The organism is Kribbella deserti (genome assembly GCF_042434725.1).
Classification (GTDB): Bacteria; Actinomycetota; Actinomycetes; order Propionibacteriales; family Kribbellaceae; genus Kribbella; species Kribbella deserti.
On sequence record NZ_JBHLTC010000040.1, the window covers coordinates 277500 to 333187 of the forward strand.

Annotated in this window: 54 protein-coding genes (2 of these 54 cut by a window edge); 19 read left to right on the plus strand and 35 right to left on the minus strand. The window is 68.4% G+C overall.

Going from position 1 to position 55688, the window contains the following annotated elements:
- Together ACFFGN_RS32600 and ACFFGN_RS32605 are read right to left on the minus strand one after the other, a co-directional pair.
- Positions 1-290: the start of a tetratricopeptide repeat protein gene (locus tag ACFFGN_RS32600; protein ID WP_380055863.1), read on the minus strand. The gene continues 2443 nt to the left of window position 1, outside the view; only the first 290 of its 2733 coding nucleotides appear in the window; it begins with the start codon at positions 288-290; its stop codon lies beyond the left edge, outside the window.
- Positions 291-2102: an HSP90 family protein gene (locus tag ACFFGN_RS32605; protein ID WP_380055866.1), complete on the minus strand. Its 1812-nt coding sequence runs from the start codon at positions 2100-2102 to the stop codon at positions 291-293. It lies immediately after the preceding gene.
- 144 nt (positions 2103-2246) lie between these two features.
- On the opposite strand from ACFFGN_RS32605, the gene ACFFGN_RS32610 reads away from it, so the two are divergent.
- Positions 2247-3203 (plus strand): endonuclease/exonuclease/phosphatase family protein, encoded by a 957-nt coding sequence (locus ACFFGN_RS32610; RefSeq protein ID WP_380055868.1) that lies wholly within the window; start codon positions 2247-2249, stop codon positions 3201-3203.
- Positions 3204-3218: 15 nt separating this feature from the next.
- Here ACFFGN_RS32610 and ACFFGN_RS32615 read toward each other — a convergent pair whose 3' ends face one another.
- Positions 3219-4013: a TetR/AcrR family transcriptional regulator gene (locus ACFFGN_RS32615; protein WP_380055871.1), complete on the minus strand. Its 795-nt coding sequence runs from the start codon at positions 4011-4013 to the stop codon at positions 3219-3221.
- Positions 4014-4155: 142 nt separating this feature from the next.
- Here ACFFGN_RS32615 and ACFFGN_RS32620 point away from each other — a divergent pair, with 142 nt between their 5' ends.
- Entirely contained in the window at positions 4156-4992 is an 837-nt protein-coding gene (locus tag ACFFGN_RS32620; RefSeq protein ID WP_380055873.1) for an NmrA family NAD(P)-binding protein, read from the plus strand.
- 47 nt (positions 4993-5039) lie between these two features.
- Here the strand turns inward: ACFFGN_RS32620 and ACFFGN_RS32625 are convergent, their stop codons facing one another.
- Positions 5040-5681: a TetR/AcrR family transcriptional regulator gene (locus ACFFGN_RS32625; protein WP_380055876.1), complete on the minus strand. Its 642-nt coding sequence runs from the start codon at positions 5679-5681 to the stop codon at positions 5040-5042.
- 104 nt (positions 5682-5785) lie between these two features.
- Between ACFFGN_RS32625 and ACFFGN_RS32630 the strand changes: the two genes are divergently transcribed.
- The 3 genes from ACFFGN_RS32630 (at position 5786) to ACFFGN_RS32640 (ending at position 8295) form a co-directional block, all read left to right on the plus strand.
- On the plus strand, positions 5786-6184 hold the full coding sequence (locus ACFFGN_RS32630; RefSeq protein ID WP_380055879.1) for a hypothetical protein: 399 nt from the start codon (positions 5786-5788) through the stop codon (positions 6182-6184).
- A 152-nt stretch (positions 6185-6336) separates the two neighbouring features.
- Positions 6337-7425, plus strand: coding sequence for an Rv2578c family radical SAM protein (locus tag ACFFGN_RS32635; RefSeq protein ID WP_380055882.1), 1089 nt, complete (start codon positions 6337-6339; stop codon positions 7423-7425).
- Between the two features lie 192 nt (positions 7426-7617).
- Entirely contained in the window at positions 7618-8295 is a 678-nt protein-coding gene (locus tag ACFFGN_RS32640; protein ID WP_380055884.1) for an HAD family hydrolase, read from the plus strand.
- A gap of 109 nt (positions 8296-8404) precedes the next feature.
- Here ACFFGN_RS32640 and map read toward each other — a convergent pair whose 3' ends face one another.
- Positions 8405-9172, minus strand: coding sequence for a type I methionyl aminopeptidase (gene map, locus ACFFGN_RS32645; protein WP_380055887.1), 768 nt, complete (start codon positions 9170-9172; stop codon positions 8405-8407).
- A gap of 234 nt (positions 9173-9406) precedes the next feature.
- Here map and ACFFGN_RS32650 point away from each other — a divergent pair, with 234 nt between their 5' ends.
- Both ACFFGN_RS32650 and ACFFGN_RS32655 read left to right on the plus strand, forming a co-directional pair.
- Positions 9407-10612, plus strand: coding sequence for a CapA family protein (locus ACFFGN_RS32650; RefSeq protein ID WP_380055890.1), 1206 nt, complete (start codon positions 9407-9409; stop codon positions 10610-10612).
- Positions 10613-10977: 365 nt separating this feature from the next.
- Complete coding sequence (locus ACFFGN_RS32655; protein ID WP_380055893.1) at positions 10978-11514, plus strand: rRNA adenine N-6-methyltransferase family protein; 537 nt, start codon at positions 10978-10980, stop codon at positions 11512-11514.
- Positions 11515-11711: 197 nt separating this feature from the next.
- Here ACFFGN_RS32655 and ACFFGN_RS32660 read toward each other — a convergent pair whose 3' ends face one another.
- Genes ACFFGN_RS32660 through ACFFGN_RS32670 form a run of 3 tightly spaced genes read right to left on the minus strand, consistent with a single transcriptional unit; the run spans position 11712 to position 16386 of the window.
- Positions 11712-13463, minus strand: coding sequence for an ABC transporter ATP-binding protein (locus tag ACFFGN_RS32660; RefSeq protein ID WP_380055897.1), 1752 nt, complete (start codon positions 13461-13463; stop codon positions 11712-11714).
- Positions 13460-15184, minus strand: coding sequence for an ABC transporter ATP-binding protein (locus ACFFGN_RS32665; RefSeq protein WP_380055900.1), 1725 nt, complete (start codon positions 15182-15184; stop codon positions 13460-13462). The genes ACFFGN_RS32660 and ACFFGN_RS32665 overlap by 4 nt, the downstream gene beginning before the upstream one ends.
- 56 nt (positions 15185-15240) lie before the next feature.
- Positions 15241-16386: a DUF418 domain-containing protein gene (locus tag ACFFGN_RS32670; protein ID WP_380055903.1), complete on the minus strand. Its 1146-nt coding sequence runs from the start codon at positions 16384-16386 to the stop codon at positions 15241-15243.
- Between the two features lie 205 nt (positions 16387-16591).
- Here ACFFGN_RS32670 and ACFFGN_RS32675 point away from each other — a divergent pair, with 205 nt between their 5' ends.
- On the plus strand, positions 16592-17578 hold the full coding sequence (locus ACFFGN_RS32675; protein ID WP_380055905.1) for a glycerophosphodiester phosphodiesterase: 987 nt from the start codon (positions 16592-16594) through the stop codon (positions 17576-17578).
- 45 nt (positions 17579-17623) lie between these two features.
- On the opposite strand, the gene ACFFGN_RS32680 is transcribed toward ACFFGN_RS32675, so the two are convergent.
- On the minus strand, positions 17624-18892 hold the full coding sequence (locus ACFFGN_RS32680) for a M48 family metallopeptidase (protein WP_380055907.1): 1269 nt from the start codon (positions 18890-18892) through the stop codon (positions 17624-17626).
- A gap of 56 nt (positions 18893-18948) precedes the next feature.
- Complete coding sequence (locus ACFFGN_RS32685) at positions 18949-19254, minus strand: PspC domain-containing protein (RefSeq protein ID WP_380055910.1); 306 nt, start codon at positions 19252-19254, stop codon at positions 18949-18951.
- Between the two features lie 153 nt (positions 19255-19407).
- Here ACFFGN_RS32685 and ACFFGN_RS32690 point away from each other — a divergent pair, with 153 nt between their 5' ends.
- Positions 19408-19746, plus strand: a complete 339-nt coding sequence (locus ACFFGN_RS32690; RefSeq protein ID WP_380055913.1) for an MmcQ/YjbR family DNA-binding protein — start codon at positions 19408-19410, stop codon at positions 19744-19746.
- 973 nt (positions 19747-20719) lie between these two features.
- On the opposite strand, the gene ACFFGN_RS32695 is transcribed toward ACFFGN_RS32690, so the two are convergent.
- Positions 20720-21307 carry a GNAT family N-acetyltransferase gene (locus ACFFGN_RS32695; RefSeq protein WP_380055916.1) on the minus strand — a complete coding sequence of 196 codons (588 nt, stop codon included), beginning with the start codon at positions 21305-21307 and terminating at the stop codon, positions 20720-20722.
- A gap of 324 nt (positions 21308-21631) precedes the next feature.
- Between ACFFGN_RS32695 and groL the strand changes: the two genes are divergently transcribed.
- A complete protein-coding gene (groL, locus tag ACFFGN_RS32700; protein ID WP_380055918.1) occupies positions 21632-23260 on the plus strand; it encodes a chaperonin GroEL in 1629 nt (542 codons plus the stop codon).
- Between the two features lie 99 nt (positions 23261-23359).
- Here groL and ACFFGN_RS32705 read toward each other — a convergent pair whose 3' ends face one another.
- Complete coding sequence (locus ACFFGN_RS32705) at positions 23360-24331, minus strand: glycoside hydrolase family 6 protein (protein WP_380055921.1); 972 nt, start codon at positions 24329-24331, stop codon at positions 23360-23362.
- Positions 24332-24446: 115 nt separating this feature from the next.
- A complete protein-coding gene (locus ACFFGN_RS32710) occupies positions 24447-24932 on the minus strand; it encodes a guanyl-specific ribonuclease (protein ID WP_380055924.1) in 486 nt (161 codons plus the stop codon).
- Positions 24933-25144: 212 nt separating this feature from the next.
- Between ACFFGN_RS32710 and ACFFGN_RS32715 the strand changes: the two genes are divergently transcribed.
- The 3 genes from ACFFGN_RS32715 to ACFFGN_RS32725 all read left to right on the plus strand — a co-directional run bounded on the left by ACFFGN_RS32715 (position 25145) and on the right by ACFFGN_RS32725 (position 28993).
- A complete protein-coding gene (locus ACFFGN_RS32715; RefSeq protein WP_380055927.1) occupies positions 25145-26083 on the plus strand; it encodes a GNAT family N-acetyltransferase in 939 nt (312 codons plus the stop codon).
- Positions 26084-26234: 151 nt separating this feature from the next.
- Positions 26235-27401 carry a LamG domain-containing protein gene (locus tag ACFFGN_RS32720; protein ID WP_380055930.1) on the plus strand — a complete coding sequence of 389 codons (1167 nt, stop codon included), beginning with the start codon at positions 26235-26237 and terminating at the stop codon, positions 27399-27401.
- The gene (locus ACFFGN_RS32725) at positions 27398-28993 is read left to right on the plus strand and encodes a beta-L-arabinofuranosidase domain-containing protein (protein WP_380055933.1); all 1596 of its coding nucleotides are present in this window, start codon (positions 27398-27400) and stop codon (positions 28991-28993) included. Before ACFFGN_RS32720 ends, ACFFGN_RS32725 begins: the two co-directional genes overlap by 4 nt.
- Before the next feature lie 2 nt (positions 28994-28995).
- Here ACFFGN_RS32725 and ACFFGN_RS32730 read toward each other — a convergent pair whose 3' ends face one another.
- The 14 genes from ACFFGN_RS32730 to ACFFGN_RS32795 form a co-directional block, all read right to left on the minus strand.
- The gene (locus ACFFGN_RS32730; RefSeq protein WP_380055935.1) at positions 28996-29760 is read right to left on the minus strand and encodes an FHA domain-containing protein; all 765 of its coding nucleotides are present in this window, start codon (positions 29758-29760) and stop codon (positions 28996-28998) included.
- Positions 29757-30401, minus strand: coding sequence for a hypothetical protein (locus ACFFGN_RS32735; RefSeq protein WP_380055938.1), 645 nt, complete (start codon positions 30399-30401; stop codon positions 29757-29759). The genes ACFFGN_RS32730 and ACFFGN_RS32735 overlap by 4 nt, the downstream gene beginning before the upstream one ends.
- Positions 30377-31033, minus strand: a complete 657-nt coding sequence (locus ACFFGN_RS32740; protein WP_380055940.1) for a vWA domain-containing protein — start codon at positions 31031-31033, stop codon at positions 30377-30379. Before ACFFGN_RS32740 ends, ACFFGN_RS32735 begins: the two co-directional genes overlap by 25 nt.
- 1 nt (position 31034) lies before the next feature.
- Positions 31035-32162, minus strand: a complete 1128-nt coding sequence (locus ACFFGN_RS32745; RefSeq protein ID WP_380055943.1) for a PP2C family protein-serine/threonine phosphatase — start codon at positions 32160-32162, stop codon at positions 31035-31037.
- Positions 32147-34393, minus strand: a complete 2247-nt coding sequence (locus tag ACFFGN_RS32750; RefSeq protein WP_380055946.1) for a serine/threonine-protein kinase — start codon at positions 34391-34393, stop codon at positions 32147-32149. Before ACFFGN_RS32750 ends, ACFFGN_RS32745 begins: the two co-directional genes overlap by 16 nt.
- A complete protein-coding gene (locus ACFFGN_RS32755) occupies positions 34390-35532 on the minus strand; it encodes a coiled-coil domain-containing protein (RefSeq protein ID WP_380055949.1) in 1143 nt (380 codons plus the stop codon). Before ACFFGN_RS32755 ends, ACFFGN_RS32750 begins: the two co-directional genes overlap by 4 nt.
- The gene (locus ACFFGN_RS32760) at positions 35529-36524 is read right to left on the minus strand and encodes a glutamate ABC transporter substrate-binding protein (protein ID WP_380055952.1); all 996 of its coding nucleotides are present in this window, start codon (positions 36522-36524) and stop codon (positions 35529-35531) included. The genes ACFFGN_RS32755 and ACFFGN_RS32760 overlap by 4 nt, the downstream gene beginning before the upstream one ends.
- Positions 36521-37867, minus strand: coding sequence for a GlnX family signal transduction membrane protein (locus ACFFGN_RS32765; protein WP_380055954.1), 1347 nt, complete (start codon positions 37865-37867; stop codon positions 36521-36523). The genes ACFFGN_RS32760 and ACFFGN_RS32765 overlap by 4 nt, the downstream gene beginning before the upstream one ends.
- Positions 37864-39438: an AAA family ATPase gene (locus tag ACFFGN_RS32770; RefSeq protein ID WP_380055957.1), complete on the minus strand. Its 1575-nt coding sequence runs from the start codon at positions 39436-39438 to the stop codon at positions 37864-37866. The genes ACFFGN_RS32765 and ACFFGN_RS32770 overlap by 4 nt, the downstream gene beginning before the upstream one ends.
- Positions 39435-40052: a hypothetical protein gene (locus ACFFGN_RS32775; protein ID WP_380055960.1), complete on the minus strand. Its 618-nt coding sequence runs from the start codon at positions 40050-40052 to the stop codon at positions 39435-39437. Before ACFFGN_RS32775 ends, ACFFGN_RS32770 begins: the two co-directional genes overlap by 4 nt.
- A gap of 45 nt (positions 40053-40097) precedes the next feature.
- Complete coding sequence (locus ACFFGN_RS32780; RefSeq protein WP_380055963.1) at positions 40098-41345, minus strand: toxic anion resistance protein; 1248 nt, start codon at positions 41343-41345, stop codon at positions 40098-40100.
- 141 nt (positions 41346-41486) lie between these two features.
- Complete coding sequence (locus tag ACFFGN_RS32785; protein WP_380055966.1) at positions 41487-41975, minus strand: dihydrofolate reductase; 489 nt, start codon at positions 41973-41975, stop codon at positions 41487-41489.
- A complete protein-coding gene (locus ACFFGN_RS32790) occupies positions 41972-42763 on the minus strand; it encodes a thymidylate synthase (RefSeq protein ID WP_380055969.1) in 792 nt (263 codons plus the stop codon). The genes ACFFGN_RS32785 and ACFFGN_RS32790 overlap by 4 nt, the downstream gene beginning before the upstream one ends.
- A 67-nt stretch (positions 42764-42830) precedes the next feature.
- Positions 42831-44855: a serine/threonine protein kinase gene (locus ACFFGN_RS32795; protein WP_380055972.1), complete on the minus strand. Its 2025-nt coding sequence runs from the start codon at positions 44853-44855 to the stop codon at positions 42831-42833.
- A 295-nt stretch (positions 44856-45150) separates the two neighbouring features.
- On the opposite strand from ACFFGN_RS32795, the gene ACFFGN_RS32800 reads away from it, so the two are divergent.
- The 3 genes from ACFFGN_RS32800 to ACFFGN_RS32810 are packed head-to-tail and all read left to right on the plus strand — an operon-like array spanning position 45151 to position 46494.
- Positions 45151-45372 carry a hypothetical protein gene (locus ACFFGN_RS32800; RefSeq protein ID WP_380055976.1) on the plus strand — a complete coding sequence of 74 codons (222 nt, stop codon included), beginning with the start codon at positions 45151-45153 and terminating at the stop codon, positions 45370-45372.
- Complete coding sequence (locus tag ACFFGN_RS32805) at positions 45369-45857, plus strand: Clp protease N-terminal domain-containing protein (RefSeq protein WP_380055979.1); 489 nt, start codon at positions 45369-45371, stop codon at positions 45855-45857. The genes ACFFGN_RS32800 and ACFFGN_RS32805 overlap by 4 nt, the downstream gene beginning before the upstream one ends.
- Complete coding sequence (locus ACFFGN_RS32810; protein WP_380055981.1) at positions 45847-46494, plus strand: DUF998 domain-containing protein; 648 nt, start codon at positions 45847-45849, stop codon at positions 46492-46494. Before ACFFGN_RS32805 ends, ACFFGN_RS32810 begins: the two co-directional genes overlap by 11 nt.
- Before the next feature lie 70 nt (positions 46495-46564).
- On the opposite strand, the gene ACFFGN_RS32815 is transcribed toward ACFFGN_RS32810, so the two are convergent.
- The 4 genes from ACFFGN_RS32815 to ACFFGN_RS32830 all read right to left on the minus strand — a co-directional run bounded on the left by ACFFGN_RS32815 (position 46565) and on the right by ACFFGN_RS32830 (position 50297).
- A complete protein-coding gene (locus ACFFGN_RS32815) occupies positions 46565-47884 on the minus strand; it encodes an amidohydrolase family protein (protein WP_380055984.1) in 1320 nt (439 codons plus the stop codon).
- Between the two features lie 69 nt (positions 47885-47953).
- Positions 47954-49492, minus strand: coding sequence for a multicopper oxidase family protein (locus tag ACFFGN_RS32820; RefSeq protein WP_380055987.1), 1539 nt, complete (start codon positions 49490-49492; stop codon positions 47954-47956).
- Complete coding sequence (locus ACFFGN_RS32825; RefSeq protein ID WP_380055990.1) at positions 49489-49896, minus strand: hypothetical protein; 408 nt, start codon at positions 49894-49896, stop codon at positions 49489-49491. The genes ACFFGN_RS32820 and ACFFGN_RS32825 overlap by 4 nt, the downstream gene beginning before the upstream one ends.
- Complete coding sequence (locus tag ACFFGN_RS32830) at positions 49893-50297, minus strand: hypothetical protein (protein ID WP_380055993.1); 405 nt, start codon at positions 50295-50297, stop codon at positions 49893-49895. The genes ACFFGN_RS32825 and ACFFGN_RS32830 overlap by 4 nt, the downstream gene beginning before the upstream one ends.
- A 242-nt stretch (positions 50298-50539) precedes the next feature.
- Between ACFFGN_RS32830 and abc-f the strand changes: the two genes are divergently transcribed.
- Positions 50540-52147, plus strand: coding sequence for a ribosomal protection-like ABC-F family protein (abc-f, locus tag ACFFGN_RS32835; RefSeq protein WP_380055996.1), 1608 nt, complete (start codon positions 50540-50542; stop codon positions 52145-52147).
- 23 nt (positions 52148-52170) lie between these two features.
- Here the strand turns inward: abc-f and ACFFGN_RS32840 are convergent, their stop codons facing one another.
- From ACFFGN_RS32840 to ACFFGN_RS32850, 3 genes are all read right to left on the minus strand, one after another.
- Positions 52171-52515 carry a DUF8819 family protein gene (locus tag ACFFGN_RS32840; RefSeq protein WP_328991061.1) on the minus strand — a complete coding sequence of 115 codons (345 nt, stop codon included), beginning with the start codon at positions 52513-52515 and terminating at the stop codon, positions 52171-52173.
- A gap of 93 nt (positions 52516-52608) precedes the next feature.
- Positions 52609-52842, minus strand: coding sequence for a hypothetical protein (locus ACFFGN_RS32845; protein WP_380056000.1), 234 nt, complete (start codon positions 52840-52842; stop codon positions 52609-52611).
- A gap of 108 nt (positions 52843-52950) precedes the next feature.
- Positions 52951-53991, minus strand: coding sequence for a LacI family DNA-binding transcriptional regulator (locus tag ACFFGN_RS32850; RefSeq protein ID WP_380056003.1), 1041 nt, complete (start codon positions 53989-53991; stop codon positions 52951-52953).
- Positions 53992-54178: 187 nt separating this feature from the next.
- Between ACFFGN_RS32850 and ACFFGN_RS32855 the strand changes: the two genes are divergently transcribed.
- Positions 54179-54895, plus strand: a complete 717-nt coding sequence (locus ACFFGN_RS32855) for a copper homeostasis protein CutC (RefSeq protein ID WP_380056006.1) — start codon at positions 54179-54181, stop codon at positions 54893-54895.
- On the plus strand, positions 54892-55149 hold the full coding sequence (locus tag ACFFGN_RS32860; protein WP_380056009.1) for a DUF4031 domain-containing protein: 258 nt from the start codon (positions 54892-54894) through the stop codon (positions 55147-55149). The genes ACFFGN_RS32855 and ACFFGN_RS32860 overlap by 4 nt, the downstream gene beginning before the upstream one ends.
- 18 nt (positions 55150-55167) lie before the next feature.
- Here the strand turns inward: ACFFGN_RS32860 and ACFFGN_RS32865 are convergent, their stop codons facing one another.
- Positions 55168-55688: the 3' end of a hypothetical protein gene (locus ACFFGN_RS32865; protein WP_380056012.1), read on the minus strand. It continues 1849 nt past the right edge of the window; only the last 521 of its 2370 coding nucleotides appear in the window; its start codon lies off the right edge, out of view; its stop codon occupies positions 55168-55170.

Here is a 55688-nt window from a genome sequence, read left to right on the forward strand (position 1 = left end):
AACGTGGACGGCACGGACTTGAAGTTCCAGAGCAGCTCCCACTGGTGCTCCCCGTACTTCGCCGGATCGGCGTCGAAATCGGTCACACACCGGGCGAACGGGACCAGCGACTTCCGCGGCTCCCCGCCGTGCAGGTAGGCCTCGACCAGATCGAGCCGGGCCGCGAACGCGATCTCCTCCGCACCTTCGGCCTCAGCACGACGTACGACGTTCTCCAGCGCGATCGAACGGGCCCGGCCGTAGGGGAGGCCCATAGCGTCATCGAGTTGCTGCTGGAGTTCCGTACTCATCTAGCGCCCATCCTTGTCTTGCGTTGGTACAGCCTGGTCTAGCAGGCCTAGGAAGGACCTGTTCACCAGAGCCGCGTCAGCCGGCCCAATCGGGTGGTGCCCCTGCATGAGGGCATGCCCGTATAGACCCTCTACACCGAGCTTGACCAAGCCGGGATCGCCTAGGGAGGCCAAGCGCCGTACGAGCGCACTGCGGTGGTTGAGGATCAGCTGAGGCTTACTCGTCTCCCGAGTGTCCAGTGCGTCCAGTACCTCCGACCAGAGCGCGTCAGCCCGATCCCGCGTACTGCGCAGCTCACTCGTGAACTGGGCCGACCGGTCGATCAGGAAGAGCGCAGGCAGGCTTGCCGGTTCAAAGGCCCGTACGACGACCTCGCAGCCGACGCCGTCCAAAGTGGTCTGAGCCAACCGGACGAACGCCCGTAGCGACAACTCCGTCGCGGGGTCCAACGTGTCGAAGCTGGTGGCGAGCTCACTGGGGTCGAACCGGCGCGTGGTGGCGCCTTCGATCACCTGCGGTAGCCGTTCGATCAACTCGGTGTCATAGGTATAACCCGCGTTGACGACCGGAATCTGCTGAGCCGCCGCGACGGCCGCGAGCTGGCGGAACTCCTCCACGCTCGTGGCGTACCGGATCTCGCCGTACTGCTCGAGAATCTCGGCGGCGGTCATGCGGCCCAGGTTCGTCTCCAGCCGGATCCAGCGGTGCACCAGCCGGAGCATCTCGTCATCGTGCAGCGCGAGTGCCTTCACCCCGAGATGGTGAATCGCCAGGAACTTGTCGAGCCGCTGGGGATCCGTCGTACCGAGCCGGACGAGCCAGCCGCGCAACTGAGTGCCGAGGGCCTCGCGAGTGGTTTCGAGATGGCCGTCGTCGAACAAGGCCTCGCGGCTCGCGGTAGGCCTTAGCTCGGTCGTGTCGACCACGCAGCGCACGAAGAACGCCCAGTCCGGCAGCAGGCCTTCGACGCTCTCGGCCAGCAGCATGCGCTTGAGGTAGACCCGGTGCGTCGCCCGCTCGGTCGGATTCGCCGGGAACGGCAGCACAAACGCGACCCCGGTCAGGCCCGCCTCGGGGCTGTTCAGCTGGATCACGTCGAACGGCGTGAAGCCGAGCCGGTCCTGGGCATAACCAACCAGTGCCGCCTTCCGGGCGGGCCCGGTACCGTCCCAGGGTGCTTGCCCGTCGGTGGCGAGTTCGCCGTCGACGCGGATCTCCACCGGCAGCAACGAACCGAACAGGCGGACCAGTTCGAGCACGGTCGGGGCCTTGAACCACTGCTCCGCACCACGCCTCGCCGTCAGCGTGACGGTGGTCCCGGTCTCCGCGACGGTCTGCCCGCCTTCAACCGTGTAACTGCCGTCGGCACTACCGGTCCAGCGAGTGGCCTCGCCGCCTTCCGGCCGGGTCAGCACCGTGATCCGGTCGGCCACCATGAACGCCGACAGCAGGCCGATGCCGAACTGGCCGAGGAACTCGTCGCGCTGGAAGCCGATCTCGTCCCGCTTGGAACTGCGCCCGATGGTGGCGAGCAGATCCCGCACCTCGTCGGGGCGCAACCCGATCCCGGTATCGGTGATGCTCAGTCCGTCCGGCCCGGTCCGAAGGTCGATTCGGCCGGGCGCCTCGGGATCGGTGACCCGGCGCGCGGTGATCGCGTCGACCGCGTTCTGCAGCAACTCCCGCAGGTAGACCCGTGGGCTGCTGTACAGGTGATTGCTGAGCAGGTCGACGATGCCGTGCAGGTCGACCTGGAAGTTCTCCGACCGGATCACGCCCGTACCGTCCCCGAAGCCCTCCGCGGTCAACACTTCCCCCATCCATACCCGGTCCGGCAGGCGCCGGTGCGACCGATCACGCTACGCCATGCCCAGCATATGGAGGTATCGCGTGGCGGTGGCTACCTTGTAACTGTCTGCGAGTGCCAGTGCGTGTGCTCAATGAGGGGGAAGCAAATGAAGGTGGGGACCTTTAATCTCAACAATCTCTTCGACCGGTGGAACTTCGCCGGCGCGGTAGAGGTGCTGGAGTCCGGTACGGCGACCGTGCCCGCGACGTACACGTTCGACGACGAGAACCGGCGGCGGCTGCAACTCGATGCCCGCGGCAAGCTTCTGATCGCCAAACCGGCGGCGGACACGTTACGGGTGGCCGAGCGGCTGCTCGAACCCGATATCGACGTCTGGGTCGTGCAGGAGGTGGAGAACGCCGACACCCTGCGCCAGTTCAACCGCGACCATCTCGGCAACACCTATCCGCACGTGATGGTGATCGACGGGAACGACTCCACCCGGTTCATCGATATCGGCGTACTGTCGCGCCGGCCGCTCGGCGGGGTGACCAGCTGGCAGCGCGCGTTCCACCCGGACGAGCCGACGCGGCCGGTGTTCTCGCGGGACCTGGTCGAGGTGGAGATCCTGGACGCGCGGGGACGGAAGGCGGTGACGATCTTCGGCACGCACCTGAAGTCGAAGTTCGTCGACTTCACCGCGCGTGATCCCGAGGCCGAGCGCGCCGCCGCCGACCGGTTGCGCCGCCTGCAGGCCGAAACGATCACCCGCATCATCAACGACCGGATGAGTACGCGGCAGAAGTATCTGTTGTGCGGCGACATGAACGACACGATCGACTCGCCGCAGCTGGCGTCGTTCGCGCAGGCCGGGCTGGTCAACGCCCTCGCCGATCCGGTCGAGGTGGGCACGGTCAAGACCAAGGTCGAACTGCCCGCCCATCCGGCCTGGACCTCCACCTTCAAGGGTTCGGGACAACCGCGCAGCTTCGACCTGATCGATCAGATCTGGGTCAGCCCCGCACTCGTACCGAAGGTGACCGGCGCGTGGATCGGCCGGCGCCGCAAACTCGCCCGCGACGGGACCGATCACGATCCGGCCTGGATCGAGCTCGATCTCTGATCACCCGGGCTTTGATCACCCGGGCTTGTTGACCTTGGCCTCGATGCCGTCGAGCAGGCGGTCGAGGCCGAACCGGTACGAGTGCGCGGCGGCATCGGTCGTGCCACGGTTGAAACCGCCCGCGTGCCAGAGCGCCGTCATGGCCGGATAGCGCTCGACGTCGAAGTACGTCTCCCAGAGGTCGTTGCGCTCACCCCACCACGCGTCGTTGCTCTGCCCGGTCTGCCGTTCGAGCCGTTCGCCGTCGGCCCGGACGCTCGCCGCGCCATCGACGTACGTCGCGATCGCCAGCGCGGCGGCGTCAACCTGCGGCGGTTCGAGCCCGATACCGGACAGCGCCGCCAGCAGGAACTCCCGCGCGTCGAGCATGCCCGGGCCGATGGGAGGCCGGATGAACGAGACCTCGCACAACCAGGTGTGCCGCCCGAACATCGCCAGCGTGCGCTCGGCGTACAGCTCGATGCGGTCGCGCCAGTTCGCGGGCAGGTCGTCGCCCGACCGCGGCAGATCGCGCTCGGCGAAGACCTGGTCGACCATCAGGTCCAGCAGTTCGTCCTTCGATGGAACGTAGGTGTAGAGCGTCATCGTGCCGACACCGAGCGCCTTCGCCACCCGGCTCATCGACATCGTCGCGAGGCCCTCGGTATCGGCCAGCTCGATCGCCGCGGTGACGACCGCGTCCAGGGTCAGCGTGGGGCGCCGGCCCAGCGCGGGCTTGCCGTCGGCCGGTCCGGAAACGGCACGGTGGTGCCGCCAGAGCATGGCGAGAATGCGCTCCGGCTGGCCGCCGCCACTGTGCTCGACCGTCATCGACGTCCTTTGTCCACTGGCCCACTTGCTCGTCGGGTCAGATCCTAAGCCCCGGCACCTATTATCGTATGCAGTACGATAATTACTCGGAGGGCCGGATCGTGTTGTTCCGGTGGGTGCGACGAGGGATGAGGAGCCTGGTGTGGGCAAGATCTTGGTGACTGGTGCGACCGGCAGTGTCGGTCGACTTGTGGTGGACGAACTGGTCGCGGCAGGGGAGCGTCCGCGCGCGCTGACCGTGAATCCGGCAAAGGCGGCCTTGCCTGCCGAAGCCGAAGTGGTGAAGGGATATCTCGGCCGGCCCGAGACTCTGCCGGCCGCTCTGGAGGGTGTGGACACGGTCTACCTGGCTCCGCTGCCGGCGACGGTGAAGGAGTTCGCGAAGCTGGCAAGAGAGGCGGGCGTACGCCGGGTGGTGACGCTGTCGGGCGAACCCGCGGCGTACGAGGCGGAGGGTGATCCGTCCCAGTGGCACTACTACGCCGTGGAGAAGGCCGTCGAGGACGCAGGCTTCGAGTGGACCCACCTGCGGCCCGGGCAGTTCATGAACAACACGCTCGACTGGGCGGACCAGATCCGCGCTGACGGGGTGGTGCGCGCGCCTTATCGGGGAGCGATTCAGACGCCGATCGACCTCGGGGACATCGCTGCGGTCGCGGGCGTCGTGCTGCGCGACGACAGCTACAACGGCCGCAAGCTGCTGATGAGCGGGCCGGAGGCGATCACCCCGCCAGAGCAGGTTGCGGCGATCGGGGCGGCGATCGGGCGGACGGTCCAGTTCATCGAACTCACGCCCGAGGAGGCGCTGGCGCAATGGAGTCAGGTGATGCCGGCCGAGGTGGCGCAGTGGCTGCTCGACGGCTTCCGGATGATGAGCGAGTACGAGTCCAAGCCGGTTCCCACCGTGCCGGAGATCACCGGTCGGCAGGCCCTTCGCTACGCCGACTGGGCTGTACGCAACGCTGACGCTTTTCGTTAGCAGGGCCTTCTGGCAGCAGGCAGCGGCTTTCCGCCGGGAGGGTCTTGTCAGTCGGTGAGTGAGTCGATCCATCGCTGCAGGCGCCGGGCCTGGCGAACCATGACTTCGGGTTGCCCGAGCGTGCTGGTGACGACCGCGCTGCCCTGGTAGGAGGACACCAACTCCACCGCCAGGTCGCGGGCGTCGCGCCGCCCCATGGCGTGGAACTGCTGCTCGGCCCAGTCGAGCTGGATCTGCATCAACGGGGCTGCAAGCGGGTCTGATCCCTCAGCCCGCTTGGCCAGTTCGGTGGAGAGGCTGCCATACGGGCATCCGTACCGGGCGGCCTCCTCGGCGCGTTCGGACAGCATGCCGACGAAAGCCCTCAGTCGGGCCTTCGGGCTGCGATGACGGGCCGCCAGCTCGGCGAGCGCCGCGTTGAGTTGCTCTTCGTGGGATCGCACCACGGCCGCGACGATGTCCTCTTTGGTCTTGAAGTAGTAGTACACGTTGCCCAGCGGTACGTCGGCCACCTGCGCGATCCCTGCCAGGGTGGTCGGCGCGACGCCCTGGCGATAGACCAGGTCGCTCGCCGCGGCCACCAGTCGCTCGCGCTTGCCCGGCCGCGCGGGTTTCGGTTGCGGCGCGTCCTTGCTGGGCCTCGCGCCCTTGGTGCGCGGAGCTTCGTCCGGCTGTGTCGAGCTGGTCATCGTTGTCCCTGGTCTGAGTCAGTCTTCTCACTTGAGCATAGACGGCTGCGGCAACCACGGTCTATGTTAGTTATCCAACTAACTCCGAGCGAAAGAAGTGTGACATGCCGGTGGGATATCTGGACGTACCCGTGGGTGTCGATCTGGACCGCAAGAAGGACCTGATGGCGGCCATCTACGCGGCTGTGAGCGAGGTCTATCCGTTTCCTGACGACACCCGGATCTTCTTGCGTGAATGGGCGGCTGACAGCGTGAGTCAGAACGGGCTCCTCGGTTCGGAGCCGATCAGGCCGGCGCTGACTCTGCACGTGCCCAAGGGGGTCGACGGTGAGCCGATTCGCGTCCTGATGAGGAAGCTCAATGACGCGGTTGGCCTGGCCTATCAGCTGCCGGACTTCATCACCTTTCTCCATGAGCACTCGCTTGATGTCGTGGCGGTCAACGGGACTGTGCTCGCTGACGATCAGCAACGAGTCGAAGCTCAAACCAAGGTCTATGGCTGATCCTGCCGGTGCCTGCTGAGGTTTTGCGTTCCGGTCGCTGCGGTCGCTGTGTGTGGGGCGGTCGCGTTGCGGCCGGGCTCGGCCAGGCGGCGTCGGTGCGGCCGTGCGGCTGGGCGTTTGAATCCCTGGCGAACATGTGTTCGAATGAAGGCATGAGGTGGTCGGGGCAGGAGATCGACGCGGCGCAGCCGGGCGCTCTGCCTGGACTGGCGTCGATCGCCGGGCTGGTGCGGTCGGTGACCACGCCGGAGTTCCAGGGCATCACCTTCCACGAGGTGCTGGCCAAGTCCGCGCTGAACAAGGTGCCAGGCCCGAGCCGGATGCCGTTCGAGTGGACGGTCAATCCCTATCGCGGCTGCAGCCACGCCTGCCGGTATTGCTTTGCCCGGCCAAGTCACCGCTACCTGGAGCTGGACCCGGGCGCCGACTTCGACCAGCAGATCATCGTCAAGACGAACGTGGCCGATGTGCTGCGCCGCGAGCTGGCCAAACCGTCCTGGGGACATGAGCAGGTCGCGCTCGGGACCAACACCGATCCGTATCAACGCGCCGAAGGCCGCTACCGCCTGATGCCGGGCATCATCCAGGCCCTGGCCGAATCGGGAACGCCGCTGTCGGTGCTGACCAAAGGCACGTTGATCCGGCAGGACCTGGAGTTGCTGGCCTCGGCGGCCGAGCATGTTCCGGTCGGGCTGGGGGTTTCGCTGGCCCTGGCGGACGACGACCTACGGCGCTCGGTCGATCCAGGCGCGCCTTCGGTGCGGGCCCGGCTGGAGGTGATCCGGTCGATCCGCGCGGCCGGCTTGCCGTGTGGCGTGATGGTGGCGCCGGTGTTGCCCTGGCTGACCGATTCCGCCGAACACCTGGATGAGTTGCTCGGTCAGATCGCCGCCGCGGGCGCGACCGGTGCCACTGTCGTCATCTTGTACCTGCGGCCGGGGACCAAGGAGTGGTTCATGAAATGGCTCGGGCAGGCTCATCCTGAGCTGGTCAAACGCTATGAGCAGCTGTATTCCCGTGGTGCGTACGTGCCCGAGAGCTACAAACGCGCCTTCGGTGAAAAGGTCGCGCCGCTGCTTCGAAAACACGGGTTCGACAAGGCTTCGCGCCATCGTGGTGATCGCCCACACCCGGTGCGGGGCCGATATGAGGGCCTGCCCCGCACGAACCGCCACCCGGCTCCGGCCGCGCCGCGTGCAACCGTTCACCCGCCTATACCGGAGCAAGAGGCGCTCTTCTAGCCGTCGCACCTTCGGCCCTACGGTGAGTTCGTGTGGGGAAACGCAGTCTGCGATTGGGCGCGACTTTGCGAGCGGCGTCCGGTTACAAGTCACGTTGCCCGGTTCGCCATTCGTCCCGGGGCGATGTCGATCGCCGGGCCTTCGTTCGGTCGGCTTTGGGGGAGATGGGGTGTCGTTGTCTACGCTGCTGGGGTGATTGAGACGGGGACTGACGTTATTGCCAGCCATATCGTCTGGGACTGGAACGGAACACTGCTGAACGACAACGACGCCGTGCTCGCGGCTGTCAACGACGTCTGCGCAGGGTTCGGGCGGCCGGCGCTGACGCTCGAGCAGTGGCGCGAGGTGTACATGCGGCCCGTGCTCAAGTGCTACGAGCAGGTGCTGGCCCGCACGTTCACCGCGGCGGAATGGGCCGAGGTCGACCGGCTGTACCACCAGCGCTATGACCAGCTGTTCAGCACGTGCGCGTTGGCCGAAGGCGCCGTCGACCTACTGAAGGCCTGGCGCGATTCCGGCCGGACGCAGTCCTTGCTGTCGATGTGGTTCCACAACCAACTGGTGCCGGCTGTCGCCGACTTCGGCCTGGACGACCTGTTCCAGCGAGTCGACGGCCTCCGCTCCGAGGTGGGCGGTGATTCCAAAGCCGAGCACCTCGCCCAGCACATCGAGGCCCAAGGCCTGAACCCCGCGAGCGTCGTACTCATCGGTGACGTGGTGGACGACGCCCTCGCCGCGGCGGAAGTCGGAACCGGCTGCATCCTGGTCACCACCGGCGTGATGAGCCGAACCTCCCTGGTATCCACCGGCGCGCCCGTAGCCGACTCCCTGACCGCCGCCCTGGCCCTACTCCCCACCCGCTCGCGGTAACCGGCAAACGCGGCGCCTCTGGGTCGCGGCCGCGGTATCTCGTGGTGGCGTCTTGACCGCCCGTAGAGTCCGTCATTGGACGCGCCGACGGTGGCAGTACGACTGGGTGCTAGAGCGTGGTGAGGATTTCAGGGCCGTTGGGAGTGATGGCGACGGTGTGTTCGGCGTGGGCGCCGCGGGTGCCGTCGGCGGAGCGTAGGGTCCAGCCGTCGTCGTCGATGACGTAGACGCTGCCGGCGCCGTGCCAGAACCACGGCTCGATCGCGATCACATGGCCCGGGAGCAGCGTGAAACCACGGCCTGGGCGGCCGCCGTTCGGAATGTGCGGCTCCTCGTGCATGGTGCGCCCGATGCCGTGACCACCGAAGTCGAGGTTGGTGCCAAGCCCCGCTGCCTGGCCGATCTGCGCGATGGCGTGACCGATGTCGCCGAGGTGCGCGCCGGGTTGCGCCGCGGCGATACCAGCGGCAAGCGCCTGTTCCGTGGTGGCGATCAACTCAAGGTCTTCGATCCGGGGCGTGCCGACAACGAAGCTGATCGCGGAGTCGCCCGACCAGCCATCGACACTCGCACCGCAGTCGACGCTGAGCAGATCGCCGTCGGCCAGCGGGACGTCGTTCGGTAGGCCATGCAACACGGCATCGTTCACCGAGGCGCAGATGACGCCGCGGAACGGCGTACCGGCGAACCCGGGCTGATAGCCGTCGAACAGCGAGGTGGCCCCCTCGGCGGCGAACACCTCGCGCGCCACGGCGTCCAGTTGGCGGGTGGTCACGCCGACAGCGGCCTCTTTACGCACGGTGGCCAGGGCCAGCGCGACCACCCGGCCGGCGGCGCGCATCTGCTCGATCTCGTCGGCCGTCTTCAGCTCGACCATGACTCTCCCGGACGTAGCGTGATAGTTATACCGGTATTTTTATCATGGCGTGAACGGTCGGCAGATTTGCTGCACGCCGTGGTCGCACGGGCTGGTGGTTGTGTAAACGGCTGGTCCGGTGCGGTTCGGAGAGTGTTACCAAACCCTGATCGGCCGCGACCAACTTTGGCCCGGGCCAGGGCGTCTCCCCAACAACAATCGCTTGGGTACGCCGGGCGATCGAAGGAGGCAGTCGTGAGAACCCCAAGCCGACGAATCACGCGGTCCGGGCTGGTCCTGTCCGCGCTGGTCGTGCTGGCGATGGGACTCTCGGCCTGCCAGGACGTCACCTCCTCCGGCCCAGCTGACTCGCCCAAACCGCCGGCTTCGTCCCCCTCGGGTAGCCCCACCAACACGCCACAGCCTCCGCCGGGTGGCGCCGATCGCCTCACGTTGGTGGCCACCGGCGACGTACTGCTGCACGAGCGGCTCTGGCGAACGGCCCAAGTTGACGGCAAAGGCCGGTACGACTTCGAACCGCTGATGGCTCCGATCAAGCCCTTGGTGGAATCGGCCGATCTCGCGGTCTGCCACCTGGAGACACCGCTAGCCGAACCAGGCGGTCCCTACTCGGGTTACCCGCTCTTCAATGGTCCGCCGCAGATCGCGCCCGCGTTGAAGGCCACTGGCTACGACGCGTGTACGACGGCCAGCAACCACAGTTTCGATCGTGGCGCGCGTGGTGTCGACAGAACACTCGCCACCCTGGAGAAGGCGGGACTACGCCATTCCGGCACAGCCCGTACGCCGAAAGAGGCCGCCACCCCGGTCATTCTCGACGTACGCGGCGTGAAGGTGGCACTGCTCAGCTACACCTACGGGTTCAATGGAATGCCTTATCCGCAAGGGCAAACGTGGCGCGCCGGCAAGCTCGACGTACCAGCGATCAAGGCGGCCGCCCGAAAGGCGCGCGACGCCGGCGCCCAGATCGTGGTGGTCTCCTGCCATTGGGGCACGGAGTACGACCAGAAGGCCAACCCGGAGCAACGTGCGCTCGCGCCGCAACTGCTTGCCGATAGCAACATCGACCTGGTGCTCGGGCATCACGCGCACGTGGTTCAGCCGATGGAACGGATCAACGGCAAGTGGGTCGCGTACGGGCTCGGCAATCTGATGGCGGCCCACCGGCAGCCGTTGTCCATCAAGTCCGAGGGTTTGCTGGCGCGGTTCACCTTCGCTCGTGGTGACGACGGCCGCTGGTCGGTGGACAAGGCGGAGTACGCGAGCCTGCTCGTGACCGACAGCGTGCCCATGCGCATCCTCGACGTCCGTCGCCAACTCGCCAAACCAGACCAGAGCGCCGCCACCCGCCGCCGCCTCGAAGCAGCCCGCGCCCGCACCGAATCCGTGGTCACCTCGCTAGGCGCCGCCCGCCACGGCGCCACCCCCATCACCCCCTAACGCTCTCCGTTCTCATCCCGGTCGCGCCCAGTCTTATCCCGGTCGCGCCCAGCCTCATCCCGGTCGCGCCCAGCCGCATCCCGGTCGCGCCCAGTCTTATCCCGCGAGTGGCCGCGTCCAGTCTCACCGTGTTCTCCCCGTTCCCCACGTGCGTCGGCGTCGGCACCTATCCGCGTTGCCTCACGTCCGTTGACGTCGGCACCTATCCGTGTTGACCGGTTGGCCGCGCTCACCGGATCAAAACACGACCACTCGCGGAAGAAGAACGCTGAGGGGCGCGAAGCGGCGGGTGAAAAATGCTTTGTGGCACAGGGGAATGGCGTTCTAGGGTCCGGGTATGGGTAGCTTCTTTGTGATGGTGCGTCGTGTCCGGGAACGGGCGCGCCGCGTGGGGATGGCATCCCCTCGATAGTCATTGGGCGCGGCGGGTAGTCGCGGCTGCCGGGGTTCGCCCGGGCGAGTTGGTGCTCGACATCGGCGCCGGCCGAGGTGCTTTGACGGCACCGCTGGTCGATGCGGGTGCGCGCGTACTGGCGGTGGAACTGCATCCGGGCCGGGCTGATGACCTGCGCCGGCGGTTCGCCGATGATCCCGTCACGGTGATTCGTACGGATGCGGCCGATTTGCGCTTGCCGGGTAGGCCTTTCCGTGTGGTGTCCAGTCCACCGTACGGGATCTCGACCGCCTTGCTGAAGCGGTTGCTCGCGCCCGGGTCACGCCTCATCTCGGCGGATCTCGTCGTGCAACGAGCCTTCGCGAACCGCTGGATTGGCGGCAATGCGCCAGGTAGTGGCCGTTGGTCCCGCCATTACGAGCTTGGCCTGGGCCTACGCCTTCCGCGCAAGGCCTTCACGCCCCCGCCCCGTGTTGACTCCGCGGTCCTCACCATTCGCCGCCGCTAGGGCCTGGCGAGAATCGCAAGCCTCGTCCAACCGTCGCGTCGGGGTGCGGTGCCGTGCCTGTTCTTCTGACTTAAGTTTACAGCTGAGGGCCTGTTCGATGGATCGGTTGTCCACAGGCTGTGGCGGCGGCCGGACATTTGGAACGCCGGGCGGCGGTTGGGCCCAGGGGGCGGTTGGACGGGGGAGGGGGTGGAGGGTTAGCCGTGCCAGGAGTTCCAGAGGGCGGCGTAGGAGCCGTTGCGGGCTACTAGTTCGTCGTGGCTGCCTAGTTCGGTGATGCGGCCGTCTTCGACCACTGCGACTCGGTCGGCGTCGTGGGCGGTGTAGAGGCGGTGGGCGATGGCGATGACGGTGCGGCCTTCGAGTACGGCGGCGAGGGAGCGCTCGAGGTGACGCGCGGCCCTGGGGTCGATCAGCGAGGTGGCCTCGTCGAGGACCAGCGTGTGCGGATCGGCCAGGACCAGCCGGGCCAGCGCCAACTGCTGAGCCTGTCCCGGCGTGAGCGCCACTTGACCCGAACCAACTCGCGTATCCAGGCCGTCCGGTAGTACCTCGGCCCACTCTCGCGCATCGACCGCCTCGAGCGCCGCCCACAGCTTCTCGTCGTCGTCCCGCTCGTGCTCCGGATGTGGCAGGGCCATCGCGAGATTGTCGCGCAACGTGCCGACGAAGACGTGGTGTTCCTGGGTGACCAGGGCCACCTGGCGACGGAGGTCGGCGAGGTCCAGTTCGGTCATGCCCACGCCGCCAACCGTGACGGAGCCGGTTCGGGGCGGGTGAATGCCCGCGACCAGGCGGCCGAGGGTGGACTTGCCCGCGCCGGACGGCCCGACCATGGCGATGCGCTCGCCCGGTTGAACCACCAGGTCGACGCCGTGCAGTACGTCCCGGCCATCGACGTACGAGAAGCGGACGTCACGGGCCTCGACCAGTTCCCCCGAGGGCTTCCGGCCGGTCGGCTCGCGGTCGTCGGCGACATCGGTGATACCCAGCAGGCGCGCCAGCGAGGCGGCGCCGACCTGCAGCTCGTCCATCCACGAGATCAGCCGGTCGACCGGATCGATCAGCTGGTTGGCGTAGAGCGCGCCGGCCGTCACCGCGCCGAGCGTGATGTGCCCGTTGATGTGCAGCCAGCCGCCGAAGAGCAGCGTGCCGACCAGCGGTACCAGGTAGGTCACCTCGACCACGGGGAACCAGATCGTGCGCAGGCCCAGCGTGTACCGCTCGGCGAGGTAGGAACCGCGGATGTCCGCGTCGGTCCGCCGTACGCGCTCGTCGTACAGCCCGAGGGCCTCGACCGTGCGGGCGCCTTCGACCGTTTCGGCGAGCGAGCTGGTCATCTGGGCATAGGCGGCGTTCTCCCGGAGGTAGCCGTCCTTGGCTCGCTTGAGGTACCACCGGGTGCTGATCACCAGGAGCGGGACCATGACCAGCAGCGGCACCAGGATCCACACCCCGACCAGCATCGTCGCGATGACGGTGAACAAGGTGGTGACCAGCGCGACGATGGTCTCCGGTACGGCGAAACGTACCGTCCGGGACAGGGCGTCGACGTCGCGGGAGGTACGGGACAGCAGGTCGCCCGTACCGGCTCGCTCGACCGTTCCGATCGGTAGTGCGAGGGCGTTGTCGACGAACTCCTCGCGTAGTTCCGCGAGTACCTTCTCGCCCAGCGCGAACGAGCGGAACCGCGCCCACCGGGTGAGCAGCGACTGGACGATCACGAAGACCGCGATGACCAGCACGACCTGGTTGACCTTGGCCGCGGTGGTGCCGTGCTGAACGCCTTCGACCAGATCGCCGATCAGCCGGGGCGCGGCCAGACCGGAGATGGCGGCCAGGCCGTGCAGCCCGAGCGTCAGGCCGAGCTCACGGGGATGGCGGGCGGCGAGGCGGCGCGCATGGCGACGGACCTCCGCGGTATTGGCCACGGGCAGGGTCTGCTTCATGCGCGCACCTCCTCGATTTCGTCTTCGGTCTGTCTGGTCACGGTCGCCCGGTAACGCGGTTCGTCGTCGAGCAGCTCGCGGTGCTTGCCGGTGGCAACAACTCGGCCGCCGGCCACGAACACCACCTCGTCGACCCGGTCGAGCAGCAGCGGGCTGGACGTGATGACGACGGTGGTACGCCCGGCGCGATGGGCGCGTAGCCGGTCGGCGATCCGGGCCTCGGTATGCGCGTCGACGGCTGAGGTCGGTTCGACCAGGATGAGCACGGCCGGATCCGCCATCAGGGCGCGGACCAGCATCAGCCGTTGCCGCTGGCCGCCGGAGAACGAGCGGCCCTTCTCCTCGACGTCCGACTCGAGGCCGTCGGCCAGCGCGACCAGTACGTCGTCGGCCGAGGCCGTCGCGATCGCCGCCATCACCTTGGCGTCGGAGGCCTGGCCGGTCGGGTCGAGCTGGTCGCGCAGGCGTCCGGTGAACAGCTGTGCGCCGGTGTCGGCCACCAGGATGTGACGTCGTACGTCGGCCCGGGTGGCGGCCGCGAGCGGCACCCCGCCGAACGTGACCAGCCCTTCCTCGTATCGGCCGAGGCGATCCGCGAGCAGCGCGCCCTGTTCCGCCTCGGCGGCGACGATCGCGGTGAGCCGGCCATGGCGGGCCTGGATACCGGAAGCGGGATCGACCAGGTCACCTTGATCCGGCAGCGCGACCGGTTCGTCCGGGTCGGTGATATCGGAGGTGAGCGACAGCACGCGATTGATCCGCCCGGCCGCGACCAGGCCGCGCATCAGCTTGTCGGCGGCTTCGGTTGCCGTGCGCAACGGCATCACCAGGAAGGTCGCGTAACCGTAGAACGCGACCAGGCTGCCCGCGCTGACCTGGCCACGAAGCGCGAAGTGCGCCGCGAGGCCGACCACCAGCACGATGAAGATGCCCGGCAGTAGCACCTGGGCCGCGTCGAGCGTGGACTGGATGCGAGCCACCCGCACACCGGCCATGCGAACCTGCTGGGATTCGCTGCGGTAGCGCCGGGCGAAGGAGTCCTCGCCGCCGATACCCCGCAGCACCCGAAGGCCCGCCACGATGTCGGAGCCGAGGGAGTTCAGCTCCCCGACGGCGTCGCGGTGCGCGAGCTGCCGCCGCTGCAGGGGGCGCAGCATCGGGCCCAGGCAGAACAGCAGCACCGGTACGCCGATCAGCACGATCAGGCCGAGCGTGGTGGACGAGCTGAGCAGAATGACCGCGACGACGAAAAAGGCCACGATCGCACCGGCGAACCGGGCCACCACCTCGAGCACGTTGCCGATGTGGGCCAGGTCGCTCGCGCCGACGCTGACCACCTCACCGGTGGCCAGGTTCTTTGGCAGGGCGGCGCCGAGATCGGCCGAGCGGCGGGTGATCACCTGGACCGTGCGGTAGGCGGCGGAGAGCCAGTTCACCACCGCGAACCGGTGGCGCATGATGCCCGCGCCGGCCGAGACGCCGCCGATACCGAACAGCACCGCCGTCCAGAAGAGCAGCCGGCCGCTGTCGCCCGCCGCCACGCCCTCGTCGATCGCCCGGCCGAGCACCGCCGGCAGTAACGCCTGCGCGGTCATCCAGAGAATGCCGAAGCTCACCCCGCCGGCGAGCGTGGCCTTCTGACCGCGGGCCACCCACCACAAGTAGCGGGCCGGCGAGCGATGATCTGGTATGCCGGGATCGGCAAGAGGTAGTTGTCGCATAGCCGTTTCAGGCTAGGCGTGAGCACCGCCGATCCGCACCAGGTTTATCGGCGGGCTCAGCTGGCTTTGCCGCGGTAGGTGAGCCGCCGCAGCAGCACCTCGAACGGACCGCGCCAGCCCTTGCGGCGCATCGCCTCCGCCATCGCGACCGTGGCGGCCCAGGTCACGATCGCCAGCAAGGCCGTCTGCCAGATCCGCAACGAGGAACCGAGATCGAGCAGATAGGGCGAGAACACGACATACCAGACCACGGACTGGGCGAGGTAGCACGTCATCGAGCGCTGGCCCGTCGCCTGCAAGGCCGTGACAACCGGCCCATACGGCTTGACGAGGCGCTGAGCGAGTACGGCGACCAGCAGCGCATACGCCGGTCCGCCCGCCAGGCCGGTCAACGCGTGCAGGGAACCCGCCCCAAAGACTGCCAGCGAGTCGGACTTGTCGCCGAAACCGGCGATGTACCAGGCGAGTGGTGCGCCGCCCACGACCGAGATACCGATGCCCAGGGCAATGAACTTGCCCAGGCGCGCGGGTGGTTCCTCCAGTAGGCGGCGTCGTGCGGCCCAGATGCCGAGCAGGAAGGCCGCGGCGGCGGTGACCGCGAACAGCGGCGCGGTGATGAGCACCATCCAGGACCGCTCGATCATGCCGTCGATCAGACCTTCGGGACCCTTCTCGATCGCCATCGGGATGGAGACGAGGCCATACAGCGTGGCGCCCAGCAGCGCCCAGACGCCGGCCCAGATCAGCAGCCTTCGATCGGTCGACCGAACGGCGCCCGCGAGCGTCACGGCCAGCAAGCCATACGCCGCGAGGATGTCGCCGGAGAAGAGCAGGATCGCGTGCAGCACGCCGAAGACCACCAGCCAGCGGCCACGGCGGCGCAACAGCTTCCGGGTCTCGCGCCAATCCTTGCCGTTGAGGTCCTCGCGGCGGGTGATCTGCACCAGGCCGTAACCGAAGAGCGCCGCGAACATCGTGTACGACCGGCCGTCGACCAGCACGGTGGTCAGCGTCGCGACCAGTTTGTCGATGAAGCTGGTGACCACCGGCATCAGCCGGACCGTCGCACCGGGCGACTCGAGGAAGCTGTGGGTGTTCGCGAGCGCGATGAACAGCAGCAGAAAGCCCCGGGCGAGATCGGGGCCGGGCGCGCGGGCGCTGACTGTGGTCGGCCCGGTCCTGGTCGTGGCGGCGGTCGTCATGGCCGGAACGCTACGGTGTACGGCGGAGGAGGGCGTCAGCCTTTCGGCCCGAGTTCGGGAGCCGAAAGATTGAGATCCGAGACCAAAGTCGGGCCGGCGGCATCCAAAGCAGGGCCGGCGATCCGCTACCGACGGTCAGGACCGTTTCACCTGCTGTTGGGCGGTGGGTCGTCCGGCCGCCATCTGGCCGGTCTTGCCTGGGAACATGCTGGTCATCGCGCATCGGGGAGCGAGCGGGTATCGCCCGGAACACACGCCGGCGGCGTACCGCCTGGCTGCGGCGCAGGGCGCCGACTATCTGGAGCCGGATCTGGTCGCCACGCTGGACGGCGTGCTGGTGGCCAGGCACGAGAACGAGATCTCCGGTACTACCGACGTCGCGGACCACGCGGTGTTCGCGGATCGCCGGGTCACCAAGATCGTCGGTGGCGAGGCCGTCACCGGCTGGTTCGTCGAGGACTTCACCTTCGCCGAACTCCGCACGCTACGGGCCCGTGAGCGCATGCCCGCGCTGCGCGCCACCAATACGGCCTACGACGGGCTGGAGGTGATCCCGACCTTCGACGAGATCGTCGCGATCGCCCGGCAGGAGTCCGCCCGGCTGGGCCGCCGGATCGGGATCTACCCCGAGATCAAGCACCCGACGCACTTCCGTCGGCTCGGCCTCCCGTTGGAGGAGTTGCTGGCCGAACGGCTGATCGCGCTCGGCCTCGACTCCGCGAGTGGCGAGGTGATGGTCCAGTCGTTCGAGCCGACCAGCCTGCGCCGTCTGGCCGTGATGACGGGGGTGCCCCTGGTTCAACTGGTTGACGGCAGCGGTTCGCCGTACGACTTCGCGGGTCGTGGTGACCCCAGGTCGTACGCCGACTTGCTGGCGCCTGCAGGCCTTCGGGAGATCTCGACGTACGCGCAGGTGCTCGCGCCGTACAAGGACCTGGTGATTCCGCGTACCGCCGCCGGGCGGTTGGGAGAACCTACAGGGCTCGTAGACGCCGCACACCGGGCCGGACTCGCCGTACATCTCTGGACGTTCCGGGCCGAGCGGCGCTTCCTGCCGACGGACCTAGACCTCAGCGGCGAGTTGGACCGGTTCCTGGCGACAGGCGTTGACGGGGTGTTCGCGGACCACCCGGACGTGGCGGCGGAGGCAGTGGCGCGTGTGGCCAGCCGGAAGACCCGCGTTTCGGTCTAGTCGGGGACCTGCGTCTCGGTCTAGCCGGAGGACCCGCGTCTCGGTCTAGCGGCCGAAGCTGCGGCGAAGTTCGGTAAGGGCCGGAGCGCCTGCGGCGGCCAGTTCCCGGTCGATGGTGGCTGAGTCCGACAGCCCGAGTACGACCTTCGCCGTGGTGGTGGGACGGGCTCGGATGAGTTTGACCCGCAAATACGTCGGGGGATGGGTTGAGTCGGTCCGGGTCTCCCGGACTCGGGTAGTGCGAATACGCCGGTCGATCTCCCTAGCCGGGATATCGCTCACTGCGCGCCGTACTGCGTCCAGCGGTTCGACGTCGCTTCCGAAGCGCAACGCCTTCTCCAGTGCGCGATAGGCCGTTTCGACGATGACTAATCGCTCCAGCGAGGTGGCCGCCGCCTCGGAGCCTGCGACTTCGCCGGAGATCCGGTCGGCCAGGTACTCCGCGCGCTGCTCACCGCGGAGCGAGGCCCGGGTCAGCAGCCAGCGATAGCCACGAATGGGTGGGCCGACTATGGCATTCACCAGTCGGGTGAGGAACGTGCCGTCGGTGTCTTCGACCAAAGCCGCCGCGTCGTCCTTGAGCTCGTCGTACGGCTGCGGGCTGAAGCTGCTCTCCAGCTCTTCCAGGATGTTCTCAGCGTTCCAGACGAGCGTGTTGTTCCTTATGTCGCCGTTGCGGCCGTGGCCGAACTCGTGCGCCAGCACAGCGACTCGCTGCTGTGAACTCATCGCCACCCAGAGCGGAAGCCCGATGCCGACGACCGGACGCATCCGCCACCCGATCTCCGTAATCCACAACTCGGGCTCAGCGGTCAGTACGACCGAAGCGACTGGGCGGGCCTTTACGGCGGCGCTGATCTCGTCCAGCAGGTTGTACAGCCGTGGAACCTCGGCGCGGCTCACGTGGAGCTGGTCCGGGTCAAGGCGCTGCGGCCGGGGCCGAAGCGACCAGGCGATAGCGAACCCCACGGCGGCGAAAGGAACTGCCAGCCACAGCGGCCGGTAGAAGAGCAGAATCGTGATCCCGGCGGCGAGAGCCACTAGCGGCAACAGCAGCACTAGGAACGACAGGAAGTACGCCATCGCCCGCGCGGCGTCCCAGCCGGGCTTGTGGATCGTGCCGTGTTCCAGTTCGCGGTAGAGCGTGTCGGCGAGCCGGTGCTCCAGCTTCTGGCGCCAGGCCGGGTAGGCGTCGTCGACCGGTAGCGGGTCGACGTTCCACTCGCAGGAGTCACACCAGGTGACGTATCGCGGATCGACCCGGAGTTGCTTGTCGCACTGAGGGCAGCGGGTCACTGCCGCGTCGGTCTCCACGGCAGCAGTGTGACTGGGCCGGTCGATCGGCTGTCAACTGCTGCCGTGAGACGAGGTCAGGCAGCGGGCTTGGTGGGCTCGTCGTAAATCCGGCTGGCGATATCGCCCTCCGGCGTCGGGTGGGGCTGCTGGGCCGGCTCGTTACCGGCCTCCGGCATGACCACCCAGGCGACGACGTAACCCAGGATCGCGGCGCCACCGGTGATGAAGGTGAGAACCACCCAGCCCAGGCGGACCAGGGTGGCGTCGACGTTGAGGTACTCGCCGATGCCCCCGGACACTCCGGAGAGCATCCGCTGGGAGCGGGAACGGCGGAGGACCTTGCTGGACAGGTTCTGAAAGGGTGCGGTCGAGTTCGTCATGTCTCCAGAGTGCGGCCCGCGGGCCCGCGATCACATCGGGATCGGTACCGATCCGACCCTGGTCGGACCCCTGAGCGGGCTGGAGGAAATTGTCGGTGCCGACCCTTAGCGTGCTGGGCAGTGAGATCAACCCTGCGAGTGAGGTGGTGGCGGATGGACGAGGCGGCTGTGCGCAAGGTGCTGCTCGACCTGCCGGAGGTCACCGAGCATCCAGGCTGGGCCGGTCAGCCGGTGTTCAAGGTGCGCGGCAAAAGTTTTGTGTACTTCTCCGCGGAGGGCGATCGGGCCTCGATCAAGGCCTTTCGCGAGGAGCAGGAGGCACTGGTCGCGGAGAATCCAGAGGTCTACGAGCCATCCTGGGCCTCAGGGCGGTTCGCCTGGCTCAGTGCCGACTTCGCCGCGGCGGAGGACCAGGAGCTGCGCGAACTCCTGACCGAGGCCTGGCGGCTCACCGCCCCGAAAACCCTGGTCAAACGCCTGGACGCCACCTAACAGTGATGAGCTGAGGTCAGCGAGGATCTCCATACTTGCTGCCCGATCCCGTCGGCTGCCCCGTCTTTTGCCTGGTCTGTCCGCCATAGGTCGCTGGCACGGCGTGAGCCCGGGCTGGCTACCGGGTTGCGGGGCGCCTACCGGGTTCTGGTGCGCCCACTACCGAGTTCGTGTGCGGCTACCCGGTTGCAGCCAGGTAGCCGCACCAAAACTCGGCAGTCGACCTCGAGACCACCCGATCGCCTATCCGCCCGCCCGTACGTCGCCCGAGCGCGCCGGAGCCCGCCTGGCGCCTGCCTGCGCCTCGGTGGCCCGCGCTCGCCCGCGCCCGCCGCGTCTCGGCCGGCCGAGACGCCTGCCTCGCTTGCCGAGCCGGCGCAGGAACTCGCTGCCTGGCATCTAGCCCTTCTTGGTGAGTCTGCTGGACATGCTTGCGGGGCAAAAGATGTCCAGCAGACTCACCAAGATGATTCAGCACGCCGGGAAAAGCTGATGCGGGGCGCGGTATCTGGCTGCCGTGGCCGGGGGCCCAGCTGGGGAAGCCGAGAGCTAGCAGGGGTAAGCGTGTCTGAGCAGGGGTTACAACCCGTGCTCAGACGCCGTTTGGGGTGCTCGGTCCCCACGAGGTGGCCCAGTTGTGGCGGCTCGTTGTGCCAGCCGGGACGCTGGAAGGTGGGCGCGGTACGCCGAGTCCCGTGGTACCGGCGGCCGTACCCCACCTTCCCGCGAGCGGTCGCACGCGACCACTCGCGGGGACAGACGACGAGCTACCGAGCGTGGACGGGCGCGACTTTGCACAACTCGTCGGACCGGTAAGGCGGCGCGAACTCGTCGGACCGGCAAGGCGGCACAGCGGCGCGAACCCGTGGGGCCGGTAAGGCGGCGCGAACCCGTCGGACCGGTAAGGCGGTCACGCCTGGGCGTGTTCCCGGGTGTCGCTGGTTGGTCTCCAGGGGAGCGTCCCTGGCTGGGATTAGACCCTGGTTGAGGGCCTAGAGCGACCGTCGGACGAGGACCCACGGGGGGAGGTCCGGCGTACCTCGTGGAATCCGGCGTCGAGGAAAACGGACAGCGGGCTGCGATAGAGATCGGCCGAGGCCGTTCGTCCAGACGCGTGCAGGTCGATCGCGTTGCCTTCGACGGCCGTCGCGCCGCGCGCCCGGGCCAGCTCCACCGCGCCTTCGAGCAGGTGGCTCGCCATGCCCTGGCGGCGATGCCCGACGGGTACGACGAAGCAGGTGACCGTCCAGAGGCCGGGCGCGGGCTCGGCGGGATGGTGGTGCCAGTTCTTCGAGGCGAGCACCCGGGGGTACGACGTACGCCGGGCGACGGCGCACCAGCCGGCCGGAGTGCCGTCGTCGTACGCGAGCACGCCCGGAGGTGGTTCCACCTTGACCTGCTGTCGCAAGGCCCGCCGTTTGGCCTCGCTTGGGCGGTCCCAGTCGTTGCCGCGCAGTCGGAAAAACTGGCACCAGCAGTGGGACGGATCGCCGCGTTCACCCATGACCGCGATCACGTCCGCCCAGCGTTCCGCCGTCGCCGGCAGCACCTGAACGCTCATTCCCGCACCGTACGACGCTCCGCCCGCCCGCGGGAGTAGCCACCGCCGGGGAGGCTGGGCGCGACCTCTGGGGCGGCCGCCGGGAGGCGTCACCATACCGGCGCTGGCTTGCACTCGCTTGGGTCGAGTGCTAAAACTTGGTTAGCACTCGAAGGTCCCGAGTGATAACCAGCGATGGTTGTGACCGGGCCCTGGGTGTGACCGGAGACGGTCTCGATGAGGCATCAAGACGGAGCGGGACGTGACCGCGCCGATCGAGATGTCGTCCGTCGCGGGCATCGGGCCGGCTGTTAAAGAAACTCGACGCGGGAGGACTCGCGGAGAATGCCCAAGCTTATTGCTTTCAATGAGGAAGCGCGCCGCGGCCTCGAGCGGGGTATGAACACCCTCGCCGACGCCGTAAAGGTGACGCTTGGCCCGAAGGGCCGCAACGTCGTGCTGGAGAAGAAGTGGGGCGCCCCCACGATCACCAACGACGGTGTCTCGATCGCCAAAGAGATCGAGCTCGAGGACCCGTACGAGAAGATCGGGGCCGAGCTCGTCAAGGAAGTTGCCAAGAAGACGGATGACGTCGCTGGTGACGGTACGACGACCGCGACCGTGCTGGCCCAGGCGCTCGTGCGCGAGGGTCTGCGCAACGTCGCCGCCGGCGCCAACCCGATGGGCCTGAAGAAGGGCATCGAGAAGGCCGTCGAGGCCGTCAGCGAGCAGCTGCTCGCCCTGGCGAAGCCCGTGGAGACCCGCGAGCAGATCGCCGCGACCGCGTCGATCTCCGCCGCGGACACCCAGGTCGGCCAGATCATCGCCGAGGCGATGGACAAGGTCGGCAAGGAAGGTGTCATCACCGTCGAGGAGAGCAACACCTTCGGGCTCGAGCTCGAGCTCACCGAGGGTATGCGCTTCGACAAGGGCTACATCTCGCCCTACTTCGTGACCGACACCGAGCGGATGGAAGCGGTTCTCGACGACCCGTACATCCTCGTGGTGAACAGCAAGATCTCGAGCATCAAGGACCTGGTCCCGGTGCTGGAGAAGGTCATGCAGACCGGCAAGCCGCTGGCCATCATCGCCGAGGACATCGAGGGCGAGGCCCTCGCGACCCTGGTCGTGAACAAGATCAAGGGCACCTTCAAGACCGTCGCCGTCAAGGCGCCGGGCTTCGGTGACCGCCGCAAGGCCATGCTGGTCGACATCGCCATCCTCACCGGCGGCGAGGTGATCTCCGAGGAGGTCGGCCTCAAGCTCGACGGCGTCGGCCTGGAGCTGCTCGGTCAGGCCCGCAAGATCGTCGTCACCAAGGACGAGACGACCATCGTCGAGGGTTCGGGCAACGCCGACCAGATCTCCGGCCGGGTGAACCAGATCCGCGCCGAGATCGAGAAGTCGGACAGCGACTACGACCGCGAGAAGCTGCAGGAGCGTCTGGCCAAGCTGGCCGGCGGTGTTGCGGTCATCAAGGTCGGTGCCGCCACCGAGGTCGAGCTCAAGGAGCGCAAGCACCGCATCGAGGACGCCGTTCGCAACGCGAAGGCCGCCGTCGAAGAGGGCATCGTTGCCGGTGGTGGCGTCGCGCTGCTGCAGGCTTCGGTCAAGGCGTTCGAGAAGCTCGAGCTCGAGGGTGACGAGGCCACCGGTGCCGCCATCGTGCGGTCCGCGGTCGAGGCACCGCTGAAGCAGATCGCCGTCAACGCCGGCCTCGAAGGTGGCGTCGTGGTGGAGAAGGTTCGCAACCTCGAGCCTGGTCACGGCCTCAACGCCGCGACCGGCGAGTACGTCGACCTGATCGCCACCGGCATCATCGACCCGGCCAAGGTGACGCGCTCGGCGCTGCAGAACGCGGCGTCCATCGCGGCCCTGTTCCTCACCACCGAGGCCGTTATCGCCGACAAGCCCGAGAAGGCCGGTGCCGCCGCTGGCGGTGGCGCCCCCGACATGGGTGGCATGGACTTCTGATCCCCGATCCATCGGATCTGAAGCTGTAACAAACAGAAGGGCGGTCCCGCGAGGGACCGCCCTTTTGTCTTGCCTGACACAACTTCAAAGCCGGTAGGACTACCAGCCCTGGATCAGGCGCTTGGCGATGACCGGGCTGAAGTGACCGGCCTCGACGGTCGGCGCGATACCGCATTTGCCGTCGGAATCACCCGGAACCTTGATCCACAGCAGCATGTCCGCGCCACCGCCGGCCTGTGAGGTGACACCGAGCTGGCGTCCGGCCGGGTTGCACCATTCGCCGTTCGAGCCCTTGCCGTTGCGGCTGGTATCGACCACGAAGTTGCTACCGGCGCCCCCGCCGAGCGCGGACTTGATCGCGTTGCCCTTCGTGAGCGACTGGCTGGTCGTGTAGTAGTTCGAGACGTTGAGCGCGAACCCGCGGATGCGGTTCACCTCGACCAGCTTGAGCCGGCGGGCCATCTCGTTCGCCGCGATCCAGCTGTAGTTACCGCCGTCCATGTAGGCCCAGGTGTTCGGGTTCTTGGCCTGGAACTCCCGCACTGCGAACTTCAGCAGCTCGATTCGCTCGGCCTGGGCCGCCGCCGACATGCAGTCGAGCTGCGCGAGCGCGTCCGGCTCGATGATGACGATCGCCGGGTGGCCGCCGAGCGCGGTCGAGAACTCGCTGATCCAGTCCTTGTACGCCTGGGCGCTGCCCGCGCCACCGCCCGAGTGCCCACCGCAGTCGCGGCCGGGGATGTTGTAGGCCACCAGGACCGGCAGCTTCTCGATCACGTCCGCGTCGTTGGCGAACTTGTTCACCGCATCACCGATGTCGCCGCTCCAGTTGCCGAACCAGCGAGCACCGGCCTTCGTCGCGATCCGGTCCCGGATGAGGGCCATGTCCGGATGGCCTTGGTTCTGGGCCACCCACTTGGCCGAGTTGGACTCCGGATCGACGTAGAAGCCGTTCGACATCTCCAGCGGGTTGCCGGCCACCTGCGCCTGGGCGGGAGCAGCGACGGCCGGGGTCAGCAGGGCGAGGGACAGGGCCAGCAAAGCGACGAACTTCCCGCGGGGCGGTGCCATCTGGAACCTCTTTCGACTAGGTCGGGCGCCCGGGCCGCATCCAGCCCGGGCGCCGATCGTAGCCAGGAAGGCGCACGCCGTACGCGTGGTGGCAGGAACAGGCAACCGCTCCCGCTCAGGCTTGTTCGTCCACCTCGCAGAACGAGGCGTAGTGGTCGCTCGTGTAGTAGACGTACGCCGGCGAGGTGGCCCGTCCGCCACCGACAAGCCGTCGCGCGCCGCGATCGGGAGAGCCCGGCGTCTTCACGGTGTACTCGCGGTAGTAGCCGGATGTTGCCGACGGCAACAGGCCTTCCCGGTTCTGGAAGACCGTGCCGTCCCGGTCGTACGGGAACGGGCCGCCGGAGTGGATCAGCTCGAGGGTGTGCGACGCCTCCCGCGGCAGCGAGGAAAGCGCGCACGTCGGCAGCGCGTCCACCTCCCCAAGCACGCCGTACGACGAGGCGCCGGACGACGAGGTGCCGGGCACGCCGTACGACGCGTTGGCCACGCCGTACGAGGGGCCGGGGGAGAGGGGATGCGCGGTGGCGGTGGCGGTGGTTCCGGCTAGGGGCAGGATGGCCAGGGCGGTGAGGGCGAGGGCGTTGCGGAAGATTCGCATGCCCGCAGGCTGCCCGAACAAGGTGACCACGGCTCATCCCAACTGTGGATAGTTGGTGGACTATGGCCTGTTCGGCGGATAAGGTCGGTGACGGCGAGTAGCCCTACGAGCGAAAGGAGGCGCCATGAATACCCTGGTTTGTTCCCTGGCGCGTCTGGCCTGCTCATCTCCCTCGCTCTGAGCGAGGCCGCGCGCCTCCTGTTGGAGGTTTTGTGCAGATCCGTTCCATGGTCGAGTCCGATCTCGGCCGAATCCTGACCTGTCTTGAGACGCAGTCGGTCAACACGACGACACCCGAGCGCTTCAACGAGTTCCTCACCACCCGGGCCTATCGGCCGGAGTGGACCTGGCTTGCCGTCGAAGGCGAACAGATCCTGGCCTTGTCCGTTTGGTGGGGCCTGGACGGCTACGAGAAGCCGTTCGCTCTCGACTGCCTGTACGCCGATGAGTCCGTGGTGGAGCCGTCAGCGCTCTGGGCCGACTTGCTGCGGCAAATGGTCGACCAGTTCGAGCCCGAGGACGAACAACCCGAGTACCACCTCTTCCTGTCTACGGAGTGGAGGTCGGATCCGAAGATCCAGGCAGAGGTTGAGCCGCGTCTAGCCGCTGCAGCCGCTGTCGGACTTACCGGCCTGACTGAGCGCTTGCGCTTCGAGTGGACGGCCGCAGAAGGTTTGCCCGACAGGTCGTCCCGCTTGACCTTCCGCGCCGAACCAGACGACGAAGCCTTCGTGGACGTCCTGCAACGGGTAGCGAAGGGAACCCTCGACGCATCCACTGCTCGCGCCGTGGTTCGCATCGGCGCGGAGGGCGCAGCTCGCGAAGAACTGGAGACCTACCGCTCGCTGCCGGGTGATCGGGCCTGGTGGCGCCTCGCGTACAACGCCGAGAACGAGTTGATCGGCTTCGCGATTCCGTCGGCCAACAACGGCGGTCCGGTGGTCGGGTACCTCGGCATCCTGCCCGAGCACCGCGGCCACCGGTACGTCGACGACCTGCTGGCCGAGATCACCCACATCCTGGCCGAGACCGGGGCTGAGGTGATCCGGGCGGACACCGACTTCGGCAACGTCCCGATGGCGGCAGCCTTCGAACGGGCCGGCTATCAGCACTTCGCCACTCGCCTCGTGGCCAGCCATCCCGGCGGCTAGTCACCCGCCCAGCCGGTGATCTGCCGAACCCACCGCATCCGTCGACCGGAATGCGGTGGGCTCGGCAGGTCTCGACAGGGGCGGCGAACGATCATATGTTAGCGCTCACATTCGGCAGGTTCGCAGATCTTGCGTGGACGAGGAGCATCAGATGACGGCTGGCTTCGCACGGCGTGACTTCCTCAAGGCGACCTCACTGGCAGCTGCGATGCCGCTGTTCGGCTCGGCTGCGGGCGAGGCGGTGGCCGCTCCGCTGCTCGATGCGGCCCAGTCCGCGCCGGCGCCGGGAAAGCTGCGCTCGTTCGCGCTGTCCGAGGTTGCGCTGTCCGAAGGCGTGTTCTCGAAAAAGCGTGACCTCGTGCTGGCCTACGCACGGGGTTACGACGTGAACCGGCTGCTCCAGGTGTTCCGCGCGAACGCAGGTCTGGACACCTTGGGCGCCGTCGCACCGGGCGGCTGGGAAGGGCTGGACGGAGAGGCGAACGGCAACCTCCGCGGCCACTACACGGGCCACTTCCTGTCGATGCTCGCCCAGGCGTACGGCAGCACGCGTGACACCGGCTACCTGGACAAGATCCGGACGATGGTCGGGGCGCTCAGCCAGTGCCGGGACGCGCTCCGCCGCGATCCGCAGATGCTGAGCGTGGCGGGCAAGTCCGGCCGAGCACTGGAACTCCAGCGCGGCGCCTACCAGTTCGTCGATCTGCCGCCGGAGCCGCTGCCTGCGGAGTTCACGTTCGCCGCCTGGATCAGGCCGTCGCACGGCGCGAACTGGACGCGGATCTTCGACTTCGGTAACGACACGACGCGATACCTCTACCTGTCCGCCCGCAACGGGAACGGCGTCCCGCGCTTCGCCATCACGGCAAACGGTCCTGGCGCTGAGCAGGGCATCAACGGCACCACACCGTTGCCGCTGAACCAGTGGAGCCACATCGCGGTCACGATCGCGGGCACCACCGGCACTCTCTACGTCAACGGCGTGCCGGTCGGAACGAACACCGCACTGTCGCTGAACCCGGCGGCACTCGGCGCGTTGCAGCACCATTGGCTGGGACGCTCGCACTTCGCAGGCGACCCGGTGTTCGCGGGCGCGCTGGACGAGGTGAACATCTCCGCACGCGCATTAGGCCCGGCCGAACTGGAGGCCAAGGGAGACCTGGCGTCGTACACCTTCGATGAGCTCACCGGCGGAACCTTCGCCGACTCGTCCGGTCGTGGACGCACCGCGTCTCTGCGCCGCACCTGGGGCGGGCCCAGCCATCCCGGATTCCTCGCGGCGTACCCGGAACCCAGTTCATCACCCTGGAAACGATGACGCGTCCGGACTACACGGTGGTGTGGGCGCCGTACTACACCGCCCACAAGATCCTCAAGGGCCTGGTAGACGCGTACCGCAACACCGATGACGCACGGGCCCTGGACCTCGCCGAAGGCCTCTGCGACTGGATGTACTCGCGGCTGCGCCCGCTGCCGGCCGAGGTGCGCCAGCGGATGTGGGGGATCTTCTCCAGCGGCGAGTACGGCGGTCTCGTCGAGACGATCGTCGACCTGCACTCGATCACCGGCAAAGCCGTGCACCTGGAGCTCGCGCGGCTCTTCGACCTCGACTCGCTCATCACGGCCTGCGCCGAGAACCGGGACGTGCTCGACGGGCTGCACGCCAACCAGCACATCCCGATCTTCACTGGTCTCGTCCGCCTGTTCGAGGCCACCGGCGAGCAGCGGTACTGGACGGCCGCACGGAACTTCTGGGACATGGTCGTCCCGCCGCGGATGTACAGCATCGGCGGGACCAGCACCGGCGAGTTCTGGCGGGCGCGCGGCGTCATCGCCGGCACGCTGAGCGACACCACGGCCGAGACCTGCTGCGCGCACAACCTGCTGAAGCTCAGCCGGCAGTTGTTCCTGCACGAGCAGTCGCCGAAGTACTTCGACTACTACGAACGCGCGCTCTACAACCAGGTCCTCGGATCCAAACAGGACCGCGCGGACGCTGAGCTGCCGCTCATGACGTACTTCATCGGCCTCAACCCGGGCGCGATTCGCGACTACACGCCCAAGCAGGGCACGACCTGTTGCGAGGGCACCGGGATGGAGAGTGCGACGAAGTATCAGGACTCGGTCTATTTCCGCGCTGCCGACGACTCGCAGCTGTACGTCAACCTCTACAGTCCGTCGGTACTGAAGTGGAACGGTGTCACCGTCACGCAGACGACCGGCTTTCCGGTCGAGCAGGGCACGACGCTGCGGATCACCGGCCGGGCCCGGTTCGATCTGCTGCTGCGCGTGCCGGCGTGGGCCGAGGACTTCACCGTCGCGATCAACGGTGACCAGCAGCGGGTGAGCGCGGTACCCGGCACCTACGTGACGCTGTCGCGGTCATGGCGCGACGGCGACACCGTTCGAGTGCGCATGCCGTTCAGGTTGCGCAGTGAACGGGCGCTCGACCAGCCCGGTGTGCAGACCCTGATGTACGGCCCGATCCACCTCGTCGCGCGCGAGGCCCGCCAGACCTTCCTGGAGTTCGGGCTGTACGGCCGTGCGGCACTTTCCGGTGACCTCGCGGCCAACCTCCAGCCGATCGCGGGCAACCCGTTGCACTACCGGCTCGGCGGGGTCGAACTGGCACCCTTCTACGAGGGCACCGAACACGCCTTTCACTCGTACTTCCGCCGGGTGGAGCCGAAAGTCGTGTTCGCGGGCGTCGACTCGGGCGTCGCGAACCCGGCGCGCCCGGACGGCTCGACGTTGCTCGATGAGGTCTGGCTGGCGGCGCCGTTCCCGGCGAAGCGCGTGTTCGTAGACCGGGTCACCGCGGTGGCCCGGCAGTGGGTCGCGCAGGGGCTGATGTCCGTGGGCGACCATGACCTGGTGATCCGTACGGCCCGCAACGCGCCGATCCGCTGAGCTCAGGCTTGCGCGGATTGCTCCTCGGGGGTGGAGCGGCGTACGACGAGGCGGGTCCAGGCGCCGACGTAGATGCGGTCGTCGGGGCCTAGCTCGCGGCGTTGGCCCGGCGTGATCGGGTCGGTTGGCATGGGCCCGGCCGCGGCGCCGACGTAGGTGCCGTTGGCGGACTGGAGGTCTTCCACCCACCAGCGCTGGCCGTCGGTGGTGAGCTGGGCCTGGCGACGGCTGACGCCGGTGTCGCCGTCGCAGTCGATCTGCGGGGTGATGCCGCGCGACTTCGACGGACGGCCGATCAGCAGGCTTTTCTCCAGCAGCGGTACGACGATCGGCAGGCCCGGGCTCGGGCAGGGATCGTCGCTTTGCTGCAGGGCGTACCAGTCGGGGTCGATCCAGCGCTCGACCACCCATTCACCGACGCTCGGGGCCGGCGCGGGAGGTGTTGGTGGCGCCGTACCGAGGTCGAGCGGGGAGACGGGCCGCGGCATCGTGCCGGTGGTGAAGTCGTAGCCGCAGGACTCGCAGAACAGGGCGTCGGGCGGATTGGCCTCCGCGCAGTTCGGGCAGGCCTGGGTCACCGGCGCGGCCGGGGTCAGCCCGGACGCCGCCGCGGCCCCCAGCGCCGAACCGCCATCGCTGAACGACCCACCACCCGGGCCGCCCGGACCGGTAGAGCCGGAGGCGGCGGGAGCAGCGTCCATCGGCAGGCCGCAGACATCGCAGTAGTCGGTGGAAGCGGACGGGTGCCCGGAGGGGCAGATGCTCATTTCTTCACCCGGGTGGTCTTGGTGGATGCGGTGTCGAGGGCCATCTCGTCGAGTTTGTCGACCGTGCGCTTGAGCCGGACGACGCCCGTGGCCGGGTCGTCGACCTCGACCACCTTACGCAGCCGGGAGGTGGCTTCCTCGTTGCCGGTCTGCGCGGCGAGCTGGACCGCCCGGCCGAGCTTGGTCGTCGCCGTCACGGTGTCACCGGCGGCCTTCGCGGCCAGGCCTTCCTGGATGGCGTCGGCGAGTTCGGTCTGCCCGGTGTAGTGCGCGACCTCCGGGCTGATCCGGGTGGTGAGCGCCTCGTCGTTGGACCACAGCGCCTTCACCAGGCCCTGGGCGACAACCTGGTCACCGATGACGAGCTGGACCCGCGCGGCGAGCTGCTCCTGGCCGATCGCCTTCGCAGCGAGCCGGATCGCCACGTGGTAGTCGCGGGACTCGTCGCCCCACGAGCCGGTCGGGTACGCGCCGGTCAGCGCGTTCACCTCGGTACGGCGCGACGTCAGGTCTTCCACGGTCGGCGCGACCTGGCGGACGAACAGCACCTGCGCGCCCTGCGGAGCCCATACCCGCATGTCGGCGGAGGCGATGCCGCGGGCCATCGAGGCCTGGATCAGCGACGCGAACACCTCGGCCATCTGGTGCGGGCGGGGATGATGTCGACCGTACCGAGCAGGGCCGTGGCGATCCGGCGAACCTCGGCCACCTGCCAGCGGTCGCCGACACCCCGGCAGTCGCACTGGAACTGTCCGGTGACGGCCTCGATCGTGGCGGTCAGCTGCTCGGGCGTCTCGTGCTGGTTCTCGCCGTCGGTGAGCAGGATGGCGTGCTTCTGCGACAGCGTGGGCACGGTCGCGAAAACCCGGGCCGCGAGCCGCAGCCAGGTGCCCATCGCCGTACCGCCGTCGGCGTAGAAGCGGGACACCGCGTCCTTCGCGGCGGCGCGCGCGTTCGGCTCCATCCGGACCATGACCGGCTCGGCCGAGGCCGGGAAGGCCAGCTGGGCCCGGTCGTTGCCGGAGATGACCGCGAACCACACGCCATCGAGGATCTGGTCGATCGCGGCCGCGGCGGCGGTCTGCGCGGCCCGGATGCCGTCGGCGCCCATCGAGCCCGAGGTGTCGACGATGATGATCTCGCCCGCCTCGCCGGAGCCGGACTGCCCGGCCGAGCCGGCGCCGGTGGCGGTCACGGTGACGATCGCGTGTACGTCGGTACCGCCGTCGGGCAGGAACTCGTTCTGGTACACGGAGGCGGAGAACTCGGCCATATCAGTTCCTTCCAACGGTGGGCTCGGTGGTTTGGGTGGTGACAGGTGCGGCAGCGCCGGGGATGCGGGCCAACGCGACCGTGATGTTGTCCTGGCCGCCCTGGGCGTTGGCCCAGTCGACCAGCGCCGACGACATCGCGCGCGGTTCACCGCCGTGTTCGGCCGCGGTACGGCGTACGAGCTCGCCGAGTGGAACCGCCTCGGAGCAGTAGTTCCACAGCCCGTCCGAGCAGACCAGCAACCAGCCGGCGCTTTCGGCTCGTAGATGGGTGGTCTTGGGGGTGTGATCGGGCGCGTCCGTGCCGAGCCAGCGGGTGATCGCGTGCGCGTGCGGACCGGTCTCGGCCTCGTGCCGCGAAACGCCCGTGGCCATCAGTTCGGCGGCCCACGAGTCGTCCACGGTGAGCCCGACGGCCTCGCCCGCGTCGGGGAACCAGTACGCGCGGCTGTCCCCGACGTTGCCGGCCACGATCAGCCCGTTCTCGACGACGGCCGCGACGAACGTGCAGGACGCGGGATTGCTGCTGCCGGGGCTGGTGTTCGTGAGCACGGCCTCCTGCGCCGCGTCGGCCGCGGCCTTGAAGCGAGCCACGATCGCGCTGATTCGCGAGGACTCGGTGCCCAGGCCTTGGGCCCGGCCAACCGCCAGGACATCCCGCGCGGCTTTTGCGGCGGCAAGGCTCGCCACGTCGGAATCGGTCGAAGAGCTGACCCCGTCGCAGACCACCAGGACCGCGCGGCTGCCTGGTTCGGCATCGGCGTCCAGCGCGGCGGCGTCCTCGTTGCGGTGGTGCCGGATACCGCGGTCGCAGGTCATCGCGACCCACGCCGCGGGCTGCTCGTCGAAGTGGTCGCGCGGTTTGGCCGCCTTGGTCCCGCAGGTCTGGCAGTAGCCGTCGTCGCCGACGACGCCACCGCAACTGCGGCACGGCTGCACCGCCGCGTTGACGGGCACCTCCACGGTGGCCGCCGAGTTGGCTGCCGTGTTGGTCGCCACCTCCACGGTGGGCTCGTCCGGGGACGAGGTGAGGGCCGATCCGCAGGCCTCGCAGAAGCGGTCGCCCTCGGCGACACCGCCGCCGCAGGAGGGGCAGACCAAGCTGGTGCCGGCAGTCATCGCAGTGTCCATCCTCGAACCTCGTTGGCCAGGTCGACCAGGGCGACCCGGTCTTGTCGTGTCGGTGCCTGAACGGCCAGTTCACGGTAGGCGTGCTCGAGGCCATCGCGCAGTTCGGCCTCGGTCGCGACCCGGTCCGCGATCCGTACGTCCGGCCGGTCGCCGTTCGCCAGCACCTCGTCCAGGGCGCTGCGGAACACGCTCGCGGCCAGCCTCGCCCGGTCCACCGGGTCGATCGTGAGCCTGCCGATACTGTCCATCGCCGCGGCCAGCGCGGGTAGTCCCCGGCCGGAAGCGGCCAGCAGGCCGGCCCGTTGGCGGCGGGCCCGGATGTACGCGCCGTTGGTCGGCGGGACCAGGTCGAGCGCGGCGATCGCGCCATCCAGGTCGCGCGGCGCCCGGATCGCGGCGAGCCCGAAGGCCGAAGGCGCGATGTAGTTCGCGTCCGTGCGCGCGCAGGTCAGGTAGAGGCCTTCGGCGACGTCGTGCTCACCGCTCATCTCGCACGACACCGCGAGGGCCAGCTTCGGCGCGAGTTCGCCCGGCACCTGGCCGTAGACCGCGTTGAACGCCGAGCGCGCGGCCGCCGCGTCCTCCCGGGCCAGCGCGGCCAGCCCGGACATCCAAACCGCGCGCCACTCCCACGGGTCGTCGGCCAGCATTTCGGTGACAACCTGGTCGACGAGCGCGGGCTGACCCGATTCCAGCGCCGCCTCCGCGATGTGCAGCCGGACCTCCGGCGTCATCTCGGGCGCGGTCCGCAGCGCCTCCAGCCTGGCGACGGGATCGGGCACGCTGACCGTGCTGAGCCAGCTCGCCATCTTGTCGGCGTGATCCGGAATCAGTTCGGGCAGTCGCCGCCATACCGGCGAGTGGTCGTCCGGCGCGGCCGGGCTGCCGAACAGCAGTGACGGCGTCGAGTGGGCTGCCGCGCCGACACCCGACTTGGCCGCGACCACCTCACGCAGTACGCCGAGCAGCTGCACGCGTAGTTCGTCGGCCGACATGAACCGGTCGGCCGGATCGGGCGCGCAGGCCTTCAGCAGCAGCCGGTAGAACGAGTCGAACTGCTGGAACAGCGGCACTTCCGAGACCGGCGGCAGCGACGCCAGGTACGTCGACTGGTAGCCGCGGAACTCCATCGCCAGCACCGTCAGGGTCCGGCCGAGCGTGAAGATGTCGGAGGCGATCGACGTACCCACCTCGGGTACTTCCGGCGCCTGGTAGCCGACCGTGCCGAAGATGGCCGAGTCCATGTCGTCGATCCGCCGGACACCACCGAGGTCGATCAGCTTGACCGCGTCGCCGACCTGGATGATGTTGTCCGGCTTGAAGTCGCAGTAGACCAGGCCGAGGTCGTGCAGGTACGAGAACGCCGGCAGGATCTCGACCAGGTACGCGATCGCCTGGTCGATCGGCAGCGCGTCGTACCTGCCGTTGTTCGCGGCCATTCGCTGCTTGAGCAGGGTCTTCAGCGACGTACCGCCGACGTACTCCATCACGATGTAGCCGGCGCCTTCGTGCGTGACGAAGTTGTAGATCTCGACGATCAGCGGGTGCTCGACCCGGGCGAGGAACTGCTGCTCGGCAATGGCGGCCGCGACGGCGTCAGGGTCGTCGGAGTTCAGCAGGCCCTTCAGAACGACCCAGCGGTCTGAGACGTTCTTGTCGCGGGCCATGTAGATCCAGCCGAAACCACCGTGGGCAAGGCATCCGGCCACCTCGTACTGCCCGCCGACGAGGTCACCCGCCTTGAGCTTCGGGGAGAACGAGAACGGGCTACGGCACTTCGGGCAGAAGCCTTCGGTCCGGCCGGGCTGATCGCCTCGCGAGCGTCCGACCGGGCTGCCGCAGGTCGGGCAGTTGCGGCGCTCTTCCGGAACCATCGGGTTCTCGAGGATGGCGTGCGTGGCGTCGATCGGTGGAATGGTCGGGATCGTCGTCAGCCCGGCACCGAGCCGTGCACCGCGCAAGCGGGTCGAACTCGTTCCGAGCCTGCGGGTCAGCTTCGAGCCGGATGCGGCCGCGCGGGCGGACCCGAGCGCGGTAGAGGCCAGGCGGTTCGAAGCCCGGGACACTGTCGACGGCGAGCTGATCGGCGACTCCTGCGCACCGGCGCCTGCAGCACCTGCGACGCCTGCGGTGGCTGAGGTGCTTGCAGCCGCGGGGGAGCCGCAGACGTCGCAGTAGCCGTCAAGGATCGAGCCGGTACATCCCGGCTGAGTGCAGGCGATAGTCGTCATGGCGTCCCTCCTGTGGCACTACTGGGGCCCGAGCGGTCCGGCCCGGCGGTGGTGCTGGTGTCCAGATAGGCCTCGTAGGCCGCGATCAGCGCGCCGAGCCGGATCAGGTCCACCGGTTCGGCAGCGAGGGCCGCACGCCCTCGCCGGTAGAGCTCTTCCAGGTCCTCGTTCGTCGTACCGGCCTTCACTCGGTAGGCGTCCAGCCGTCCGGCCAGCTCGTCCCGCCGTTCCAGCGCCGCGCCGTACGCCGTCTGGGCCTGACCGAGCGCGCGTCGTACGGCGTCCAGGCGGACCAGGTACGCCGCGAGGGCGTCAGGCGTGTTCGGAACCGGGCCTAGCGCGGTGACATCCGGTACGGCGAGCCGGGGCGCGGGGGATACCGACGCCACGCAGCGATCCGCGACGGCCCGTACGGCGATGCCCTGGGCCTCTAGTTCGTTGCGAAGCGCCCGGGCCTTCGCGACGTCCTCGGCCCGCTCGCGCCGGGTGGCGCCGCCAACGATCAGGTCGCGCTCGGCACGGGCGGCGTCTTGTTCCAGCGGGCCGATCAACCCACCGATGTCGGCGCCTCGTTTGGCGCGTTCGGTGGTGTCGGTGACCCGGCGATCCAGTTCGTCCAGCGTCTTGGTGGCGACGTCCCGCACGTTGGCCGGTTCGCGGGCGACCAGGTCGCGGATGCGCTCCACCTGGACCCGCAGCCCCCGCAGCCGCGCGGCCAGATCGGCATCACCCGGATCGAGCGCGAGCCGGGCCCGCAACGAACCGGCCAGTGCGTCGGACAAGGTGCATGCCTCGGGCAACGAGACCGCGAGCGAACCACCCGCGGCGCTGGTGTCGAGACCACCCCAGATCAACGTCGTCAGGCGTTCGGCTTCGGTCTGGCCGACCCGGCCCGAGTCCCACGTCACCAGCAGCAGTTCGTACCGGTCGGAGACGGACTTCCAGACGGCCATCGACAACATCACGTCAGGGCTCAACGCGTCCGCGTCGGGCGAATGCAGCGCGGCCCGGTCCAGTTCGTCCAGCTCGGCCCGGCGCGCGTCCCGCCACCGGCCGAGTGCGTCCAGGTAGTCGAGCATTTGCTTGGCCGGAACGGTCGAACCCATCCGGCCCGGCGGCTGCGGCGCGACCGCTGTCATGGGTTCCTGCCGTAGACGGCCGGCGGAGGCGCCGGCGCGGGACCGAGGTCCGCCGCCAGCCACTTGGTGTACGCCGCCTTCCAGCGTCCGTCGGCCCTCAGTTGCTCCAGTACGCCGTTCACGAACCTCACCAGGTCAGGACGCGTCTTCGCCATGCCCAGGCCGTACGGCTCGTCGGTGAAGGCGGGAGCCTTGATGACCTTCGCATACGGGTCTTGGGCGGCCAGACCCGCGAGCACGGTGTCGTCACCGGTGATCGCGTCGACCTTGCCCTGCTGGAACAGCACCAGGCACCCGGTGTGGGTGTCGGCCGGAACCGCTACGACATTCGGGAAGTCCTTGATCTTCTCCAGGCTGGTTGAGGCAGCCGGGGCGCAAACCTTCTTACCACTCAGGCTTTCCAGGCCGGTGGCCTTCGACTCGAGTGGGACCAGAACCTTCTGCCCGGCGTGGTAGTACTCGGTGGAGAAGGCGATCTGGCTCCACCGGTCGCAGTTGATCGTCATGTTGCGGGCAACGATGTCGACACTGCCGTTCTGCAGCACGGGAATGCGCTGGGCGCTGGAGATCACCCGCAGTTCGAGGGTGTCCTTGGTGGTGCCGAAGATCGCCTGCGCGACGGCCTTGGCGATATCGATGTCGAAGCCCTCGAGCTGGCCGCTGATCGGATTCCTTGCCCCGAGCAACAATGTGTCGGCCGAGACGCCGACGATGAGGCGGCCGCGGTCCTGGATGGCCTTCATCGACGAGCCGGCCGGCATCGCGTTCGCGGCGGGCAGCGGCCCAGTCGGCTGGTACGACGCGACCGGGGTGCCGCAGTTCGGCTGGGCCGACGGCTGGGCGGCCGGCGCCACGGTGGGAGCGGCCTTGGGCGGCACGGCGGTGTCCGCGTAGTTCCCGGAGGTGCAAGCCACCGCGAGCAGCGCGACGGCCAGAACCGCGCCCAGACGCCCGGCTGACTTGAAGCGGTTCACTGGCTTGAGGCGGTTCATCGGTACTCCTCCAGTCGCTGCGACAGGCCCCACCAGGCGAGCAGTGCGACCAGCAGGCCGATCGGCAGGCCGAGCCACGCCCAGACCGGTAGCGAGTTGCCTGCGTCGAGCAGATCCGCGCGGGCGGTGTTACTGGTGGCCGCCAGGCTGGTGCTGGAGGCCTTGTCGAACTCGTTGAACGCCTGCGGCGAGTTCAGCGCCAGCTGGACGGCTGCGTCCCAGCGGCCCGAGTCGTCCAACTGGCGGATCTGCTCGTGCGCCTTGACGTACGCGTCCCAGCGGGCCGACAAACCCGACGCCTCGCGCACCTTCGTACCGGCCTCGCTGGATTCCTGCCGAGCCGTGTTCGACGCGGTCACCCAGGCCTTCTCGAACGCGGCACCCGAGCCGCGGGCGATCAGCGTCAGGCTCTCGTTCGACTTGGCGTCGAAGGCGGCGACCCGGGCGCGGGCCAGCCCGATCGTGCCGGCGTACGTCGTATCGCGGACGTCGTCGGCCGCGTTCTTCGAGCCGGTCAGTACGGCGCCACCGGCGATCGTCGTGAGTAACACCACCAGGGCGGCGGCGAACAACGGGAGGTTCAGGTAGCGGTGTGTCCGGCGAGCCAGCCAGAACAGGGCCAGTCCGAGCACGAGCAGCGTGACCAGTCCGGCGGCGACGACCCAGGCGGTACCGCGGCCGGTGTTGCCGAGTTCGGTCTCGAGCCGCTTCTCGTTCGCGCTGACCAGCGCCGTCAGTACGGGCAGGGCGTCGGTCTGCAGCAGGGCGTTCGCGTCCTTCAGGTACTGCGCGCCGACCGGCAGGGCCTGGCGGTTGTTCGCCCGGGCCTGCTCGACCAGGCCTTGATACGTCAGGACCGTGGTGTTGAGCGCGCCGAGGGCTACCGCGTCCGCGGGCTGGGACTTCGCGGCCTCGGTGATCAGCTTCGAAGCCGCGGCCATCGAGTCGGTGAAGTGCTGCCGCTGGGCGGGCGGTTCCAGCCCGCCGCTCAGGAAGGCGTTGGTGGCGTCCGCGTTCGCGCTGACCAGGCTGGTGTGAATGGCCTGGATCCGGACCAGCTGAGCCGTGTTCGCCTCGGCCCGGTTTAGCGAGCCGTCGGCCGCGCGGAAGCCTTGAGCCGCGCACAGCCCGAACACCACGCCTAGAGCGCCGAGCACCAGCAGCCAGGCGCGGAGCCGACCGGGCGTGCCTTCGAACCAGGTCTTGACCGGATTCGCCCGGGTGGCCTGGACCGCCGTGGGCTGCCAACCCGTTCCCTGCGGCTGCCCTTGGCCTTGGCCCGGGTACGGCGACTGGACGGGTGGCGCGGCCGCGGGTGGTGCCGCCGTCTGCAGCTGGCTCATGCCGTCTCTCCCTTGTCGGGTGTCTCAGCCTCGTCGGCCACGTCTTTGTCCTCGGCCGCGTCTTTGTCCTTGCCCGCCACGGTGGTGCCGGGCTGGTCCTCGGATGCCCCAGGCGCCTCGGACGCCTCGGACGCCTCGGACGTCTCGGACGCTTCGGGCTCGTCGGTGAGGTCGGCGGCGAGGATCTGACGCAGTTGCTCGGTGGTCGGTTCAGTCACGTCGCGAAGCCGCCAGGCGTGCCGCCCGATCGCGGCCTCCAGCATGTTGCGGGCGAACCGCCCGTTGCCGAACGAAGGCCCGCGGGGAGTGTGCTGGAGGATCGTCACAAAGGCGTCCACTGCGTCCGGCACCAGCTCATAGTCCGCGTTGCGCGCCAGGCCGACCAGGATGTCGATCAGCTCGCCATCGGTGTAGTCGTCGAACTCGATCGTGGTCCGGAACCGGCTCGCCAGTCCCGGGTTCGCTGCGATGAAGTCGGCCATCGGTTCGGGATAACCCGCCACGATCACGACCAGATCGTCCCGGCGGTCCTCCATCTCCTTGACCAGGGTGTCGACCGCCTCGCGCCCGTACTGGTCGGCACCGCCCGCACCGGCCGTGAGGCTGTACGCCTCGTCGATGAACAGCACACCGCCTGCCGCCGACGCGACCACCTCGGCCGTCTTCACCGCGGTCTGCCCGAGGTAACCGGCCACTAGTTCGGAACGGTCCACCTCGATGAGCTGACCCTTCGAGAGCAGCCCGAGCGCCTTGTAGATGCCGCTGACCAGCCGGGCGACCGTGGTCTTACCCGTGCCGGGGTTGCCGACGAAGACCAGGTGCCGGGTGATCGTCGGGCTCTTGAGACCTGCCTCGGTCCGGAGCTTCTCCACCCGCAGTACGGCGACTTGCCGGTGCACTTCGCGTTTGACCCGTTCCAAGCCGGTCAAGGCGTCCAGCTCGGCTAGTAGCTCCTCCACCGTCCGCTGGGGCTCCGCCTCCGCTTCAGCCGCTACGACGGCCTGCTCCGCCTCGGGCTGCACGCCAACCGCCGATCCACCTGGACCGGCCGAACCGCCTAGACCGGCCGAACCGCCTGAGGCCGTCGTGCCACTTGAGGTCGTCGTACCGCCTGGGAGCGCCGTACCGCTTAGTGACGGCGTACCGGCTTGGGGCGACGTACCGGGCAAGAGCGGGCGGGCGCCGGCGGCCTGGAGTTGGGCGGCTGCGGCGACCGAGGCGTTGCCGACGACTCGCATGGTCGGTTCGCCCAGCGTGCAGGCTGCGGAGGCTAGTTCGGCCAGGGCCTCGGCATACGCCACCTTCTCGGATGAACCCTGTGCGACCAGCTCAGTCAGTACGGCGGTCGGAGAGCCGCGCCAACGCCTACCGCGCACAGCGGCGTCAAAGAAGTCTTGAACGGTCGCACCGGGCGTAACCGCCATCCAGTCGGCAGAAGCACGTGGAGCCGACTCGGCCAGTGCTGCCGCCAGGGAGAGACCTTCGGCGCGTGCGTTCTCGGCCGGGACGCCCGCCCGGGTCGCGACGGCCAAGAGCGCGTCGAGGGCATCCTTCAGCTCGGTGCCGGTCATGCCCCTCCTCTTCCGGGTGGCGGTGTCAGCGGCCCTTGTCCGGGCGGCGGTGTTTCGGGTCCTGCAGAGGTATTGAGGTCTGGAGCCGGTGTGGACGGGATGTTCTGGTCGAGAGCGAGACCACCGCCCGTAGACGCCTGACCGAACTTCTCGGCCAGGAACCGCCCATGCGCGACCAGAGCCGCCGCATCCGCCCGGTTGACCGCGTCGAAGACCTTGTCCATCGTGGCGCCGAGTAGATCCAGCTGGTCGATCAAGATCATCAGGGAGGTCTTACCGCGATCGACCGGTCGGCTGTCCGCCCACTGTCTCGGCAGCCGCAGGTATCCACTGATGGCCTCGGGCAGATAGTCCGTCGCCGTCGCCATCACCGAGTACGCCTGCGGACTACCGGCGCCGAGGTTGGCCAGCCGGGGGATGGTGTCCCGCACGGTGCGCACGACCCGGTTGACCCGCGACGCGACGACCGCTGGAACCGCTCCACCCGCGACCAGTTGCTCGACCCGGACCAGCGCGTCCAGCAGGTCCTCGGTGGTGGGTGCCCGCGGGATCGGGGCCGGCTCAGGCTCGCGGTGCCTGCCGGTGATCCGCGCGAAGAACCCGCCCAACGCCATCCGTCCTCACTGGTTTGTCGAGTGCTCCGATCGCCGGGAACGGCGTCAGCGGCCGATCTCGAGGTCGAGCGAGCCCTGCACCACCCGCTGGTCCTGGTTCGCGACCCGGTCCAGGTACGTGCGCGACTTGGTCACCTCGGTCTCCAGCGTGCCGATGGTGGCGGCCATGGAGTCGAGTGCCTGGACCTTGAACGTGTCGATCGCGTCCATCGTGGCGTAGATGTTCTGGAACGCCGCCTGCAGTTGCGGCAGGCCGATCGTCGCCGAGGCGGCCTGCTGCTGGATCGCGACCGAGTTGTCCCGCAGCATCTGCGAGGTGCGCTCGATCATGCCGCTGGTGGTGCTGTTCAGCGCGGTGATCTGGTCCAGCACCAGCTTTTGGTTGCCGAGGGCCTGCGCGACGATGACCGCCGTACGCAGCGCCGACACCGTGGTGGTGGAGGCCCGGTCGACCCCCTTGATCAGCTCGATGTTGTTCTTGATCACGATGTCGATGGCCAGGTAGTTCTGGATCGACACGGCCAGCTGGGTGAGCAGATCCTGGTGTTTTTGCCGGACGTAGAACAGCACGTCGTCGCGCAGTGCCCGGGCCCGCTCGGGGTCGGTGGCCTCGAGGTTCGCGATGTTGGCCGACAGCTTGGCGTCGAGCCGCTCCGCGACGTACACATACTGGTTGAGGCGGGCCATCGCGTCCCAGAGCTGCTGCTTCTCCAGGTTCAGCGCGGCGTTGTCCTTGGCGAGCTCGTCCTGGCCGTCGCGCAGCGCGTGCAGAATGCCGTCCAGGTGGGACTGGGCGCTCTGGTACTTGCGGAAGTAGTCCTCGATCTTGTCGCCGAACGGGATCATGCCGAGCAGCTTCTTGACCCCGGTCGCGTCCTTCGGATCGAGGTCCTCGACGGTACGGCGAAGTTCGAGCAGGGTTTTGCCGACGGTCGAGCCCTCGGACAGACCGCCACTTTGCAGGGCCTTGACCGGGGACTGCAGCAGCCGGTTCGAGCTCTCGGCCGCGTGCCGGATGTCGACGTCACCCATGCTGCGCACATCGGTCGCCTTCGCGGCGAACTCGGGGGAGCGCGGCTCGGTTGTCATCAGCGAGCCCAGGAAGCTCTCGACCTTCGAGTCCAGCCCGGGCAGCGCGGCGGGATCGACCGCCGGGGCGAGGCTCGGGGCGGTCGTGGCGGCTACGGGCTGCGGTGGCGCGGGTGCGGTGAGTGTCAGCGCTGGCGCCAGATCTGGCGGCTGAAGTGGACTGGGCGCTGCCTGCCCCTGCCCGCCGGTCGGTGCATCCGTCATCGTGTTCCCCTCCGATGGCCCCAGCGAGCGGTCGCTCGCTCCCCTGTCGCGTACATACGCAGTGACGCGCACACAATCTACGCGGTTCCCGGTCCGTTTCGGCGCCACAATCCAGCAACGATGCGGCAACCCGGAGCCCGGTCAGCTGGGGCGGCGGCGATCCAGCGTGACGAAGGCGTAGCCGTCGTACGGCTCGCGGGCCGTCTCGGTCCATTCGGCCCGGTCGAACGCGGGAAAGGTGACGTCACCCTCGGGAGCCTGGTCCACCTCGGTCAACTCGAGCCGATCGGCGTACGGCAGGGCCTGCCGGTAGATCTCGCCACCTCCGGCGACGTACAGGTCGTTGCCCTCGGCAAGCTTCAGGGCGTCGTCCAGCTTCAGGGCGTCGTCCAGGGAGTGGGCCACCTCGACGCCGTCGACGGACCAGTCGAGCTGGCGGGTCACCACGACGGTACGGCGCCCGGGCAGCGGCCGGCCGATCGAGTCGTACGTCTTGCGGCCCATCACGAGGGTGTGCCCGAACGTGAGCCGCTTGAAGCGCTGCAGGTCCTCGCGAATCCGGAACGGCAGATCGTTGTCCCGGCCGATCACGCCGTTACTGCCCACCGCCGCGATCAGGATGATCGTCATACCGCGATGGGGGCTTTGATGCCGGGGTGCGGGTCGTAGCCGATCAGCTCGACGTCAGCCAGCTGGTACTCGTCGATCGAGTCGCGCTGGGCCAGCTGGAGCTTCGGCAGCGGACGCGGTTCGCGGGAGAGTTGGAGCTCGGCCTGCTCGAGGTGGTTCAGGTAGAGGTGCGCGTCACCCAGCGTGTGCACGAAGTCGCCCACTTGCAGACCGGTCTGCTGCGCGACCATGTGGGTCAGCAGGGCGTACGACGCGATGTTGAACGGCACGCCCAGGAAGATGTCGGCGGACCGCTGGTAGAGCTGGCACGACAACCGCCCGTCGGCCACGTAGAACTGGAACATCGTGTGACATGGCGGGAGTGCCATGTTCTCGATCTCGGCGACGTTCCAGGCGCTGACCAGATGGCGGCGCGAGTCCGGGTTGGTCTTGATCGACTCGATCACGGCCTTGATCTGATCGACGTGCCGGCCGTCCGGAGTCGGCCACGAGCGCCACTGGTAGCCGTACACGGGTCCGAGCTCACCGTCGGCGTCGGCCCATTCGTCCCAGATCTTGATGCCGTTGTCCTGCAGCCACTTGACGTTGGTCGAACCGCTGAGGAACCAGAGCAGCTCGCCCACCACCGACTTGAGGTGGATCTTCTTCGTGGTGAGGACCGGGAAACCCGCGGAGAGGTCGTACCGCGTCTGGTGGCCGAAAACGCTCAGCGTGCCAGTGCCGGTGCGATCCCCCTTCTTGGTGCCGTTCGTCAGTACATGCTCGAGCAACTCCAGATACGCCTTCACGCCCCGAATCTACCTCCGCGACCCTCCATGCCGTGACGGCCTCGCCGATTGGATCCCGGGTCGAGGCTCAGGAGGCCGGTTGGAAGGTGCTGGTGATTGTGCGGAAGGTCTCCTGGCTGTCATCCCATTGCCGGTTCGGTGTGGACCAGTAGATGCTGTAGGCCCGCCGTGGCCCCGTGACCACGCCCCGGTTCAGTACGTGCTGGCGTCCGTTGCGGCCCGCGTACGTGAACTCCCAGTCGGCCGCCTTGTCGAAGTAGTCCACTGCCTCGATCCGGATTCGCTGGTACTCCGGGTAGCCGTCGCGGCGGCTCTGCTCCTGCTGGCGCCAGTCGGCGACCGGGTCCGCCTTCGGTTGGGTGGTCTGGTCGATCAGCAGGAAACGACCGCCATCTGGTTCGCGGAAGTACACCCGGCCACCGTTGCGCTCCACGTTCCAGTCGTCCGGTACGGCGAGGGAGAAGCCGGTCGGATCGCTATGCCGTTTGAACCCGGCCGGAACCGCATCCGCCGGGTTGGTCGGCGTCGAAGTCGGCCGGGAGGTCGGCTGTGTCGGCTGGCTGGTCGGGGCAGTGGAGGCTGGCGACGAAGGCGTCGTGCTCTGCGAGGCGCTGGTTCTCGGCCCGCTGCTCTGGGGCCTACTGGTCTGGGGTGCGCTGGTTTGGCCCGAGCCGGACGGCCCGCCGCTAGTGGGCGCGACCGTGGGCGACGTACCGCCCACGCCGGACCGCTGTCCGGGGCTGTCGTCGTCCGGATTGAACAAGGTCCACGCCGTGAGAGCACCGATCAGCAACACACACGCCGCCAGAACCCCTAACGCCTTCGGCCCCCATCTACCCGGCGACTCCTTCGTCCCCGCAGGGCCATCCCCATCCCCGCTGCTCGCTGGACCGGCCAACGCCGAGCCACCCCCATCCCGGCCGCTCGCGGAGCCGGCCAACGCCGGGCCGGCCCCAGCCGCCGCAGGCGAAGCCGCCTCGGGTGCCGTTGGCGACGTCGTGGCGGGTGAAGGGGTTGTGGGTGAGACGGATGTAGCGGGCGGGGTAGTGGCTTGGGGTTGAGGGGCGGCGGGCGGTACGGGCAGGATGCGAGTCCGCTGTCCCCGGTCCGAAGTAGGCGTCTCTGAGGCGGACTCGGCCGGCAAGGCCGCCGTCTCGTCGCCGGGACTGCCATCTAAAGGTGCCGTCTCGTCGCCGGAAGCACTGGGCAAGAGGGCTGTGCAGGCTTCGAAGTTGGGTGGCGGAACGCTGTGCGTGTCGGACTTCGGTTCGGTGGCTGCTTCTTGGAGCAGGTGGCGGGCGGTCGGAGCGTCGAGGCGTTCGGCCGGGCTTTTCCGGAGCAGGCCTTCCAGCGCAGGCCAGAGCGGCCCCGCGAGCTCGGGCGGATCGGGAGCCTCAGTGACAGCGGCGGTCAGCGTCGGCAGGGCAGAACCGCGATCGTGCGGCGCACGGCCTTCCACCGCTGTGTAGAGGGTGGCGCCCAGCGACCACAGGTCTGACTCGGGACCCGCACCGCGCGCCTGAACGCGTTCGGGCGCGATGTACGCGGGCGATCCCACCAGCGTGCCGGACTGTGTCAGGGACGGATCACCCTCCAGCGTGGCGATACCGAAATCCGTCAGGACAACCCTGCCGTCGTCCGCGAGCAGTACGTTGCTCGGCTTGACGTCGCGATGCAGTACGCCGGCCGAGTGCGCCGTCTCGAGCGCGGCCAGTACCTGCAACCCGATCCGTGCCACCTGCCAGGAGGGCAGCGGCCCGTCACGACGTACGGCGTCGGCCAAGGTCCGGGATTTCACCAACTCCATGACGATCCACGGCCGGCCCTCCTCTTCCACCACGTCGTACACCGCAACGACATTGGGATGGCTGAGCCGAGCCGCCGAACGGGCCTCGCGAAGTGTCCGGTGGCGCAGAACCTCACGTTCTTCGTCCGGTAGTTCGGGCGGCAGCAGAATCTCCTTCACCGCCACCTCGCGGCCGAGCACCTCGTCGCGCGCGTGCCAGACCACCCCCATCCCGCCCCGCCCGAGCGAATCGAGCAACCGATACCGCCCCGCCAACAGGCGTCCCTCCGACTCTCCACTGCGCATCCATCACGAGTGCCCCATCCCCGCCACCTGACACCTCCGCCCACTCGCGCTGCGCTGGCGGGTCGGCACAGCGTTGCGCCACTTCGCGGTGGCGGGCTGTCACGGCGTGGTGTCGATTGCTCTGCATTCGCTCGCCTCTTAACGCGGCGGGCGCCTTTGGTCGCCAACGCGGGCGGGCGAATTCGGGCCAATCGTCGCCTTCCCCCACCCGGTCCCGCCTTAGCCGTAACCGCCGGACAGAGCCCGCGAAGCAACCAAGGTTGACAACCCGGTCCTTGTCAACCAGGGTTGCTACATGGATGTGGAACCGAAAGAGCCGGCGGACGGGTTGGCCGCCGTAGTTGCGTTGAGGAGGCTTGCCGACCGGCTGGAGGACGGGCAGGTTGAGCAGGCGATGGCGGCGGGCTGGAGCTGGGCCGAGGTGGCTGAGGTCCTTGGTGTTACCCGTCAAGCAGTGCACAAGAAGCACGCTCGGCGCTTGATCGCGGCGGGCGTCGTTCAGGGGAGGCGATCGTGAGTACAGACATCGACGTACGGAAGATCCTCGTAGAACACGCCCGCCACGAAGCAGTGGCTGACGGCTCCGCAGCGATCGAAGCGGAACACCTGTTCCTGGCCCTGGCTGCACGAGAAGGAACCTCAGCCCAGCGAGTCCTCGCGGAAGCAGGTCTCGACCGCGACTCCATTCGCGCCGCTCTCGACCGCGAGTGGCAGCAGAGCCTGGCCGTTGCCGGCGTGCGGGTCGAACTCGCCGCGCTGCCGATACCCACTCCCGATCCGAAGGCCAAACCCGGCATCGGCGCCTCGGCGCGGCTGGCTCTGGAGCGGTCGATCCACAAGCAAGCCGGCGGCACCGTACGGCGGATCGGCCCGAGCCACCTCCTGGCCGGCGTACTCGCATCGGACCGGGGCCGAGTCGCCCGCGTTCTCGCCCTGGCCGACATCAACCGCGAACACCTGCTGGCCCAGGCCATCACCGCGGAGGCCGCCGATGGCCGGTGACGAGCGGACCCGCCTGCTGGTGAAGGCGGGCCTGATCGCGGGACCGGTGTTCGTAGCGACCTTCCTGATCGCCGGAGCCGTGCGCACCGGCGGATACGACCCCCTGAAGCATCCGGTCAGTTCGCTGCAGTTGGGCGCGACCGGTTGGGTGCAGACGGCGAACTTTCTCATCGCCGGAGCTCTCGCCGTGGCGTGCGGCGTCGGCCTTTGGCGCAGCCGTCCCGAGGCGTCCCGCGCGGTCGCGGCGCTGATCGGAGTCTGGGGGATCGGCCTGATCGGTGCCGGCCTGTTCCGCACGGACCCGGTCAGCGGCTACCCAGCCGGAACCTCTGAGGCGATCGAGTACACCACGCTCGGCATCTTGCACGACGCCTTCTCGCTACCCGCCTTCATCGGCCTCTTCGCCTCGATGGTGGTGTACGCGATCTGGTCCGCGAAGCGCCGATCACTCGCTCTCGCGGCGTATTCCGGACTGAGCGCCCTCGTCTTCCTCGGCATGTTCGTTTTGGCCAGCGCCGGGTTCAGTCAAACCGCGGCACTCGTCGACACCGCAGGCCTGTTCCAGCGGATCGCCGTCATCGTCGGCTGGGCCTGGATCGCCGTCGTCGCCCACCAAGCCCTCAACCGCCCGCACTAGCCGGCCAAACCCGCAACCACCCGCGCCGGCCGGCCAAACGCTCAACCGCCCGCGCTAGCCGGCCAAACGCTCAACCGCCCGTGCCGGCCGGACCAACTCCTGCGCGAGGAGGACTGGCGCGTGCGCTGGGCGGAGTGCGATCGACGGGATGGCCGTTCTTCCAGATGGTGTGGATATCGCGGAGGGCGGTGATGTCGCTCGTCGGGTCGCCTTCGACCAGGACAAGGTCGGCGCGCAGGCCCGGCGCGATCCGGCCGCGGTCGGTCAGGCCGAAGTGGTGAGCGGGGGCGGCGGTCGCGGCGGTCAGGGCCTCGGCCGGGCTCAGACCCGCGCGAGTCAGATGGGTGACCTCCATCAACATGCTGACGCCGTACGCATTGGCCCGGACCGGGGCATCGGTTCCCGCCAGGATCGGTACGCCTGCCTCGTGCAGCTTGCGCACGTTGGCCATCGCCACCCGCAGGAGTTCGGGCCGCGGTGCAGGGATCTGGCTCAGGAAGTACTCCTGCTCCGGACTGAGCCAAGGCGTGATCCGCCGGTCCGCAAGCAGTTCCAGCGCGCCGACGCCGAAGTCGATCACCGAGAGGGTCGGTACGACGAAGGCGCCATTGCGCGCGACGAGTCGTACGTCGGCCGCGGTCGCCTCCACATCCCAGAAGACGTGCACCAGGCCATCGGTGCCGGCCTCGACCGCGTGCAGGAAGACGCTGCGCTTCTCCGCATGTCCCACGGCAAGCAGGTCGAGCCGATGCGCGGCGGCGATGACCTGCTCGATTTGCCGCGGCGTCAACGTAGGCAGGGGAAACGACGCTCCGCCTGGTTCCGAAACGAACTTGATGTAGTCCGACCCCTCGGCGGCCCGTTCGGCGATGAAACGCGGGATGTTCGTCTCTGCCGTCACCCGCGGCATCTCCCAGCCTGCGTTGACCGGATGACCGCCAGGCACGCTGATCCCGTTACCCGCCGACCACAGATCGGCCGTCGTGGTCTTCCTGGCGGAACGGCGTTGGGCCCGCGCGGCGGGAATCATCGCCGGGTCGTTCATCATGTCGAGTTCGGTGGTGACGCCGAATCGCAGCGCGTCCGCCCGCCCCTCCGGATAACTGTGTACATGCGAGTCGATCAGCCCGGGCAGTACGGTCCGGCCGTGGCCGTCGTAGACCACCGGGTGGTCCATTCGCGGTAGACGGCCCGCGGCGACGATGTGCCCGCCCGCCACCAGGACGGAGCCACGCTCGATCACCCGGCGTCCGTCGAAGATCCGCACGTCCCGGAGCAGAAAGCCCTTCGGTGCCGGGACAGCGGCGTCGGCGAACGAAGGTACGGCGGCCCACGCGGCCGCGGCTGGCAGCAGCCAGAGCACCCTGCGCCGGGTTGTCGGTTCGGTCATGACCCGACGCTAAACAAGGCCGTTCCAGCTGTCTTCCGACTTTGGGCTGGTATGGGGGCGACTGAGGTATCAGATCGTTTCGAAGGCGGCCATCATCGCCATGTCCTCGTGTTCCAGGTTGTGGCAATGGATCAGGTACTTGCCCTTGTGGCCGGTGAACCTGATCAGCACCTCCACCACCTCGGCGGGGCGTACGTCGACGGTGTCCTTCCAGCCCGCGTCGTACGGCCCGGGCTTTCCGCCGCCGCGCGACAAGACCTGGAACGGCGACAGGTGGACGTGGACCGGATGGTGCACGTCCGTCACGAACGACCAGATCTCGAAATCCCCGAGCCGCGGCCGAGCCTCCATGTGCGACGGGTCGAACGGCCGCCCGTTGATCACCCAGTCCGCATGCGAACCAGCCTGGCCCTTCCGGAACCGCCACTGACGCCGTACGACGCGGGACGGAGCCGGAACCACCTTGTACGACGAGAGTTTCGCCGGGATGGCCGAATCGTCCTTCGCGGCCCGGGTCACCTTGAACCGCATCACCTGGGCGGTTGATCCCGAGCCGAGGCGGTTGACCAGAGTCACGTCGGACCCGACGGCGTACTGGCTGAAGTCGATGATGACGTCGAACCGTTCGGCTGGTGCGACGACCAGGCTTGAGTGTTCGATCGGCTTGTCCAGCAGGCCGCCGTCGCTGCCGATCTGGTGGATCTTGCCCGGGCCTGGGTCAAGCGCTAGCTCGTAGCGGCGGGCGTTCGACGCGTTCAAGAGGCGGAAGCGGTAGCGAGCGGCTTCCACCTCCAGGGCCGGCCAAGGGGCACCGTTGACCAGGATGACATCGCCGACAACGCCTTCCATATAAGCGTTTTCGACGCCCGGTGTACTTTGCAGGGTCGGGTCGAGCGCGGGATAGCGGAATGACCCGTCGGCGTTGAACGCCCGATCCGCGATCACCAGTGGGATCTCGCGATCGCCCGCGGGCAAGGGCAACGCGTCCTCCTCGGCGTCCCGGATCAGGTGCAGGCCGGCCAGGCCGCGGTAGACCTGTGGTGCGGTGAAATCCATCCGGTGATCGTGGTACCAGAGCGTGGCGGCGCGTTGCGTATTCGGATAGACATGCGTACGACGCCCCTGCCGTACGTCGCCGGGCATGGCGTGGCCGCCGTGGTGCTCGTGACCGCCAGTACTCCCACCTACCGGCATAACTAGGTCCGTGGGCCAGCCGTCGCTATCGGCCGGAGTGTGCCCGCCATGGAGGTGAACCACCGTCGGTACGTCCAGGTGGTTGACCTGCTCGACGGCGATCGTGCGACCGCTGCGCACGTCGAACGTCGGCCCCGGGAACTGGCCGTCATACCCGAGGACCTCCGTCTGTAGACCCGGCAGGATCTCGAGCTTCGCCTTGCGCTGGGTGATCCGGTAGTGGTCCACGCCGTTCGCCGTCCTTACAGGCTTCGCGACGGGCGGGAACGGCAAGGGGTGGGTAAAGGCCTCCGGTAGGGGTGCGGTACTCCGAAGCAGTTCGGCGGTCTGCGACGGCTTGAGGTCGAAACCGCAGCCAGTCAGGCTGAGAGCCGCCCCGGTGACGCCGAGAAAGCCTCGTCGGGAAAGTGTCATCGGGCTACCTCCTGTTGGTGCACCCGGCGCGGGCGAACCTGCCGCGCCGACGGCCGGAACGACCAGATCGTCAGTAGCAGCACGGCCACCACGATCGACGTACCAAGGGGAATGTGAACGGACATCGTCTGGGTGTGGCCGAGCGTCATCTGGGTCATCTCGGCGAGGAACAGGCCGATCGAGGCGAGCACGGGCCAGCCGCGTCCCCGCCCGGCCAGCCAGTACAAGGCGGCGACGAAGATCTGCAGGAACGCCAGCATCCAAACCAGCGAGCCGATCGGGCTGTGCACGCTCATCGCGTCCACCTCACCGGCCAGGAAGTACCCGGCCATCACCGGTTGGAGCACGATCAACGCGGCGTGCAGCAGCAGCGTGATTCGCAACAGAGCAAGGCTGATCGTCACGCCAGCGCCCTCCCGTCAGGCCGGGCGGCTCGGCGATCGACCCGTGCAGCCGGCCGGAAGGTCCAGATCGCGAGGGCGCAGCTGGCGAACAGCAGCCCGACGCCCACCGGAATATGCAGCGCGAGGAACCGGTCGAAGCCCAGCGCGATCTGGTACGACTCCACCGCCAGAATCAGCGCGGCCACCAGTGCCGGCGCGCCGCTGCCGCCGCGGCGCCAGTAGATCGTTGCCATCGGCAACAGGATCGTCGCGAGCACGGACACGCCCAGTCCGACCGTCTGATGGGCCCGGATCGCGCTGACGCTGCCGGACAGGTACGAGCCGGCCAGGACCGGTTGCAGGAACACGGCGACGGCATGGAGCACCGCGAGGATGCGCAAGAGCAGCAGGGAGCCTCTCATGATCGACACACTAGTAGGCTATCTACATGTAGCGCGACCTCATAACCCTGACTCGTCCCTGAAAAAACCGGATGACGGCTTCGCGGCCGGCGACTACGGTGGGTGGCATGTCTTACGTCTTCTACCTGTGAGATCCGGCCGGCCCGCGGCTTGCCCATTCGAGCGCGCCGCGGCCGGTTTCTCCTGCCCTGTTTCGGCATCTGGCCCAGTTTCGGCCGGACTCAGAAGACGAGGAGACGCGTATGCGCGTTCGCCCGGATACCCAACTGACCCTGACCGACGTCACCGTGCGCTACCCCGATCAGCTGGTACTCGACCGTGTCACGCTGTCGATCCGGCCCGGCGAGAAGGTGGGCGTGGTCGGTGAGAACGGCTCGGGCAAGTCCACCCTGCTCCGGCTGATCGCCGGCCTGCAGGAACCGGCCGACGGTGAGATCGTGGTCGCCGCGCCCGGCGGTATCGGCCATCTCGCACAGGCGCTGGGCCTGCCCGGCTCGGCCTCGGTCACCGATGTCATCGATCACGCGATGGCCGATCTGCGTGCGCTCGAACGGGATATCGCCGCCGCCGAGGCGGACCTGACCGATCTCGACGGGTACGGCGACTTGCTGGCGGCGTACGAACAGCGAGGTGGTTACGAGGCCGACTCGCGCGTGGACGCGGCCCTGCACGGCCTCGGTCTGCCCGGGCTCGACCGTGATCGCCTGATCGGAACGCTCTCGGGTGGCCAGCGGGCGCGACTGGCGCTGGCCGCGATGCTGGCGTCGTCACCCGAGCTGATCCTGCTCGACGAGCCGACGAACCACCTCGACGATGACGCGATCACCTGGCTCGAGCAGCACCTGCGCCGGTTCAAAGGCACGGTGGTCGCCGTGACACACGACCGGGCCTTCCTGGACGCGGTCACCTCGACCGTGCTGGAGGTCGACGCCGACACCCACGCCGTACGGCGCTACGGCGACGGTTATGCCGGCATGCTGCGCGCGAAGGCCTCCGCGCGGCAACGCTGGCAGCAGCAGTACGCCGACTGGAAGGCGGAGGTGGAGCGTCATACCGAACTCGCGGACAAGGCCATCGAATGGCTCGACGGCATCGCCCGCAAGAGCGCGAAGGACAGCTCGGGCGCCAGCCATTCGAGATCGTCCGCGACCAACACCGCGAACAAGATCCGCAATTCCCGCGAGCAGCTCAAGCGGTTGGAGGCCAATCCGGTACCGCGTCCGCCGGAGCCGCTGGTGTTCGCGTCTCCGCTCGCCGGGGTGACCCGCAAGGGCGGGGTCGAGCTCGACGATGTGGAACTCGGCTCGCGCTTGCGAGTGCCCGAGTTGTCGCTGACGCCGGGGGAGCGGTTGCTCGTCACGGGTGCGAACGGCGCGGGCAAAACCACGTTGCTACGCGTCCTCGCGGGAGAGGTGAAGCCGGATCGCGGCCGCGTACGCCGTACTGGCCGGGTGGGGTTCTTCCGCCAGGACGACGGTTCGCCGGGTGCCGAGACGGTGCTCGCGCGGTTCGCGGCGGGGCGGAAGGGATCGCCCGAGGACCATCGGGACGAGCTGTTGTCGCTTGGGCTGTTCCGTGCCGAGGACTTGGCCAAACCGATGGCGGCGTTGTCGATCGGCCAGCGGCGACGGGTGGACCTGGCCCGGTTGGTGAGCCGGCCGGTCGATCTTCTGTTGCTGGACGAACCGACCAATCACCTGTCACCGGCTCTGGTCGACGAACTGGAACAGGCACTGGCCGGCTTCGGTGGTGTGCTGGTTCTGGTCACGCACGACCGCTCGCTGCGCTCGGCCTTCGCGGGCCGCACGCTGCACCTCACCGCCGGACAACCGGCAGAGGTCGCCGCCTAGGCCGCACCGGCTGGAAGGGTCGTCTAGGTGAGGCGGCCGAGAGGGCTGACGCTGATGCCCGCGCGCTCGCACACCCAGTGCGGGTCCGGGCCCAGCTCGGGCTCGATCCGCAGTTCGTGATCGGCCAGTTCGTCGCACGCCGTACACCGTGGCCAGCGCACGCCGGAGTCGACCAGCCGGTCCTGAACGTCCTGCGCGACCAGGCCGGCGATGTGCTCGGCGCCGTCCGGCCATTGGTCGAGCCACCACTGGCGACCCGCGACGGCGTCCTCCAGCAGGGAGACCATCACAGGGTCGTTGAACCCCCGCGCGGCCAGGTCGTGAAGCACCAGCGCACGGGCGGTCAGCAGGACATCGGGATCGTTCATCGTCCATCAGCCTGCCAGACGCCACCGACAACCCAAACCTGGCGACCGCCCGCACTGCCGTTCAACGTCCGGTGCGGGCGGTCGCCAGGGGGTTCAGGCCGTGCAGTTGGGCTTGGGATCGAGCCGGTCGGCCAGGGCCAGTTCGTGCCGGGCGGTGGCCCGCAGGGTGGCGCTCAACCGGGCGCGAACGTAGGTCCGGACGGGGCCGGTGACCGGGCTGCGGCGCGGCGCCGGGTCCGGCTCGTGGATCTGCGGGGCGTCGGGCAAGGCCGACTGGGCCAGGGCACGGGTGTTCTCGACCGCGGTGTTTCCGGGCATGAAGGACATGGCTGTGCTCCCTTCCGGTGAGCTGAATGAGCCGGTGGGCTCGATGAACTGAGCCGAACGCGGCTCAGTGAGGTGTCGGTGAGCCGGCCGGGCTCGATGTGTCGGCGGTCAGGACCGCGGGGCCGGTCCGCTGGTCGAGCGGACGACCAGTTCGGTCGGCAGCAGGACCTGGTGTTCGGTGACGGCCGGATCGAGCAGGATCCGGCCGATGGCGCGGCCCTTGTCCTTGATCGGCTGCCGGATGGTGGTGAGTCCCGCCGTGGCCGCCGCGGGAATGTCGTCGAATCCGACCACGGTGAGATCGCGTCCGGCGGTCAGCCCACGGGTGCGCATCGCCTCCAGCGCGCCGAGGGCGAGTACGTCGCTGAGGCCGACGATCGCGGTTGGCCGGTCCTGCGAGTCCAGCGCCAGCTCGGCGGCGACCCGGCCGGAGCCCACCGCGTTGTGTCCGCCGGACATGATCCGGATCCGGACGTCGCCCAGTTCCGAGCGCAGGCCGCCGATGCGCTGCTCACAGTCGGCACAGTCCACGTCACTCAGGCTGAGCTCGACCGCTTCGCCACCCGCGGGGCGGTTGTTGTCGACCAGCACGACCAGGTCCCGATGCCCGAGCCGGGCCAGATGGCGGCCCATCGCGGCGGCCGCCGCGAACTCGTCGATCGCGACCCACAGACCGTCCGGATCGGTCTGCCGGTTGGTGCTGACCATCGGAATTCCGCGCGCCTTGATCATGTCGAGCGCCGGATGGCCCTCGTCCACGCAGAACACCGTGACGGCGTCGATCGCGGCCTGCCGCACCGCCGTCGTACTGCCCTCGGTGTCCGCGTCGCTGATCGGCATCAGCAACAGGCTGGTGCTGAACTGCTCGGCGACCTCGGCCAGGCCCGCGAGAAAACCGACGGCATAGGGGTCCGAAAACGCGTAGGAGAGTTTGTCGGTGAACAGCACCCCGATCGACCCGGCCTTGCCGCTGCGCAGGGTGCGCGCCGCGGCGTCGGGCCCGGCGTACCCCAGTTCGGCGGCGGTCGCGAGGATGCGCTCGCGCAGAGCGGTGGAGAGCTGGCCCGGCTTGTTGTACGCGTTCGACACCGTCGACGGCGAGACGCCGACGGCCTGCGCGACGGTCTTGATGGTGACCCCGGGAGACATCTCCACGAACCCTTCTGTATCGTTCTTCTAAATCGTTCTAGAAAAACGATACAGAAGCTGGTGGCGGATCGTCAAGGCATATCTCCGGACCCGGCTGACGTGGTCACAAGCGTCCGATGAACGGCGACACGCCTGGTCACTAGCGTCCGATGAACGGCGACACGCGGGGGCGGGGGAGGATGGGGGTATGGGAGTTGCGGGTGGGTTGCTTGAGGTGATCGCGCTGCATCCGGCGGACGCGGAGGCGGCGCAGGAGGGCGGGGCGGACCGGCTGGAGCTGTGCGCCTCGATGGAGTCCGACGGGTTGTGCCCAAGCGTGTCGACGGTGAGCGCGATCCGGCGCAGTACGGATCTGCCGCTGCGGGTGATGTTGCGGGCCACCGACTCGTTCACGACGGAGCCGGCCGAGGTCGAGCGCCTTGCCGGACTAGCGCAGCAGTACCTGGCCGCCGGGGCCGACGGGTTTGTGCTCGGCTTTCTCACCCCGGACGCCGAAATCGACGTACAGGCCACTGCGGCTCTGGTCGGGACTTTCGCCGGGACGCCGTGGACGTTTCACCGGGCCATCGACGCGGCCCTGGATCCGCGGAAGGCCTGGAGGGCATTGCGGACTTTGCCCGGCCTGGACTGCGTACTGACGGCTGGTTCGGTTCGAGGTGTCGAGACCGGGTTGGACGACTTGTGCCGCCGGGCCAAGGAAGACCCGGATGTGGCCGCCGTGACGATGGCCGGAGGTGGGTTGAAGCCTGAGCATGTTCCGTGGTTGCTGGGCTCGGGAGTACGTCGGTTCCACGTAGGGTCGTCGGTGCGCCGGGACGGTTCGTGGACCAAGGCGTACGTCGACTCGCGGTTCGTCCGAGCCTGGCGGAACCTGCTCGACGCCGAGGTTGGGAGGCACGCGTGATCCTCATTGATCCGCCGGTCTGGCCGGGCTGGGGCAAGGTCTGGTCGCACCTGGTGAGTGACGAGTCGTTCGAGGAGTTGCACGCCTTCGCGAAGGCCGCGGGCATTCCGGCCAAGGGCTTCGACCGGGACCACTACGACGTACCGTCCGAGCTGTACGACGAGATGGTCGCGCTGGGCGCCTTACCGGTCGCCAGCCGGGTACTGGTTCGCAGGCTGATCGACTCGGGCCTACGTCACCGTAAAGGCTCGTAGCCGCCTACCCAGTTGGGCTCAGCGGAGGGCGGCTAGGCGGTTGCCGTCGCTGAAGATCGGGCGGCCGGATACTACGGCGACCCGGGGGTGTTCGCAGGTCAGCGTGCCGAAGGTCCCGGAGTTGAGGGCCAGCGGCCTGGTGACGATACCGGCGGTTCCGATCATCACTGGCGCGCAACTGCCGTCCGGCTGCGGCATCAGCGTCAGCATGCGCCCGTCGGGCAGTTGGGCGAAGCCGTCCCGGGCGAAGCTCGGCTGCTGCAGCGGAGGCGGCACGGGCAGCAGGTGATGCCACTGCGGGGTTCCGTCGGCCGGACTGGCCGAGGCGACGTCGTACATCTGGGGTTCTCCCGGGTCACTCGCGGCACGGCAGGCGACCATGACGAGGGATGAGCGGGTCGCGGTCAGCTGGGCGTCGCAGGAGTTCGGGCCGAGCCTGGGCCGCGGGGTGCCAGGTACGGGCGCGGACCAGGTCAGACGGCCTTCGCCGGCGTCGACCGTCCACTGGTTGAGGGTGCCACCGGCCGCGGCGGTCCAGA

Excerpts from the sequence above, each read along its gene's own strand:
- ACFFGN_RS32610 (WP_380055868.1), top strand. The coding sequence starts at position 2,247 with ATGAAGGTGGGGACCTTTAATCTCAACAATCTCTTCGACCGGTGGAAC.
- ACFFGN_RS32720 (WP_380055930.1), top strand. The coding sequence starts at position 26,235 with ATGACGGCTGGCTTCGCACGGCGTGACTTCCTCAAGGCGACCTCACTG.
- ACFFGN_RS32780 (WP_380055963.1), bottom strand. The coding sequence starts at position 41,345 with ATGACGGATGCACCGACCGGCGGGCAGGGGCAGGCAGCGCCCAGTCCA.
- ACFFGN_RS32740 (WP_380055940.1), bottom strand. The coding sequence starts at position 31,033 with ATGGCCGAGTTCTCCGCCTCCGTGTACCAGAACGAGTTCCTGCCCGAC.
- ACFFGN_RS32675 (WP_380055905.1), top strand. The coding sequence starts at position 16,592 with ATGCTGGTCATCGCGCATCGGGGAGCGAGCGGGTATCGCCCGGAACAC.
- ACFFGN_RS32800 (WP_380055976.1), top strand. The coding sequence starts at position 45,151 with ATGGATGTGGAACCGAAAGAGCCGGCGGACGGGTTGGCCGCCGTAGTT.
- ACFFGN_RS32855 (WP_380056006.1), top strand. The coding sequence starts at position 54,179 with ATGGGAGTTGCGGGTGGGTTGCTTGAGGTGATCGCGCTGCATCCGGCG.
- ACFFGN_RS32665 (WP_380055900.1), bottom strand. The coding sequence starts at position 15,184 with ATGCGACAACTACCTCTTGCCGATCCCGGCATACCAGATCATCGCTCG.
- ACFFGN_RS32630 (WP_380055879.1), top strand. The coding sequence starts at position 5,786 with ATGCCGGTGGGATATCTGGACGTACCCGTGGGTGTCGATCTGGACCGC.
- ACFFGN_RS32690 (WP_380055913.1), top strand. The coding sequence starts at position 19,408 with ATGGACGAGGCGGCTGTGCGCAAGGTGCTGCTCGACCTGCCGGAGGTC.
- ACFFGN_RS32670 (WP_380055903.1), bottom strand. The coding sequence starts at position 16,386 with ATGACGACCGCCGCCACGACCAGGACCGGGCCGACCACAGTCAGCGCC.
- ACFFGN_RS32850 (WP_380056003.1), bottom strand. The coding sequence starts at position 53,991 with ATGTCTCCCGGGGTCACCATCAAGACCGTCGCGCAGGCCGTCGGCGTC.
- ACFFGN_RS32765 (WP_380055954.1), bottom strand. The coding sequence starts at position 37,867 with ATGAGCCAGCTGCAGACGGCGGCACCACCCGCGGCCGCGCCACCCGTC.
- ACFFGN_RS32660 (WP_380055897.1), bottom strand. The coding sequence starts at position 13,463 with ATGAAGCAGACCCTGCCCGTGGCCAATACCGCGGAGGTCCGTCGCCAT.
- ACFFGN_RS32730 (WP_380055935.1), bottom strand. The coding sequence starts at position 29,760 with ATGAGCATCTGCCCCTCCGGGCACCCGTCCGCTTCCACCGACTACTGC.
- ACFFGN_RS32725 (WP_380055933.1), top strand. The coding sequence starts at position 27,398 with ATGACGCGTCCGGACTACACGGTGGTGTGGGCGCCGTACTACACCGCC.
- ACFFGN_RS32705 (WP_380055921.1), bottom strand. The coding sequence starts at position 24,331 with ATGGCACCGCCCCGCGGGAAGTTCGTCGCTTTGCTGGCCCTGTCCCTC.
- ACFFGN_RS32845 (WP_380056000.1), bottom strand. The coding sequence starts at position 52,842 with ATGTCCTTCATGCCCGGAAACACCGCGGTCGAGAACACCCGTGCCCTG.
- ACFFGN_RS32830 (WP_380055993.1), bottom strand. The coding sequence starts at position 50,297 with ATGAGAGGCTCCCTGCTGCTCTTGCGCATCCTCGCGGTGCTCCATGCC.
- ACFFGN_RS32635 (WP_380055882.1), top strand. The coding sequence starts at position 6,337 with ATGAGGTGGTCGGGGCAGGAGATCGACGCGGCGCAGCCGGGCGCTCTG.
- ACFFGN_RS32735 (WP_380055938.1), bottom strand. The coding sequence starts at position 30,401 with ATGGCCGAGGTGTTCGCGTCGCTGATCCAGGCCTCGATGGCCCGCGGC.
- groL (WP_380055918.1), top strand. The coding sequence starts at position 21,632 with ATGCCCAAGCTTATTGCTTTCAATGAGGAAGCGCGCCGCGGCCTCGAG.
- ACFFGN_RS32625 (WP_380055876.1), bottom strand. The coding sequence starts at position 5,681 with ATGACCAGCTCGACACAGCCGGACGAAGCTCCGCGCACCAAGGGCGCG.
- ACFFGN_RS32770 (WP_380055957.1), bottom strand. The coding sequence starts at position 39,438 with ATGACCGGCACCGAGCTGAAGGATGCCCTCGACGCGCTCTTGGCCGTC.
- ACFFGN_RS32755 (WP_380055949.1), bottom strand. The coding sequence starts at position 35,532 with ATGACAGCGGTCGCGCCGCAGCCGCCGGGCCGGATGGGTTCGACCGTT.
- abc-f (WP_380055996.1), top strand. The coding sequence starts at position 50,540 with ATGCGCGTTCGCCCGGATACCCAACTGACCCTGACCGACGTCACCGTG.
- ACFFGN_RS32695 (WP_380055916.1), bottom strand. The coding sequence starts at position 21,307 with ATGAGCGTTCAGGTGCTGCCGGCGACGGCGGAACGCTGGGCGGACGTG.
- ACFFGN_RS32815 (WP_380055984.1), bottom strand. The coding sequence starts at position 47,884 with ATGACCGAACCGACAACCCGGCGCAGGGTGCTCTGGCTGCTGCCAGCC.
- ACFFGN_RS32615 (WP_380055871.1), bottom strand. The coding sequence starts at position 4,013 with ATGACGGTCGAGCACAGTGGCGGCGGCCAGCCGGAGCGCATTCTCGCC.
- ACFFGN_RS32820 (WP_380055987.1), bottom strand. The coding sequence starts at position 49,492 with ATGACACTTTCCCGACGAGGCTTTCTCGGCGTCACCGGGGCGGCTCTC.
- ACFFGN_RS32810 (WP_380055981.1), top strand. The coding sequence starts at position 45,847 with ATGGCCGGTGACGAGCGGACCCGCCTGCTGGTGAAGGCGGGCCTGATC.
- ACFFGN_RS32785 (WP_380055966.1), bottom strand. The coding sequence starts at position 41,975 with ATGACGATCATCCTGATCGCGGCGGTGGGCAGTAACGGCGTGATCGGC.
- ACFFGN_RS32745 (WP_380055943.1), bottom strand. The coding sequence starts at position 32,162 with ATGGACACTGCGATGACTGCCGGCACCAGCTTGGTCTGCCCCTCCTGC.
- ACFFGN_RS32795 (WP_380055972.1), bottom strand. The coding sequence starts at position 44,855 with ATGCGCAGTGGAGAGTCGGAGGGACGCCTGTTGGCGGGGCGGTATCGG.
- ACFFGN_RS32760 (WP_380055952.1), bottom strand. The coding sequence starts at position 36,524 with ATGAACCGCCTCAAGCCAGTGAACCGCTTCAAGTCAGCCGGGCGTCTG.
- ACFFGN_RS32840 (WP_328991061.1), bottom strand. The coding sequence starts at position 52,515 with ATGAACGATCCCGATGTCCTGCTGACCGCCCGTGCGCTGGTGCTTCAC.
- map (WP_380055887.1), bottom strand. The coding sequence starts at position 9,172 with ATGGTCGAGCTGAAGACGGCCGACGAGATCGAGCAGATGCGCGCCGCC.
- ACFFGN_RS32710 (WP_380055924.1), bottom strand. The coding sequence starts at position 24,932 with ATGCGAATCTTCCGCAACGCCCTCGCCCTCACCGCCCTGGCCATCCTG.
- ACFFGN_RS32775 (WP_380055960.1), bottom strand. The coding sequence starts at position 40,052 with ATGGCGTTGGGCGGGTTCTTCGCGCGGATCACCGGCAGGCACCGCGAG.
- ACFFGN_RS32685 (WP_380055910.1), bottom strand. The coding sequence starts at position 19,254 with ATGACGAACTCGACCGCACCCTTTCAGAACCTGTCCAGCAAGGTCCTC.
- ACFFGN_RS32750 (WP_380055946.1), bottom strand. The coding sequence starts at position 34,393 with ATGACGACTATCGCCTGCACTCAGCCGGGATGTACCGGCTCGATCCTT.